The sequence below is a fragment of the Rahnella sp. AN3-3W3 genome (assembly GCF_003263545.1).
Classification (GTDB): Bacteria; Pseudomonadota; Gammaproteobacteria; order Enterobacterales; family Enterobacteriaceae; genus Rahnella; species Rahnella variigena.
On the sequence record NZ_JYDG01000010.1, the window covers coordinates 113432 to 171102 of the forward strand.

The 57671-nt window shown below is 51.0% G+C and carries 49 protein-coding genes (1 of these 49 cut by a window edge); 26 read left to right on the forward strand and 23 right to left on the reverse strand.

Going from position 1 to position 57671, the window contains the following annotated elements; translation table 11 throughout:
* The first annotated feature begins 252 nt into the window (after positions 1-252).
* The 5 genes from UC15_RS04685 to UC15_RS04705 all read left to right on the forward strand — a co-directional run bounded on the left by UC15_RS04685 (position 253) and on the right by UC15_RS04705 (position 4199).
* Positions 253-465, forward strand: coding sequence for a cold-shock protein (locus UC15_RS04685; RefSeq protein ID WP_112287352.1), 213 nt, complete (start codon positions 253-255; stop codon positions 463-465).
* Between the two features lie 96 nt (positions 466-561).
* Entirely contained in the window at positions 562-1785 is a 1224-nt protein-coding gene (locus UC15_RS04690) for a winged helix-turn-helix domain-containing protein (RefSeq protein WP_112287353.1), read from the forward strand.
* Between the two features lie 395 nt (positions 1786-2180).
* Positions 2181-2363, forward strand: a complete 183-nt coding sequence (locus UC15_RS04695; RefSeq protein WP_056771818.1) for a Trm112 family protein — start codon at positions 2181-2183, stop codon at positions 2361-2363.
* Entirely contained in the window at positions 2360-3112 is a 753-nt protein-coding gene (gene kdsB / locus UC15_RS04700; RefSeq protein ID WP_112287354.1) for a 3-deoxy-manno-octulosonate cytidylyltransferase, read from the forward strand. Before UC15_RS04695 ends, kdsB begins: the two co-directional genes overlap by 4 nt.
* 193 nt (positions 3113-3305) lie before the next feature.
* Entirely contained in the window at positions 3306-4199 is an 894-nt protein-coding gene (locus tag UC15_RS04705; protein WP_112287355.1) for a YcbJ family phosphotransferase, read from the forward strand.
* 10 nt (positions 4200-4209) lie between these two features.
* On the opposite strand, the gene elyC is transcribed toward UC15_RS04705, so the two are convergent.
* Entirely contained in the window at positions 4210-4989 is a 780-nt protein-coding gene (gene elyC, locus UC15_RS04710) for an envelope biogenesis factor ElyC (protein ID WP_112287356.1), read from the reverse strand.
* Between the two features lie 147 nt (positions 4990-5136).
* On the opposite strand from elyC, the gene cmoM reads away from it, so the two are divergent.
* The 7 genes from cmoM to UC15_RS04745 all read left to right on the forward strand — a co-directional run bounded on the left by cmoM (position 5137) and on the right by UC15_RS04745 (position 16031).
* The gene (gene cmoM, locus UC15_RS04715) at positions 5137-5922 is read left to right on the forward strand and encodes a tRNA uridine 5-oxyacetic acid(34) methyltransferase CmoM (RefSeq protein WP_112287357.1); all 786 of its coding nucleotides are present in this window, start codon (positions 5137-5139) and stop codon (positions 5920-5922) included.
* A complete protein-coding gene (mukF, locus tag UC15_RS04720) occupies positions 5919-7241 on the forward strand; it encodes a chromosome partition protein MukF (protein ID WP_112287358.1) in 1323 nt (440 codons plus the stop codon). The genes cmoM and mukF overlap by 4 nt, the downstream gene beginning before the upstream one ends.
* Complete coding sequence (gene mukE, locus UC15_RS04725; RefSeq protein WP_112287359.1) at positions 7222-7953, forward strand: chromosome partition protein MukE; 732 nt, start codon at positions 7222-7224, stop codon at positions 7951-7953. The genes mukF and mukE overlap by 20 nt, the downstream gene beginning before the upstream one ends.
* On the forward strand, positions 7950-12398 hold the full coding sequence (gene mukB / locus UC15_RS04730; protein ID WP_112287360.1) for a chromosome partition protein MukB: 4449 nt from the start codon (positions 7950-7952) through the stop codon (positions 12396-12398). Before mukE ends, mukB begins: the two co-directional genes overlap by 4 nt.
* Positions 12399-12752: 354 nt before the next feature.
* The gene (gene ldtD, locus UC15_RS04735; protein ID WP_112287361.1) at positions 12753-14603 is read left to right on the forward strand and encodes a L,D-transpeptidase; all 1851 of its coding nucleotides are present in this window, start codon (positions 12753-12755) and stop codon (positions 14601-14603) included.
* A gap of 179 nt (positions 14604-14782) precedes the next feature.
* Positions 14783-15334 (forward strand): YcbK family protein, encoded by a 552-nt coding sequence (locus UC15_RS04740; RefSeq protein ID WP_112287402.1) that lies wholly within the window; start codon positions 14783-14785, stop codon positions 15332-15334.
* Between the two features lie 49 nt (positions 15335-15383).
* Positions 15384-16031, forward strand: a complete 648-nt coding sequence (locus UC15_RS04745; protein WP_112287362.1) for an MBL fold metallo-hydrolase — start codon at positions 15384-15386, stop codon at positions 16029-16031.
* A 75-nt stretch (positions 16032-16106) separates the two neighbouring features.
* Here UC15_RS04745 and UC15_RS04750 read toward each other — a convergent pair whose 3' ends face one another.
* The 5 genes from UC15_RS04750 to UC15_RS04770 form a co-directional block, all read right to left on the reverse strand.
* Positions 16107-17297, reverse strand: coding sequence for an amino acid aminotransferase (locus UC15_RS04750; protein WP_112287363.1), 1191 nt, complete (start codon positions 17295-17297; stop codon positions 16107-16109).
* A 241-nt stretch (positions 17298-17538) separates the two neighbouring features.
* Complete coding sequence (ompC, locus tag UC15_RS04755; protein ID WP_112287364.1) at positions 17539-18651, reverse strand: porin OmpC; 1113 nt, start codon at positions 18649-18651, stop codon at positions 17539-17541.
* 299 nt (positions 18652-18950) lie between these two features.
* Entirely contained in the window at positions 18951-20351 is a 1401-nt protein-coding gene (gene asnS / locus UC15_RS04760) for an asparagine--tRNA ligase (RefSeq protein WP_112287365.1), read from the reverse strand.
* Positions 20352-20622: 271 nt separating this feature from the next.
* Positions 20623-21828, reverse strand: a complete 1206-nt coding sequence (gene pncB / locus UC15_RS04765; RefSeq protein ID WP_112287366.1) for a nicotinate phosphoribosyltransferase — start codon at positions 21826-21828, stop codon at positions 20623-20625.
* A gap of 336 nt (positions 21829-22164) precedes the next feature.
* A complete protein-coding gene (locus UC15_RS04770) occupies positions 22165-23553 on the reverse strand; it encodes an MFS transporter (RefSeq protein ID WP_112287403.1) in 1389 nt (462 codons plus the stop codon).
* A 434-nt stretch (positions 23554-23987) separates the two neighbouring features.
* Between UC15_RS04770 and pepN the strand changes: the two genes are divergently transcribed.
* On the forward strand, positions 23988-26603 hold the full coding sequence (gene pepN / locus UC15_RS04775; protein ID WP_112287367.1) for an aminopeptidase N: 2616 nt from the start codon (positions 23988-23990) through the stop codon (positions 26601-26603).
* Positions 26604-26687: 84 nt separating this feature from the next.
* Here the strand turns inward: pepN and ssuB are convergent, their stop codons facing one another.
* The 5 genes from ssuB to ssuE are packed head-to-tail and all read right to left on the reverse strand — an operon-like array spanning position 26688 to position 31058.
* Positions 26688-27470: an aliphatic sulfonates ABC transporter ATP-binding protein gene (gene ssuB / locus UC15_RS04780; RefSeq protein ID WP_112287368.1), complete on the reverse strand. Its 783-nt coding sequence runs from the start codon at positions 27468-27470 to the stop codon at positions 26688-26690.
* Positions 27467-28258 (reverse strand): aliphatic sulfonate ABC transporter permease SsuC, encoded by a 792-nt coding sequence (gene ssuC, locus UC15_RS04785; protein WP_112287369.1) that lies wholly within the window; start codon positions 28256-28258, stop codon positions 27467-27469. Before ssuC ends, ssuB begins: the two co-directional genes overlap by 4 nt.
* 11 nt (positions 28259-28269) lie before the next feature.
* Positions 28270-29424, reverse strand: coding sequence for an FMNH2-dependent alkanesulfonate monooxygenase (gene ssuD / locus UC15_RS04790; protein WP_112287370.1), 1155 nt, complete (start codon positions 29422-29424; stop codon positions 28270-28272).
* A 59-nt stretch (positions 29425-29483) separates the two neighbouring features.
* Positions 29484-30458, reverse strand: coding sequence for a sulfonate ABC transporter substrate-binding protein (locus UC15_RS04795; protein WP_112287371.1), 975 nt, complete (start codon positions 30456-30458; stop codon positions 29484-29486).
* A gap of 18 nt (positions 30459-30476) precedes the next feature.
* Positions 30477-31058 (reverse strand): NADPH-dependent FMN reductase, encoded by a 582-nt coding sequence (gene ssuE / locus UC15_RS04800; RefSeq protein ID WP_112287372.1) that lies wholly within the window; start codon positions 31056-31058, stop codon positions 30477-30479.
* 314 nt (positions 31059-31372) lie between these two features.
* On the opposite strand from ssuE, the gene pyrD reads away from it, so the two are divergent.
* Both pyrD and UC15_RS04810 read left to right on the forward strand, forming a co-directional pair.
* On the forward strand, positions 31373-32383 hold the full coding sequence (gene pyrD / locus UC15_RS04805) for a quinone-dependent dihydroorotate dehydrogenase (RefSeq protein WP_112287373.1): 1011 nt from the start codon (positions 31373-31375) through the stop codon (positions 32381-32383).
* 184 nt (positions 32384-32567) lie between these two features.
* The gene (locus UC15_RS04810) at positions 32568-33113 is read left to right on the forward strand and encodes a cell division protein ZapC (RefSeq protein ID WP_112287374.1); all 546 of its coding nucleotides are present in this window, start codon (positions 32568-32570) and stop codon (positions 33111-33113) included.
* 154 nt (positions 33114-33267) lie between these two features.
* Here UC15_RS04810 and UC15_RS04815 read toward each other — a convergent pair whose 3' ends face one another.
* Positions 33268-34371: a YcbX family protein gene (locus tag UC15_RS04815; protein ID WP_112287375.1), complete on the reverse strand. Its 1104-nt coding sequence runs from the start codon at positions 34369-34371 to the stop codon at positions 33268-33270.
* 110 nt (positions 34372-34481) lie between these two features.
* On the opposite strand from UC15_RS04815, the gene rlmKL reads away from it, so the two are divergent.
* The 6 genes from rlmKL (at position 34482) to rmf (ending at position 42512) form a co-directional block, all read left to right on the forward strand.
* Positions 34482-36602 (forward strand): bifunctional 23S rRNA (guanine(2069)-N(7))-methyltransferase RlmK/23S rRNA (guanine(2445)-N(2))-methyltransferase RlmL, encoded by a 2121-nt coding sequence (rlmKL, locus tag UC15_RS04820; protein ID WP_112287376.1) that lies wholly within the window; start codon positions 34482-34484, stop codon positions 36600-36602.
* Between the two features lie 5 nt (positions 36603-36607).
* Complete coding sequence (locus tag UC15_RS04825; RefSeq protein ID WP_112287377.1) at positions 36608-38512, forward strand: ABC transporter ATP-binding protein; 1905 nt, start codon at positions 36608-36610, stop codon at positions 38510-38512.
* Positions 38513-38559: 47 nt separating this feature from the next.
* Positions 38560-39861, forward strand: coding sequence for a membrane integrity-associated transporter subunit PqiA (gene pqiA, locus UC15_RS04830; RefSeq protein ID WP_181955481.1), 1302 nt, complete (start codon positions 38560-38562; stop codon positions 39859-39861).
* On the forward strand, positions 39848-41500 hold the full coding sequence (pqiB, locus tag UC15_RS04835) for an intermembrane transport protein PqiB (RefSeq protein ID WP_112287379.1): 1653 nt from the start codon (positions 39848-39850) through the stop codon (positions 41498-41500). The genes pqiA and pqiB overlap by 14 nt, the downstream gene beginning before the upstream one ends.
* The gene (pqiC, locus tag UC15_RS04840) at positions 41500-42069 is read left to right on the forward strand and encodes a membrane integrity-associated transporter subunit PqiC (protein ID WP_112287380.1); all 570 of its coding nucleotides are present in this window, start codon (positions 41500-41502) and stop codon (positions 42067-42069) included. The genes pqiB and pqiC overlap by 1 nt, the downstream gene beginning before the upstream one ends.
* Positions 42070-42344: 275 nt before the next feature.
* A complete protein-coding gene (gene rmf, locus UC15_RS04850) occupies positions 42345-42512 on the forward strand; it encodes a ribosome modulation factor (protein WP_013574871.1) in 168 nt (55 codons plus the stop codon).
* A gap of 155 nt (positions 42513-42667) precedes the next feature.
* On the opposite strand, the gene fabA is transcribed toward rmf, so the two are convergent.
* On the reverse strand, positions 42668-43186 hold the full coding sequence (gene fabA, locus UC15_RS04855) for a bifunctional 3-hydroxydecanoyl-ACP dehydratase/trans-2-decenoyl-ACP isomerase (protein ID WP_013574872.1): 519 nt from the start codon (positions 43184-43186) through the stop codon (positions 42668-42670).
* Positions 43187-43254: 68 nt separating this feature from the next.
* Positions 43255-45021, reverse strand: coding sequence for a Lon protease family protein (locus UC15_RS04860; RefSeq protein WP_112287381.1), 1767 nt, complete (start codon positions 45019-45021; stop codon positions 43255-43257).
* Between the two features lie 210 nt (positions 45022-45231).
* On the opposite strand from UC15_RS04860, the gene matP reads away from it, so the two are divergent.
* Positions 45232-45690, forward strand: coding sequence for a macrodomain Ter protein MatP (gene matP, locus UC15_RS04865; protein WP_112287382.1), 459 nt, complete (start codon positions 45232-45234; stop codon positions 45688-45690).
* 162 nt (positions 45691-45852) lie between these two features.
* On the opposite strand, the gene ompA is transcribed toward matP, so the two are convergent.
* On the reverse strand, positions 45853-46926 hold the full coding sequence (gene ompA, locus UC15_RS04870) for a porin OmpA (RefSeq protein ID WP_112287383.1): 1074 nt from the start codon (positions 46924-46926) through the stop codon (positions 45853-45855).
* Positions 46927-47283: 357 nt separating this feature from the next.
* On the reverse strand, positions 47284-47790 hold the full coding sequence (sulA, locus tag UC15_RS04875; protein ID WP_112287384.1) for an SOS-induced cell division inhibitor SulA: 507 nt from the start codon (positions 47788-47790) through the stop codon (positions 47284-47286).
* Positions 47791-48006: 216 nt separating this feature from the next.
* On the opposite strand from sulA, the gene UC15_RS04880 reads away from it, so the two are divergent.
* Positions 48007-48636 (forward strand): TfoX/Sxy family DNA transformation protein, encoded by a 630-nt coding sequence (locus UC15_RS04880; RefSeq protein ID WP_112287385.1) that lies wholly within the window; start codon positions 48007-48009, stop codon positions 48634-48636.
* A 27-nt stretch (positions 48637-48663) separates the two neighbouring features.
* On the opposite strand, the gene yccS is transcribed toward UC15_RS04880, so the two are convergent.
* Positions 48664-50808 (reverse strand): YccS family putative transporter, encoded by a 2145-nt coding sequence (gene yccS / locus UC15_RS04885; protein ID WP_112287386.1) that lies wholly within the window; start codon positions 50806-50808, stop codon positions 48664-48666.
* A 37-nt stretch (positions 50809-50845) separates the two neighbouring features.
* Complete coding sequence (locus UC15_RS04890) at positions 50846-51307, reverse strand: YccF domain-containing protein (RefSeq protein WP_112287387.1); 462 nt, start codon at positions 51305-51307, stop codon at positions 50846-50848.
* A gap of 194 nt (positions 51308-51501) precedes the next feature.
* Here UC15_RS04890 and helD point away from each other — a divergent pair, with 194 nt between their 5' ends.
* On the forward strand, positions 51502-53556 hold the full coding sequence (gene helD / locus UC15_RS04895; RefSeq protein ID WP_112287388.1) for a DNA helicase IV: 2055 nt from the start codon (positions 51502-51504) through the stop codon (positions 53554-53556).
* Positions 53557-53633: 77 nt separating this feature from the next.
* On the opposite strand, the gene mgsA is transcribed toward helD, so the two are convergent.
* Complete coding sequence (gene mgsA, locus UC15_RS04900; protein WP_112287389.1) at positions 53634-54095, reverse strand: methylglyoxal synthase; 462 nt, start codon at positions 54093-54095, stop codon at positions 53634-53636.
* 118 nt (positions 54096-54213) lie between these two features.
* Complete coding sequence (locus UC15_RS04905) at positions 54214-54864, reverse strand: DUF2057 family protein (protein WP_112287390.1); 651 nt, start codon at positions 54862-54864, stop codon at positions 54214-54216.
* A 188-nt stretch (positions 54865-55052) separates the two neighbouring features.
* Here UC15_RS04905 and UC15_RS04910 point away from each other — a divergent pair, with 188 nt between their 5' ends.
* Complete coding sequence (locus tag UC15_RS04910; protein WP_112287391.1) at positions 55053-55466, forward strand: CoA-binding protein; 414 nt, start codon at positions 55053-55055, stop codon at positions 55464-55466.
* 92 nt (positions 55467-55558) lie between these two features.
* On the opposite strand, the gene hspQ is transcribed toward UC15_RS04910, so the two are convergent.
* Both hspQ and rlmI read right to left on the reverse strand, forming a co-directional pair.
* Positions 55559-55876, reverse strand: coding sequence for a heat shock protein HspQ (hspQ, locus tag UC15_RS04915; protein ID WP_112287392.1), 318 nt, complete (start codon positions 55874-55876; stop codon positions 55559-55561).
* Positions 55877-56013: 137 nt separating this feature from the next.
* On the reverse strand, positions 56014-57207 hold the full coding sequence (gene rlmI / locus UC15_RS04920; RefSeq protein WP_112287393.1) for a 23S rRNA (cytosine(1962)-C(5))-methyltransferase RlmI: 1194 nt from the start codon (positions 57205-57207) through the stop codon (positions 56014-56016).
* 98 nt (positions 57208-57305) lie between these two features.
* On the opposite strand from rlmI, the gene yccX reads away from it, so the two are divergent.
* Positions 57306-57584 carry an acylphosphatase gene (gene yccX, locus UC15_RS04925; protein ID WP_112287394.1) on the forward strand — a complete coding sequence of 93 codons (279 nt, stop codon included), beginning with the start codon at positions 57306-57308 and terminating at the stop codon, positions 57582-57584.
* A gap of 6 nt (positions 57585-57590) precedes the next feature.
* Here the strand turns inward: yccX and tusE are convergent, their stop codons facing one another.
* On the reverse strand, positions 57591-57671 hold the end of the coding sequence (gene tusE / locus UC15_RS04930; protein ID WP_112287395.1) for a sulfurtransferase TusE. 249 nt of this gene lie beyond the right edge of the window; 81 of the gene's 330 nt are visible here — the last part of the coding sequence; its start codon lies beyond the right edge, outside the window; its stop codon occupies positions 57591-57593.

Below are 57671 nucleotides of genomic sequence, written 5' to 3' on the forward strand. Positions count from 1 at the left end.
GGCGTGGTGATATAAAACAACGTGAATCGTGATTTATATCAGCAGAATAAAGCCCGCCCCGTGGCGGGTTTTTAGTGCGAAGAAGTCAGTTAGGTTTCAATACCTAACAAAAAAATATAACAGTAAAAATAATCGTTAAATAATTCGCTCATTAGAGGTTTTTTATAAAAAAATAACTTAGAAATGGGCAAACGCATCCGAACAATAATAAAAAAGTGTGTTCATGGATGCCCAAAATAAAGGATAGAAATTATGATGTTACAAATGGGTTTAGTTAAATGGTACAACCAGGCTAAAGGCTACGGTTTTATTTGTCCGCTTGATGGTTCTTCTGAAATTTATGTTCAGCGTACTTCCATCGCGAATACCGGAAATAAATCCCTCAGCGCTGGCCAGAAGGTCGAGTTCACCACTTATCGCAGCGTAGCACATGGCCCTTCCGCGGCAGATGTTATTGCGTTCTGAGTCTGGTTTTTGTTGTTCCCCGTTGAGCTGAATTTTACGCTCCGGTAAAAATATGCTATCGGTATCCACAGTCTACTTGCTGCCCTGGATACCGATATGTCTCACCCGGTTATATCTCTCGCTTCAGCCCGCACCCTGCATTTATCTGCGCAAAATCTCTTAAAACCCTTTACCCGAAAACCGTCTGCTGCTGATGTTGTGCAGGCCATCCGTGATATGGGATTGCTGCAAATCGACACTATCAGCGTGGTGGCACGTAGCCCTTATTTGGTTCTCTTCAGTCGCTTAGGTCACTATTCTCCGCAATGGCTGGAAGAAGCGCTTTCCGGCGGAAAAATCTTTGAATATTGGGCGCATGAAGCCTGTTTTATTCCCAGCGAAGATTACGGATTATTACGTCACCGTATGCTGAATCCGCAGGGAATGGGCTGGAAGTTTTCTCAGGCCTGGTTTGATGAACATCAGTCAGATATACAGGCTTTGCTGGGACATATTGCTGAAAACGGTCCCGTACGCTCGGCAGATTTCACCGCAGATAAAAAATCAGCCAGTGGCTGGTGGGACTGGAAGCCTCACAAAAAGCATCTGGAAACGTTGTTCACCTCGGGAAAACTGATGGTATCTGAACGGCGTAACTTCCACCGGGTTTACGACCTGGCCGAACGCGTAATGCCTGACTGGGATGATGCCAGCCAGACCCTTGATCACGGCGTAGCGGAATATCAGATGCTGCGTCGCTCGGCGCAATATCTCGGCATCTTCAAACCGGAATGGCTGGCGGACTACTACCGTCTTAAGCGTGTGAATACCAAAGCTGTTATTGCACAACTGCTGGCTGATAAGGAAATCACACCCGTCGAAGTGACAGGACTTGAGGGTATTTTTTACGTTCATCAGCAACAGTTTTCTTTGTTACAGCAAGCGAAAGAATCACGAATTTGCTCAACCGTCACTACACTGCTTTCACCATTTGATCCGGTGGTGTGGGATCGCAAACGTGCATCGGTGCTGTTTAATTTTGAATACCGGATTGAGTGCTATACGCCGGAGGCAAAACGTCAGTATGGCTATTTCACGCTACCAATATTACAGCGAGGTGAACTGATTGGGCGTGTGGATGCCAAGATGCATCGTAAAGAAAAAATTCTGGAAGTGAAAAGTCTGCATCTTGAACCGCAGATCACAATGACAGCCCGGCGTGCGCAGGATGTTCACGGTGCAATTACGCGGTTTGCGCAGTGGCAGGGAGCGGAAAGCGTGTTGACTGGAAATGTGCCGGAGACACTGATGGCGCTTTGGGGTACTGACTGGCAGGTTTAACTCGCATAAAAGTCATCCCGCAAAATGAAACGGCTGCGTCAGGCAGCCGTTATTTCACGATGATTGCAGGTGTTACTACAGTCTTATTGACTGAAGTTAGCGAACATTGCGATGATTTTGTTAATGGTTTTCATTTACGAGCTCTTATTGTGGGGTTGATAGTGTGACTTGCATCACAAAAAAATTGTACTCCCACTAGATCTGCAACGCAATCGCTCCATGATGAAATTTTTCATTCACATTGAATTAACTTTTAAGAAATTCCTGCGGGCGAACTGAGGATTAACGGGTAGCAGGGGTTATGCTATCCTCTGGGACCGCTGTCTTATGTATTCCAATGTTTTTTGCGTTACACCTGGCTGAAAATGCAGTGTATTCGCCTCCGGGAGGAACTTATGGATCATCGTTTACTTGAAATCGTTGCGTGCCCTGTCTGCAACGGCAAGCTCTACTTTAATAAAGAATCACAGGAACTGGTATGTAAGGCAGACAGTCTGGCTTATCCGGTCCGTGACGGTATCCCTGTATTATTAGAAAATGAAGCCCGTCCGCTTTCTGTTGATGAGACGCATCCATGAGTTTTATTGCCATTATTCCGGCCCGTTTTGGGTCAAGCCGTTTGCCAGGTAAGCCGCTGGCGGATATCAATGGTAAACCGATGGTTGTGCATGTGATGGAGCGCGCCCTCGAGTCCGGGGCGAAAAGAGTGATTGTTGCGACCGATCACCCCGATGTAGCGAAAGCCGTCGAAGCGGCAGGTGGCGAAGTCTGCCTGACCCGTCCTGACCATGAGTCCGGTACTGAACGTCTGGCTGAAGTGATTGAGTTATGCCAGTTTGCTGATGATGAAATCATCGTCAACGTGCAGGGTGACGAGCCCCTGATCCCGCCGGTGATCATTCGTCAGGTGGCCGATAATCTGGCGAAAAGTGAAGCCGGTATGGCGACGCTGGCCGTGCCTATCGAAACCGCGGAAGAGGCGTTCAACCCGAATGCTGTGAAAGTCGTTCGCGATGCACGCGGTTATGCGCTGTATTTCTCACGTGCAACCATTCCGTGGGAACGTGAGCGTTTTGCCGTTTCTAAGGAAACTGTCGGGGATACTTTCCTTCGCCACATTGGCATTTATGCTTACCGCGCAGGGTTTATCCGCCAGTATGTAAAATGGGAACCGAGCCAGCTTGAGCATATCGAACTGCTCGAACAGCTGCGGGTACTGTGGTACGGTGAAAAAATCCACGTTGATGTGGCGAAAGCCATTCCGTCGGTGGGTGTGGACACGGCAGAAGATTTAGAACGCGTGCGCGCAATCCTGGGTCATAAATAAAACCCACGCGCCAACAATAATAAGACGGAATGTCCCGGCATTCCGTTTCTACATTTCCACCTTTCCCTGCGTTTTGCGCGACATCTTCCTTTTTCTGCCCTCATTATCCGGTTTTTGTTTGATCTGAAACGGGGTAATCCGTCACTGAAGCTTTCATCATAAACATTAACTTTTTCGTCACTGCGAACATGTTATGGAACAGCTAAAAGCCGAATTGAGCATCGTGTTGGGGGAGCGTTTGTCCCGACTGGAATGTGTGAGTGAGCAGCCTTATGCCCATCTTTTCTCCCTTTATGATGAGCAGGGTTACGCCATGCCTTTGCTGGCGAAAAGTTTTATTTGTCAGGGGATCGCCGGACAGGAAGCCTATAAATTGTCGATGCTGGCGAGAGAAGGTGTTGTACGGGTTCCAACGGTCTACGGCATGGTCACTACGCACCAGAAACCTTATCAGGAAATCCTGCTCATTGAGCGCCTGCGCGGCGTTTCCGCAGAAGCCCCGACGCGTACGCCGGAACGCTGGACAATATTGCAGGAGCAAATTGTCGAAGCGATGCTGGCCTGGCACCGTATCGACAGTCACGGCTGCGTGGGTTCTGTCGACAGTACACAGGAAAATCGGTGGGAAAACTGGTATCCGCAAAGAATAGAAGTGCTGTGGGCAACATTAACGAATTTACAGGCACCTGATCTGACGCCGGAAGACCGCACGCTGCTGTTTCGTTCCCGTGCCTGTATCCCCGCGCTGTTTGAAGATTTTGACGACACACCGGTGCTGGTTCACGGCAATCTGTCGTTACGCAGTATGCTAAAAGACCCGCGCAGCGATCAGTTGCTGGCGATGATCAATCCCGGACCAGTGCTGTGGGCACCACGTGAGTTTGATTTGTTCCGCTTGTGGGAAAAAGGGATGAGCGAGCAGTTGCTGTTCGGCTATCTGCAAAAAGCGCCGGTTTCTGAAAGCTTCCTTGCCCGCCGCTGGATGTATCTGGTGTGGGAGTCTGTTGCGCACATGATCCACACCGGCAAACTTGATCGCCGCCAGTTCGATTTTGCACGGCAACAACTGCTGCCGTGGCTTAACTGAGCTGACTTAACTATTTCGTTACGGGCGCGGGTGATGTCATCCATTGCCATAAGCGCCCCAACGTTTCATACCACGCCCGCTCGCTGTGCGATAAGAACAAGGCCTGTGGCAGCGCACGCTCCCACGGATTAAGCGGGGAATCGATCGCCAGCTGATTCGCCGGTGCGGGGATCGGATGCAATCCCTGCTGCCGGAAAAACACCATCGCCCGAGGCAAATGATTTGCTGACGTCACCAGCACGAAAGGCTGGTCAGCTATCAGTGCTTTCACTTCCTGTGCTTCCTGATGCGTATCTCTGGGTTTATCGAGCAGGATAATATCGCTATCAGGCACTCCTAAACTTTGCGCTACTTTTCCGGCTACGGCGGCACTGCTGACCAGATTTGTCATCGCCTGCGCACCGGTAAAAATCATTTTTGATCCCGGATTTGCGCGGTAAATACGGATACCTTCCGTCACACGTGGCAGACTGTTGCTGATGAGATTAGAACTCGGTGCCCAGTCCGGGTTATAGGTATAACCGCCACCCAGAACCACCACAAATTTAACCGGCGTATGCCCCGTGACCTGATAAGTCGGATACCCAGTTTCAATCGGGCGCAGAAGACTGTCCGCGACCGGCTGTATACTCAGCAGCAGTAAAAGCAGCCAACTCAGTAAAAAAAACACTTTCCCGGTTTTTTGCCAGCGGGTCACCCACAACAAAACCAGTGCAACCGCCATGATGACCAGAATAAAGGGCAGCGGTAATAACAGGCCACCGAAGGTTTTTTTTAGGATAAATAACATCAGAAACCGGTCCTTTTGGGTGAAAAAACGACATCCGGGCATGAATCCGCGTCAGGATGATTTATTCTATGCCAGCCTGTGCCAAAATAGCAGGCCGCGCTGATAAACCCTTTAACAGAATGCACCATCAGGAACAGGTATCTCTTCATGCAGGATCGTAACTTCGACGATATGGCGGAAAAGTTTTCGCGCAATATCTACGGCACAACTAAGGGACGTATCCGTCAGGCTGTGCTGGGTCAGGATCTGCAAGAATTGCTACAAACGCTGCCTCAGCGACCATTGCGTATTCTTGATGCGGGTGGCGGTGAAGGGCAAATGGCCTGTGAACTTGCTGCTTTAGGACATCAGGTCTTGTTGTGCGATCTCTCCGGTGAGATGATCCGACGCGCCGAGGCCGCGGCGGTGGAAAAAGGTGTGAGCGGGAACATGCAATTTGTACAATGTCCGGCTCAGCACATCGCTGAACATTTGGAACAGCCGGTTGATCTGATATTGTTCCATGCGGTCATTGAATGGCTGGCAGAACCGCGTCAGGCACTGGCCGCGCTGCTCGATTGTCTGGCACCGGGTGGCGCATTATCGCTGATGTTTTACAATATTCACGGTCTGGTCATGCGGCATATGATCCTCGGCAACTTTGGTCACGTCGAAGCCGGTGTGCCAAAAATCAAAAAAAGCTCCCTGTTACCCGATCATCCGCTGGAACCTGCGCAGGTTTATCAGTGGCTGGAAGAACTGGGAGTGCAGATAAGCGGTAAGACCGGTGTTAGAGTGTTCCACGATTATTTGCGAAACAGACAACAACATAAGCAGGATTTTGACGAGCTTTTGGCGCTGGAGCAGCGTTATTGCCGTCAGGAACCTTTTGTTAGTTTGGGACGCTACATCCATGTGATGGCGCACAAACCCATTCTGAAGGACGAATTATGAGTGAATTTTCCCAGACTGTACCCGAACTGGTCGCCTGGGCACGGAAAAATGATTTCTCAATTTCGCTGCCAACGGAGCGGCTGGCTTTTCTTCTGGCGATTGCCACGTTAAACAGCGAGCGCCTTGACGGGGAAATGAGTGAGGGTGAACTGGTCGATGCGTTTCGTCATGTCAGTAAAGGATTTGAGCAGACAAACGAAACCATTACCGTACGTGCCAATAACGCCATCAATGACATGGTGCGTCAGCGCTTGCTCAACCGTTTTGTCAGTGAAATGGCGGATGGCAATGCCATTTATCGCCTGACACCGCTGGCGATCGGCATTTCAGATTATTACATCCGCCAGCGTGAATTTTCCACGTTGCGGTTGTCTATGCAGTTATCGATTGTTGCGCAGGAACTCAAACGCGCTGCTGATGCGGCCGAAGAGGGCGGCGATGATTTCCACTGGCATCGCAATGTCTACGCGCCGCTGAAATATTCCGTTGCTGAGATTTTTGACAGCATCGACATGACCCAGCGCATCATGGACGAACAGCAGCAGGGCGTAAAAGACGATATTGCTGCACTGCTGAATAAAGACTGGCGCGCGGCCATTTCCAGCTGTGAAATCCTTCTGTCAGAAACCTCAGGCACGCTGCGTGAACTACAGGATACGCTTGAAGCTGCCGGTAACCTGTTGCAGGCGCATCTGATGCGCATTCAGGACGCCACCATGGTCGAACTCGATTTGAGTTTCGTCGATAAACTGGTGTTCGACTTACAGAACAAACTCGATCGTATTACCAGCTGGGGTCAGCAGGCCATTGACCTGTGGATTGGTTATGACCGCCATGTGCATAAATTTATCCGTACTGCGATCGACATGGATAAGAACCGGGTATTTGCTCAACGTCTGCGTCAGTCGGTGCAAAACTACTTTGACCAGCCGTGGACGCTCACCTTTGCCAATGCCGATCGTCTGCTGGATATGCGTGACGAAGAGCTGGCACTGCGCAGCGAAGAAGTGACCGGTGAACTTCCGCCAGATCTCGAGTTTGAAGAATTTAACGAAATCCGCGAACAACTTGCGGCATTGATTGAACAGGCATTACAGGTTTATCAGCAACAAAAAACGCCGCTCAATCTGGGCATGGTAATGCGCGAATACCTCAAGCAGTATCCGCGTGCCCGACACTTTGATGTCGCGCGAATTGTGGTCGACCAGGCGGTACGCCTTGGTGTGGCTGAAGCAGATTTTTCAGGGTTGCATGCCGAATGGCAGGCAATCAATGATTACGGAGCCAAGGTGCAGGCCCATGTCATCGACAAATATTGAACACATAATGCCAGCTAAGCTGGCGCAGGCACTGGCAAATTCAGTGTTTCCTGCTCTCGACAGCCAGCTGCGTTCTGGCCGTCATATTGGCATTGACGAACTGGATAACCACGCTTTCCTGATGGACTATCAGGAAGAAATGGAACTGTTTTACAGCCGCTACAGCGTGGAATTAATACGGGCCCCGGAAGGTTTCTTCTATCTTCGTCCGCGCTCCACCACGCTTATCCCGCGTTCCGTGCTCTCTGAGCTGGACATGATGGTCGGAAAAATTCTCTGCTATTTGTATCTCAGCCCGGAACGTCTGGCGCATGAGGGGATTTTTACCCAGCAGGAACTTTATGATGAATTACTGAGTCTGGCCGACGAAAGCAAATTGCTGAAATACGTCAACCAGCGCTCTACCGGCTCTGACCTGGATCGCCAGAAGTTGCAGGATAAAGTCCGCACTTCACTGAACCGCCTGCGCCGTCTGGGCATGGTGTATTTCATGGGCGTCGACAGCACTAAATTCCGTATTACAGAAGCAGTATTTCGCTTTGGTGCGGATGTCCGCAGCGGCGATGACGCGCGCGAAGCTCAGTTGCGGATGATCCGCGACGGCGAAGCGATGCCAGTCGACAGCGCGTTGTCCTTGAACGACGAAAATGAAGACGGCGAACCGCTGGCAGGGCAGCAAGGGCATGAAAGCGCAGAGGATGAACAGGAATGATTGAACGCGGTAAATTTCGCTCACTGACGCTGGTTAACTGGAACGGTTTTTTCGCCCGGACATTTGACCTCGATTCACTGGTCACCACGCTTTCCGGTGGTAACGGTGCGGGTAAATCCACCACCATGGCCGCTTTTGTCACGGCGCTGATCCCCGATCTGACGTTGCTGCATTTTCGTAATACCACCGAAGCGGGGGCAACTTCCGGCTCACGTGATAAAGGTCTGCACGGTAAATTACGCGCCGGTGTCTGTTACTCCGTTCTGGATGTGGTGAACTCCCGTCATCAGCGCATTGTCGTGGGTGTTCGTCTGCAGCAGGTTGCGGGGCGTGACCGTAAAGTCGATATCAAACCTTTCACCATTCAGGGCTTGCCGGTTGCGGTGAACCCGACAGAAATGCTGACGGAAACCGTTGGCGAACGTCAGGCGCGCGTGTTGCCTTTGCATGAACTGAAAGAGCGCGTTGAAGCAATGGAAGGCGTGCAGTTCAAGCAGTTCAACTCGATTACCGATTACCATGCGCTGATGTTCGATCTGGGTGTGATCCCGCGTCGTCTGCGTTCAGCGTCTGATCGCAGTAAATTCTATCGCCTGATCGAAGCATCACTTTACGGCGGTATCTCCAGCGCCATCACCCGCTCCCTGCGCGACTACCTGTTGCCGGAAAACAGCGGTGTGCGTAAAGCCTTCCAGGATATGGAAGCCGCGCTGCGTGAAAACCGCATGACGCTGGAAGCGATCCGCGTTACGCAATCTGACCGCGACCTGTTTAAGCATCTGATTTCGGAAGCAACGTCGTACGTGGCCGCCGACTATATGCGTCATGCCAATGAACGCCGCATTCATCTCGATGGTGCGCTGGTGCTGCGTAATGATTTGCTGACCAGCCGCAAACAGCTTTCCAGTGAGCAATATCGTCATGTTGAAATGGCGCGTGAGCTGGCTGAGCAGAGCGGTTCGCAGAGCGATCTGGAAACCGATTATCAGGCTGCGAGCGATCATCTGAGTCTGGTTCAGACCGCAATGCGTCAGCAGGAAAAAATCGAGCGTTACGAAAGTGACCTCGAAGAGCTGACGTACCGTCTCGAAGAGCAGAACGAAGTCGTCGCAGAAGCCAGCGAACTGCACGCAGAGCACGAAGCACGTGCGGAAGCGGCTGAGCTGGAAGTGGACGAACTGAAAAGTCAGCTGGCCGATTACCAGCAGGCGCTGGACGTTCAGCAAACCCGTGCGATCCAATATCAGCAAGCCCTACAGGCTATTGAGCGTGCGCGCGACCTTTGTCAGATCCCTGATCTGAGTATTCAGAACAGTGAAGAATGGCTGGAAACATTCCAGACTAAAGAGCAGGAAGCTACTGAAATCCTGCTGATGCTGGAACAGAAAATGAGTGTGGCGTCTGCCGCCCATAATCAGTTCGAAAATGCCTATCAGCTGGTGGTGAAAATCGCCGGTGAAGTGAGCCGCAGCGAAGCCTGGCAGACCGCGCGTGAATTGCTGCGCGACTGGTCTTCACAGCAGCATCAGGCGGAACGCGTAGAACCGCTGCGGATGCGTTTGTCCGAGCTGGAAGGCCGTCTGCGTGAACAGCAGGATGCTGAGCGTCAGTTGCAGGAATTCTGTAAACGCACCGGTCAGGATGTGCATCCGGAAGATCTGGACGAAATGCAGCGTGAGCTGGAAGTACAGATCGAAGAATTGCAGGGCGTTGTCTCGCAGGCCGGTGAACGTCGTATGCAAATGCGTCAGGAACTCGAGCAGGTTCAGTCGCGTATTCGCGAGCTGACCGCCCGTGCCCCGGTCTGGCTGGCCGCACAGGAAGCCCTCAGCCAGCTGAGTGAACAAAGTAAAGAACCGCTGGAAAGCAGCCAGCAGGTGACCGAATACATGCAGCAGTTGCTGGAAACGGAACGCGAAACCACGGTTGAGCGTGACGAAGTCGCTGCCCGCAAACGTCGCATTGAAGGCCAGATAACGCGCCTCAGTCAGCCAAGCGGTGCAGAAGATTCCCGCATGATCGCGCTGGCAGAACGCTTTGGTGGCGTACTGTTATCTGAAATTTATGATGACGTTACCATCGATGATGCGCCTTACTTCTCCGCGTTGTATGGTCCGTCACGCCACGCGATTGTCGTGCCTGATTTGTCTCTGATCCGCGATCAGCTGGACGGTCTGGACGATTGTCCTGAAGATCTCTACCTGATTGAAGGGGATCCGCAGTCATTTGATGACAACGTGTTTGAAGTGGAAGAAATGCAGGGCGCGGTGCTGGTGAAAACCGGTGACCGCCAGTGGCGTTATTCTCATTTCCCGCAGGTACCGTTGTTTGGTCGTGCGGCGCGTGAAAACCGTCTCGAAACTCTGCATAAAGAACGCGAAAATCTTTCTGAGCGTTATGCGACCTTGTCGTTTGACGTGCAGAAAATCCAGCGTGCGCATCAGGCATTCAGCCGTTTCATCGGCAGCCATCTGGCCGTTGCGTTTGATGCCGATCCGGAAGCAGAAATCCGCACCCTGAGCGGACGTCGTGGCGAACTGGAACGTGCCATCAATGCACATGAAGGCCAGAATCAGCAACAGCGTCAGCAATACGAGCAGGCGAAAGACGCTATCGGTATGCTAAATAAATTGCAGCCGCGCGTTGGCTTACTGTGCGATGAAACGCTGATCGACCGTGTGGAAGAAATCCGCGAAGAAATGGAAGAGGCGCAGGATGCTGCCCGTTTCATTCAGCAACACGGTGTTTCGCTGGCTAAGCTGGAACCGCTGGTGTCAGTGCTGCAAAGTGACCCGGAACAGCATGAGCAACTGAAAGAAGATTACGCACAGGCGCAGCATTCACAGCGTCTGGCGAAGCAGCAGGCCTTTGCGCTGACCGAAGTCGTTCAGCGTCGTGCGCACTTCAGCTATACCGATTCTGCCGGCATGCTGAACGAAAACAGCGACCTGAACGACAAACTACGTCAGCGTCTGGAACATGCGGAAGCGGAACGTACGCGTGCCCGCGAGCAGATGCGTCAGCATCAGACTCAGCTGACTCAGTACAGTCAGGTTCTGGCCTCGCTGAAAAGTTCGTTCGATGCCAAACGCGATATGCTCAAAGAGCTGAGCCAGGAATTGCAGGATATCGGCGTTCAGGCGGATCCGAATGCCGAAGCGCGAGCCAAAACCCGTCGTGATGAGCTGCATACTGCATTGAGCACTAACCGTGCCCGTTGCAACCAGCTGGAAAAACAGATCACCTTCTGCGAAGCAGAAATGGACAATCTGCAGAAAAAACTGCGCAAACTGGAGCGCGATTATCACCAGAGCCGTGAGCAGGTCGTGTCCTCGAAAGCGGGCTGGTGTGCGGTCATGCGTCTGGTAAAAGATAACGGCGTTGAGCGTCGTCTTCACCGTCGTGAGCTGGCTTACATGGATGGCGACGAACTGCGTTCGATGTCGGATAAAGCATTGGGTGCGCTACGTCTGGCGGTGTCTGATAACGAACATCTGCGCGATGTGCTGCGTCTTTCAGAAGATCCGAAACGTCCGGAACGCAAAATCCAGTTCTACATTGCCGTGTATCAGCATCTGCGTGAACGTATTCGTCAGGATATTATCCGCACCGACGATCCGGTCGAAGCCATCGAACAGATGGAAATCGAGCTGGGACGTCTGACTGAAGAACTGACCGCCCGCGAACAGCAACTGGCCATCAGTTCTAAAAGTGTGGCGAACATCATCCGCAAAACCATTCAGCGCGAGCAGAACCGTATCCGTCAGCTCAACCAGGGGCTGCAGGCCGTGGCGTTTGGTCAGGTAAAAAGTGTGCGTCTGAACGTGAACGTGCGTGAAGCACATGCGGGACTGCTGGATGTTCTTTCTGAACAGCAGGAACAGCATCAGGATCTGTTCAGCAGTAATCGTCTGACCTTCTCGGAAGCGCTGGCCAAACTGTATCAGCGTCTGAATCCGCAGATTGATATGGGTCAGCGTACGCCACAAACCATCGGCGAAGAACTTCTGGATTACCGCAACTACCTGGAAATGGAAGTGGAAGTTAACCGTGGTTCAGACGGCTGGCTGCGTGCGGAAAGTGGCGCGCTGTCGACCGGTGAAGCGATCGGTACCGGTATGTCGATTCTGGTGATGGTGGTTCAGAGCTGGGAAGATGAGTCGAGCCGTATGCGTGGCAAAGATATTTCGCCATGTCGTCTGCTGTTCCTTGATGAAGCCGCGCGTCTGGATGCGAAATCCATCGCCACGCTGTTCGAGCTTTGCGACCGTCTCGAAATGCAGTTGATTATCGCTGCGCCAGAAAACATCAGCCCGGAAAAAGGGACGACGTATAAACTGGTGCGAAAAGTATTTGGCAATAATGAACATGTACATGTGGTGGGTTTACGCGGTTTTGCCGCAGAACTTCCTGCACTGGCCAACACGGAAGCTGACGTTTCCTGATTATTTTCAGAATAGGATCATGCCCCGGCTTATGTCGGGGCTTTTTTTTTTGCCATAGCGCTAATTGTTTAATTTATATGAAATTTCTATGAAAATTTCTTCCCTGATTAATCAGAGGATAAAGATATTCTCAATCACTGGATGAAATCTGAGCTGATAGATTGTCGTTGCATGGAAAGTACCCAATGAAACCTTTATTTCGTCTGACGGCTGGCTTAGAGTCTTCAGGTACACGCGGACTGCATTTCATTGAGCTACCGCGCAAAAAAAGAATTCTGTTTATATACTTAAACCAGACATTGCTGGCTTAATTTTGGGGAATGAATTGGGCACTTTACCGGGAGGCAAGGGAAGATGTTAATGAATCAAAGGTCTCTCAAGTTTTTAGTCGCCAGCTGTTTGCTGGCGAGCGGTCTGTCTCCGTGGTTTGCTGCCTGGGCGGCAGTTCCCACTATGCCGGTCGGAAAAACCACGTTATCCAGCGTGCAAAGCATGAGCCAGCTGCAGGCAGAATTGATGCCAAGAGGCATCCGGCCTCTCTATCTGTCATCTCTCTCGTCGCTTTACGCCGCTAACCATATGCAGCCGATGTGGAAAGATCGTGAAACGATACAAATATTCCAGCAGCAGTTAGCTGAGCTGGCTATTTCCGGTATTCAGCCGCAGTTTACCCAATGGGTGAAATGGCTGACTGACCCGGAGGTGACCGGTATGGCACGCGACGTAGTGCTCTCTGATGCGATGCTGGGCTATCTCCAATTTACCAGCAGCGTGGAAGCCAACGGGGATAAGTGGCTTTACAGCACGACGCCGTACAAGATGACCACACCTTCGCTGACAGTGATTAATCAGTGGCAACTGGCGGTGCGCCAGGGTGATACCGCGCACTATATGTCGACTCTGACGCCACAGCACCCTTATTACGCCAAAATGCATGACGCGTTGAAAACGATGCTGGCGGACAACCGTCCGTGGCCTGCGATGCGCGGTTCAGCAAGCTTGCGACCTGATCAAATCAGTGATGATGTTCCGGCGCTGCGTGAGATCCTCACCAGAACGGGCATGATGGTTGCCTCGCCGCAGGAAACCAGTGCGCCTAAACCGACGGATGAAACCATAGCCCCGAATACGCCGGGGAGCGCGGCGAATGATGATTTGTCTGTGGATGAAACCGCAGACAAAGCGCAGCCAGCCACCCCAGCGGTGAGTCCTTCTGCGACGTCGGTCCAGGATGTTCTGCCTTCGGTTCAGTCCACTGAAACGCCGGCACCGGCTGCCTCTGTAGCTGTTGCGAATAATCAGTACACGCCAGATTTAGTGGAAGCAGTAAAACGTTTTCAGAAATGGCAGGGACTTGAGGCGGATGGGATTATCGGCGGGCGTACGCGCCAGTGGCTGAATGCTTCACCACAGCTGAGAGCCACTTTACTGGCGCTGAATATTCAGCGATTGCGAATTCTGCCAGGGAATGTGAATACCGGAATTATGGTCAACATTCCAAACTATCAGCTTACCTATTACCTTAACGGCAGTGAGGTGCTGTCGTCGCGGGTGATTGTCGGGCGGCCAAGCCGGAAAACGCCTCTGATGAGCAGTGCGCTCAATAATGTGGTGGTGAATCCACCGTGGAATGTGCCGACAACATTAGTACGTGAAGATATTGTGCCGAAAGCCATGAATAATCCGGGCTACTTCCAGCAGCATGGTTATCAGGTATTGTCAGGCTGGAGCAATGACGCGGAAGTCATCGATCCTTCCATGATCGACTGGGCAATGGTGTCCCCTAATCACTTCCCTTACCGTATCCGTCAGGCTCCTGGAGTCAGCAACTCGCTTGGCCGGTATAAATTTAATATGCCGAGCTCTGATGCAATTTATCTGCATGACACGCCAAACCATAACTTGTTCAGCAAAGACATTCGTGCGCTAAGTTCAGGGTGCGTGAGGGTCAATAAAGCGTCTGAACTGGCGAATATGTTGTTACAGGATGCCGGCTGGAATGACACCCGTATCTCTTCTGCTTTGCAGGGCGGTAACACCACTTACGTGGCAATACGACACCATATACCGGTAAAACTGTTTTATCTGACGGCGTGGGTTGCAGATGATGGTAAACCGCAGTTCCGCACAGATATTTACAATTATGATTCCACAGTGAGATCCGGAGCACAAATTTTGCCTCAGGCAGAAATTTTGCTTCAATAAATGCAGTAAAACTAATCTGATAAGGGTCAGAGTATTTGGCCATACAACGAGCGTGAGCCACTGGCACGCTCGTTTTGCGTTTCAGGGTCGCTTGACTCGCTGATATTTGGCGGTTAAGGTTCGAAACGGTGCAAAAATCGCACTTCTTTTTGACTCTCTTATCGGATAGTAAACTGTTCATGAATGAAATCGACAAACATCGCCGTAAATGGCTGGCACTGGGCAGTGCCGCTATGGGGATTGCATTCCTTCCGGGTCGTGCATTCGCCACTCTTTCCACTCCTCGTCCGCGTATTTTAGTCGTTAATAACTTAAATACCGGCGAAACCCTCAAAACAGAGTTTTTTGATGGAAAGCGTTACAACAAGGATGAGTTGGCTCGGTTGAATCATCTGTTCAGAGACTATCGGGCGGAAAAGGTTAAAGCCATCGATCCCGCCTTATTCGATCATCTTTATCGTCTGCAAGTTATGCTCGGCGGCACCAATAAACCTGTTCAGTTAATTTCTGGTTACCGCTCTCTGGCGACCAACAACAGCATGCGTGAACCAGGCAGTGGCGTAGCAAAACACAGTTACCACACGCTCGGACAGGCGATGGATTTCCATATTCAGGGAATCGAATTGAGCAATATCCGCAAAGCAGCGTTAAAAATGCGGATGGGTGGTGTAGGATATTATCCACGAAGTAACTTTGTGCACATCGATACCGGCCCCGCACGGACCTGGTGATGTGTGTAATTAATGGCCTGCCGATGTGCAGGCCATTTTGTGGAGCCCTATGAAAATCCATCTTATTACCGTCACGGCCTTCAGCCAGAACTGCTCTCTGATTTGGTGTACGAAGACCAATCAGGCCGCCATTGTCGATCCCGGCGGTGAAGCCCCGCGTATCATTCAGGAAGTGTCTGCCAAAGGCGTTCTGGTTACTCAAATTTTGCTCACGCACGGTCATCTTGATCACGTAGGTGCCGCCGCTGAACTGGCTGCTCATTATCAGGTGCCCGTTATTGGCCCGCAGAAGGAAGATCAGTTCCTGCTTGATGCTTTGCCAACTCAGAGCCAGATGTTTGGCCTTGACCATTGTGACCCGCTGACGCCTGATACCTGGCTCGAGGAAGGTGACACCGTGAGTGTGGGCGAAGAAACCTTATCTGTATTACATTGCCCGGGTCATACGCCGGGGCATATTGTTTTCATCAATGATGAAACGCGTATTGCCATTTCCGGTGACGTGATTTTCAAAGGCGGCGTAGGGCGAAGTGATTTCCCGCGCGGTGATCATCAGGCGCTGATCCACTCGATTAAAACCAAGCTGTTGCCTCTGGGTGATGACATGGTCTTTATTCCAGGTCATGGCCCGATGTCTGACTTTGGTTACGAGCGTAAAAACAATCCTTTCCTGCAGGATGAAATGCCGGTCTGGTAATTATTGATTGCCTGAATACAAAAAGCCCGTCAGTGTCCTGACGGGCTTTTTTAATCGAGAAGCAGTGCTTAACGATTACAGTACGGCGACGATGGCTTCACACAGTGGTGCCATATTGTCGAGTGTGATACCCGCAACGTTGATACGTCCTGAATTCACCGCGTATACACCGAATTCATCCCGTAACCGCAATACCTGATCTTTGGTCAGGCCGCTGAAAGAGAACATCCCGTTCTGATTGATAATAAAGCTGAAATCCTGCTGCGCCCCTTTTTCCTGCAAGGTGCTGACAAACAACTGACGCATACGGTGGATACGCTGACGCATATCGCTCAGTTCCTGCTCCCACAGCGTGCGCAAGGCTTCGTTACCCAGAATGGTAGCTACAACTGCTGCGCCGTGTGCTGGCGGGTTAGAGTAGTTTGCACGGATAACCGATTTCATCTGACTGAACGCGCGATCGGCGGTTTCAGCGTCAGCGGCGACTAAAGTACAGGCGCCGACACGTTCATTATACAGGCCGAAGTTTTTCGAGTAAGAACTGGCGACCAGTAACTCTTTATGGCTGGCAACAAACAGGCGCAGACCCGCGGCATCTTCTTCCAGACCCTTAGCAAAACCCTGATAAGCGAAATCGAACAGCGGTAACCAGCCGTTTGCCACAGACAATTCAGCCAGCTTCGCCCATTGTTCTTCAGTCGGGTCGATACCCGTCGGGTTGTGGCAGCAACCGTGGAACAACACTACGTCACCGGCTTTCGCTTCGCTCAGGCTTTTCAGCATGCCGTCGAAATCAAGACTGTGATTGGCTGCGTCGTAATAGTTGTACTCTGCAACTTCCAGGCCTGAAGCGGAAAATACGCCTTTATGGTTCGGCCAGCTTGGATTGCTGACCCACACGCGTTTGGCGCTGGTTTGTGTCGCAATAAAATCTGCTGCAATGCGCAGGGCACCGGTACCGCCAGGCGTTTGTGCCGTGCGCGCACGCTTATCCGCAATCACTGCGCTGTCTTTACCGAACAGCAGTTCCTGCGTGCAATGTGCAAAATCAGGTAATCCGTCGATGCTCAGATAGGTTTTCGTTGTTTCATTTTCCAACAGAAACTGTTCGGCTTTCTTCACGCTGGCCAAAACCGGCGTTTTACCCGTTTCATCTTTATAAACACCAATCCCAAGATTGATTTTATTCGAGCGGTCATCAGCGCGGAAAAGATCGGTAAGACCCAGAATAGGGTCAGCAGGTGCTGCAGTGATTTTTTCAAACATGTCGGAAAATTCCATAGCCTGATATGACGAAAGAGGGCATCAGGGTACCGCCAGCGCTGTCGTTTGCCAACCGTTTGCGGCAAAAAGAAAGCAGAGTTGTGAGAAGGCGTGTGAGATTAAAATTTTTTATGGAAGAGGGTAGCAAAGTTCGTTTTTTGAATTGATTAAATGCAAAAGGCAGAGCCGAAGCTCTGCCTTGATATCCACTTTGATGCGCCCGAAAGCGCATCGTCAAGCGATATTAGAACTGGTATTGCAGACCAACACCAACGATGTCGTCTGTGCTACGGCCAGATGCTTTGGTGTAGCTGTTGTCGTCCAGCAGGTTGATTTTGTAGTCAACATAGGTAGACATGTTTTTGTTGAAGTAGTAGTAAGTACCTACTTCTACGTATTTAACCAGGTCAGCATCGCCGCCGCCGTAGGTAGAACCATTTTTGGTGAAGCCGTTCAGGTCCTTACCTTTAGACTGCAGGTAGGCGATAGATGGGCGCAGACCGAAATCGAACTGGTACTGAGCAACAACTTCGAAGTTCTGAGTTTTGTTAGCAATAGAGCCCGGGTTGCCGTAATCAGTGGTGTTACGTGATTCACCGTAGAAGGTCGCCAGGTACAGGTTGTTAGCGTCGTATTTCGCGCCGAATGCGTATGCGTCAGCTTTATCACCAGCACCGTCACGCTTCTGCAGAGAGGTACGGTTAGAAGAGAAGTAAGCACCTGTCAGGCTAACACCGGAGTCGCCGATAGCATAAGCGGCAGAAGTACCCCAGCCGTCGCCATTGGAATCAACTGCGCCACGATCGTCACGACCTTCGTCGTTTTTACCCTGGTACTGTACAGCGAAGCTCAGGCCATCAACCAGACCGAAGAAGTTGCTGTTACGGTAAGTTGCCATGCCATTACCACGACCAACCATGAAGTTGTCGTTGTTCTGGTACATGGTGTCATCGCCAAAGATTGGCAATTGGTCGGTGTAGGACATTACGTCGTAGATTACGCCGTAGTTACGACCGTAGTCGAAAGAACCTGCATCGCCAAATTTCAGACCAGCGAAGCCCAGACGAGTTTTGTTGCCTTCGTCGCCAGCGCTTTCTGCGTGGTTAGCCTGAACGTTGTATTCCCACTGGCCGTAACCGGTCAGTTGGTCAGTAATTTGAGTTTCGCCTTTGAAGCCGAAACGGACATAGGTCTGGTCGCCATCGTCGCCAGCGTTGTCAGAGAAGGTGTGACGCGCGTCAACTTTACCGTACAGATCCAGTTTGTTGCCGTCTTTGTTATAGATCTCAGCTGCGTTAGCTGCACCAGCAACTAACAGAGCAGGGATTACCACTGCAAGAATATTGCGCTTCATCATTATTATTACCCTCATTGGTTTTATTTGGACACCTGCCACTGCCTAAATAATTCTTTACGGAACTATTCACGAAAGTTTGGTGTCTCCTGTGTCTGAACGCACTATTCCATCCGTAGTAAGCTTAATCCATAGCGAAAATGCTACTAAATTACTAAATATGTTTCAGTCAGAAAAAATGTATTGCAAAATGTGTATTTTACGGAACTTTGTGACAGGGATCTATCTTTCAAAATGACTAAGGCCAGCATTGCTGGCCTTAGTTTTGTAACTATTTTGTTAATTAGAAATAGTTTAATTAATTAGAAGGTTGCACTACGTGGTGTACGTGGGAACGGGATCACGTCACGAACGTTTTGAACACCGGTCACATAAGCAACTAAACGTTCAAAACCTAACCCGAAGCCAGAATGCGGGACAGTGCCGTAACGGCGAAGATCGCGATACCACCAATAATCTTCTTTATTCAGACCCATTTCAGCCATTCGCGCGTCCAATACATCCAGACGTTCTTCACGCTGAGAACCCCCGATAATCTCACCAATACCTGGCGCAAGAACGTCCATTGCGGCAACAGTTTTGCCATCATCGTTCATACGCATGTAGAAGGCTTTGATATCTTTAGGGTAGTTTTTGACCACAACAGGCGCTTTGAAATGCTGCTCAGCCAGGTAACGTTCGTGTTCAGAAGAAAGATCAACACCCCAGGAAACCGGGTTTTCAAATTTCTGGCCACAATTCATTAGGATTTCTACAGCATCGGTGTAATCCACTTGCGCGAAATCGGATGTTACAAATCGCTCAAGGCGCGCAACAGCATCTTTGTCTACGCGATCGGCAAAAAAGGCCATATCGTCTGCACGTTCGTCTAAAACGGCTTTGAAAACATATTTAAGCATGTTTTCAGCCAGTGACGCGATGTCATCCAGCGTAGCAAAAGCCACTTCCGGTTCAACCATCCAGAACTCAGCAAGGTGACGGCTGGTATTTGAGTTTTCTGCGCGGAAGGTCGGGCCGAAGGTATAAACCTTGGACAGCGCACATGCATAGGTTTCACCGTTAAGCTGACCGGAAACGGTAAGGAACGCTTCTTTACCGAAAAAGTCTTCGCTGAAGTCGATTTCGCCTTTGTCGGTACGCGGCAGGTTTTGCAGATCCAACGTAGAAACGCGGAACATTTCACCCGCACCTTCGGTATCGGAAGCAGTGATCAGCGGAGTGGACACCCAGAAGTAGCCGTTTTCATGATAGAAACGGTGAATCGCCTGAGACAGGGTGTTGCGCACACGTGCAACGGCGCCAATCAGGTTGGTGCGCGGGCGAAGGTGAGCCACCTCACGCAGGTATTCGATACTGTGGCGTTTTGCCGCCATCGGGTAGGTATCAGGGTCATCCACCCAGCCAACAACTTTAACAGCGGTTGCCTGCAGTTCGAAACTCTGGCCTTCGCCAGGAGATGCGACAACAGTACCGGTCACTTCTACTGAACAACCCGTCGTCAGACGCAGGACGTCTTCCTGATAATTGGGCAGAGAATTATTGATGACGGCCTGTAAAGGATTAAAGCAGGAGCCGTCATAAACGGCGACGAATGAGATACCAGCTTTAGAATCTCTCCGGGTACGTACCCAACCGCGTACGGTGACTTCACTGTCAACCGCAGCACGGCCTTGCAGTACGTCGACTACAGGCACAACGCTCATAGATTTCTCTCTTTCTTTATATATGTTGGCTAAGAAATATTGGACACCCTGTAAAAAGGGATTTTGCTATGTTACTTAGCCTTTCTCAGGACACAAGCAGAAATCACCGTTGGTGAAGAAGAATTAAGGGACAATTGACAGGAATAACACGAAATATTGATACAACGAATAAAAGCCGAGCGGAATGAAATTGCAGCTATATAAAGGAAAGAAAGTTGGGAAAGAAAATTCCGATAAAGCGCCGGAGTGACTTCCGGCGCTTTACTGACACTCAGGATGCTTTTTTAACCAGCGGTAAATCAAAGGCTTTCCGAAGCGCTTTCACGAAGGCTTTGTCCTGACAAATGGTTTTGCCCGGACTGTCAGACAACTTGGCGACCGGTTTACCGTTGCACTGAACCAATTTAATTACAATATTCAGAGGCTTAACGCCGGGAATATTACAAGTCAGACGGGTACCAATCCCAAACACCAGATTGACGCGCTGATGGAAATGGCGATAAAGATGCAGCGCTTTATCCAGATCCAGGTTATCGGAAAATACCAGCGTTTTGGTCATCGGATCGATCCCCAGTGCCTGATAATGCGCAATGGCTTTTTCACCCCATTCAAATGGATCGCCGGAATCATGACGTAGCCCCTGATAGGCATTGGCGAAATTGCTGCCGAAATCACGTAGGAAAGCATCCATCGTAATGCAGTCGGTCAGTGCAATGCCGAGCTGGTCCGGATATTCATCCAGCCAGGCCTGTAACGCAGCACGCTGGCTGTTTGCCAGAACCGGACTGATTTGCTGATGCGCCTGGAACCATTCATGAGCCTGAGTCCCGACCGGTGTCAGCTGCAATTTATGTGCTACATCGTAATTGCTGGTGCCGACCAGATAAGGGAATTCATTTTTTAGCGTACTGACAATGGCTTCCTGAACTTCGCCCGAGAAACGACGGCGTGTGCCGAAATCCATCAGACGGAAGGCAGAGAGGTCGATATCTGCGGCCTGTTCTTTAAAACTGGCAAGATTTTTACGCAACTGATCTACGGCCATTTGCGCGGTGACTTGCGGCGAACGGTGACGATGCACCACTTCGCTGATCACCGCCAGCAGCGGCACTTCCCACATGATCACTTCACGCCACGGCCCTTCAATACGCACGTGCAAATGCCCGTTGCGATCGGAAACGGTGACGTGTTCTGGATTGTAGCGGAACGCCTTCAGCCAGTTCAGATAGTCGTGTTTAAAGAAGGGCAGGCCGGAGAGATAAGTGAACTCATCATTTGTGAGGGCCAGCTGGCTCATCATCTGGATTTGCTCACGAATCTCGCTGGCATATTCACCCAGCAGTTCATCGCCGCGGCAACGGAACTCGGCTACCACGCTAATATTGCGATAGCGATGGTAAACCGCTTGCTGCATATGAAGCTTGTAGGCATCGGTATCTAACAGCGAAGTCAAAATCGGGGAGGCGTATGGAGTCATAGCGCGCTTACAGCATCCTCGTCAGAAACTGAGTGTTTGAACACAAACAACCGTTCCGTAAAAAAAACGTTCTGGATAAAACAGCAAAGTCTGTGAAGTATACCGTATTATCCTGTCAAAGAACCCTCATCACATCATAATTGTCTGCGGGTGGTCGAGGCTTAATTGTGCTTAAACATAGAGAATATGGGCAAACAGGCGATTTTACGGTTTAAAAAAAGCACAAATTGATTACATAAATTTAATCTACCTGACATTCAAAAAAGAAAAATCGGGGCGTTTTTACCCCGATTTTTGTGTGTGTATTCCGCTTCGCTTGTTCACGATAGTAAACGATCAGATGTTTTCTAAATTAATGCCCCGCGTTTTAGGTCCGAAAATGCCGATTACCAGCATCACAATGATCATGCTGACGACGATGAACGCAATTACGCCCTGCGTTCCGGCATATTGCAGGATCAGGCCGATCAAGATGCTGCTGAAGACGGTCGACAGGCGGCTGAATGAATAACAAAAGCCAACGGCGCGAGCCCGGATATGCGTCGGGAATACTTCTGTCTGATAAGCGTGATAGCTAAAGGTCAGCCAGGCATTGGAATAAGTGATCAGGAAGCCGCAAATCACCAGCATCACCGGATGGGTCTGCAGAGCGAATAAGGTGCCGAAAACCACTGTCATTAATGACGAGAGAACAATTTGCCATTTGTTTTCAATTTTATCCGCATATCGGCTGCAAATAAGTGAGCCGAGAGGATACGCCAGCGTGATAAAGAAGGCGTACAGCAAACTGTGGGTGACGGTCGTGCCTTTGCCGGAAAGCAGGGCGGGCAGCCAGTTGCCAAAGCCGAAGAAACCAATGGCCTGGAAAAAGTTCATGACGGTCAGCATGAGCGTCCGTTTGCGGTATTCAGGTGACCAGATTTCCCTGAACGTGCCTTTTCGCGGCAATACAGCGTGGCTTTCTTCAGCGATGTACGCCGGACTATTGCTTACGCCGCAGCGTTTTTCCATCGCGCTCACGACATTATGTGCGTCTTCGTGACGTCCCTGTTGCGCCAGCCAGCGGGCGGACTCCGGCAGGTTTTTACGCACAATCCACACAACCAGCGAACACAACGCACCCGCGATCACCACGTAACGCCAGCCTGTCAGCCCGAAAAAGGTTTGCGGTACCAGCCACCATGACATTAGTGCGACAGCCGGTACAGAAAGAAACTGAATAAAGAAGGCGAAAGCAAAAGCGCGGCTGCGCATATGACTCGGCACCCATTCGGTGAGATACGTATCGATAGTCACCAGCTCAAGGCCCAGGCCAACACCGACCAGAAAACGACAAAGAATGATGCCTTCAGCGCTGTTCTGGAACGACATCAGCAGCGAAAAACAGCCGTACCACGCCAGCGCAAACATGAATGTCATGCGTCGGCCGAAGCGGTCAGCATTGGGTGCCAGAAGACTCGCGCCAAAAAAAAGACCTAAAAATGTGGAAGAAGCGAAGGCTGCCTGATCGGATATGCCAAATACTCCCGCCGTGCCGATATGAAATATGTTCTCTGCCAGTAAACCTGAACTAATGTATCCGGTTTCGAAAAGGTCGTAGAGTTCGAAGAATCCACCCAGTGACAGCAATATGATGAAGCGCCAGAGTCCTGCGGAGGCAGGGAGTGCGTCAATGCGGGCTGATAATGTCTTGTTATTTAATGTTTTTTGTTTATGTATCCCCATGCCGGGGGCGCAGGTGTCACTCATTTTATTATTAGCCTTAGTGATTCATCGTATTAATGATCATGCTAATGACTCCCGGTCGGATTTAAATATTGAATTTTTGTAACGAATAAGAAAATAGAGCATAAAAAACTGCGCAAAAACACATTGTGAAAAGTACAGTTTTATCGGTTCAGAATGTGATGCAGATCGGACTTCCACTTTTGACCGCCAAAAGGCGCTTTAAGACAAATTTCTGTGTTTTGGTTGAAAGGTGCGCATACGCACTCACAAACTGGCAACAATCTGGGATTTTCTGATGCCTGTGTTAGAGTTTAGAGAGAAAAGTATGAAGGCCGGCAGGGCTCTGCGCAGCGATTTGCTGATGAAAAGCACCCGCTTTGATGCCATGAATCGTCATCACCATAAACAATGAAAACGCCAAAAGGTTTTTTATGACTCAACTGCCACAAGCCAAGTTCCGCCATGACTATCGTGCGCCGGACTATACCATCACGGATATCGACCTTAATTTTGAGCTTGATGCACAGAAAACCATCGTGACTGCTGTCAGTCAGATTAAACGACAGGGTGCCGAAGGCGCGCCGCTGGTGCTCAATGGTGAAGATCTGACGCTGATCAGCCTGAAAATTAACGGTCAGGACTGGCCGAAATATCAGTTAAAAGAAGGTGTGCTGGAAGTTACCGGCCTGCCGGAAGCGTTTGAACTGGCGATTGTTAACGAAATTCACCCTGCAAAAAATACCGCACTGGAAGGGTTGTATCTTTCCGGTGAAGCGCTGTGTACCCAGTGCGAAGCTGAAGGTTTCCGCCACATTACCTATTATCTGGATCGCCCGGACGTTCTGGCGCGTTTCACCACCCGCATCGTGGCGGACAAAGCCCGTTATCCTTATTTGCTGTCCAACGGTAACCGTATTGATCAGGGTGAACTGGAAGGCGGTAAGCACTGGATCAAATGGGAAGACCCGTTCCCGAAACCTTGCTACCTGTTTGCGCTGGTCGCCGGTGATTTCGATGTCCTGCGTGATTCCTTCAAAACCCGCTCAGGTCGTGATGTGGCGCTGGAACTGTTCGTCGATCGCGGCAATCTGGATCGCGCCGGCTGGGCGATGGAATCCCTCAAGCAATCCATGAAATGGGACGAAACCCGTTTCAATCTGGAATACGACCTCGACATCTTTATGATCGTTGCCGTTGATTTCTTCAACATGGGCGCGATGGAAAACAAAGGCCTTAACGTCTTTAACTCCAAATACGTGCTGGCGAAAGCCGAAACTGCCACGGACAAAGATTATCTTGGTATCGAAGCGGTGATCGGCCACGAATACTTCCATAACTGGACCGGTAACCGCGTGACCTGCCGCGACTGGTTCCAGCTGAGCCTGAAAGAAGGCCTGACCGTTTTCCGTGATCAGGAATTTAGTTCTGATCTGGGATCGCGTTCAGTTAACCGTATCGATAACGTCCGCGTGATGCGTGGCGCACAATTCTCTGAAGATGCCAGCCCGATGGCGCACCCGATCCGTCCGGAAAAAGTCATTGAGATGAACAACTTCTACACCCTGACGGTGTATGAGAAAGGTTCAGAAGTCATCCGTATGCTGCACACTTTGCTCGGTGAAGAGAAATTCCAGGCCGGGATGCAGCTGTACTTTGAGCGTCATGACGGCAGCGCCGCGACCTGTGACGACTTTGTGCAGGCGATGGAAGACGCGTCAAACGTGGATCTGTCACTGTTCCGCCGCTGGTACAGCCAGTCCGGTACGCCGGTGCTGACCGTGCGCGACGACTATGATGTGGAAAAACAGCAATACACTCTGACTGTCAGCCAGAAAACACCGGCGACGCCTGATCAGACTGAAAAGCTGCCACTTCACATTCCGCTGGATATCGAACTGTATGACCCGCAGGGCAACGTGATTGCGCTGAAACAAAACGGTCAGACAGTCAGCAACGTGCTGAACGTGACCGAAGCTGAGCAAACGTTCGTGTTTGACGACGTGGAATATCAGCCGGTGCCTTCTTTATTACGTGAATTCTCCGCACCGGTGAAACTCGATTACACATGGGGCGATCATCAGCTGACTTTCCTGATGAAATACGCGCGTAACGATTTCGCCCGCTGGGATGCGGCGCAAAGTTTGTTGGCAATTTACATCAAGCTGAACGTGGCGCGTCATCAGCAGAAACAACCGTTGTCTCTGCCGCTGCATGTGGCGGATGCGTTCCGGGCGGTATTGCTGGATGAGAATATCGATCCGGCACTGGCGGCGCAGATCCTGGCTCTGCCATCTGAGAACGAAATCGCTGAACTGTTCGAAACTATCGATCCGGAAGCGATCAGTGCCGTTCACGATGCGATTACCCGTTGTCTGGCGACCGAAATGGCCGATGAATTCCTGGCGGTTTACAACGCTAACCGTCTGCCAGCGTACCGTGTCGTGCATGAAGATATCGGTAAACGTTCGCTGCGTAACACCTGCCTGCATTATCTGGCTTTTGCCGATGTGACGCTGGCCGATCAGCTTGTTAAGGCGCAATTTGAACAGGCAGATAACATGACGGATTCTCTGGCAGCGATGTCTGCGGCGGTTTCCGCGCAGCTGCCTTGCCGTGAATCGCTGATGGCGGCCTATGACGAACGCTGGCATCACGACGGTCTGGTCATGGATAAATGGTTTATCCAGCAGGCGACCAGCCCGGCAGCCGATGTGTTGCAGAAAGTCCGTTCACTGCTGAACCACCGTTCATTCAGCATGGGCAACCCGAACCGCGTCCGTTCATTAGTCGGCGCATTTGCCTCTGCCAATCCTTCTGCATTCCACGCGGCAGACGGCAGCGGTTATCAGTTCCTGACTGAAATGCTGACAGATCTCAACACCCGTAACCCGCAGGTTGCAGCGCGCATGATTGAGCCGCTGATCCGCCTGAAACGCTATGACCAGAACCGTCAGACGCTGATGCGTCAGGCTCTGGAACAGCTGAAAGGGCTGGAAAATCTGTCCGGTGATTTGTTCGAGAAAATTACCAAAGCGTTAGATGCGTAATCGCTTGTAACAGCAACTAGCGGCAATAAAAAAGGGCGATGGAGACATCGCCATTTTTACGTTTTAAATCACTAAAAGTGGAAATCAGTTTTGTGCGCGCTTCGCTTCCTGAGCCACATTTTGCAACGGCTGCGGCGTCAGTACACGTTCCAGCACTTCAGCTTCCAGCTCCGCCAGTCGCGCAGAACCTTTACGGCGCGGACGCGGCAGGTCAACCGTCAAATCCATACCAATCTGTCCCTGATCTATCAGGATCACCCGGTCAGCCACGGTCACGGCTTCGCTGACATCATGCGTCACCAGCAGAACCGTGAAATCGTGCTGCTGCCACAAACGTTCGATCAGACTTTGCATCTCGATGCGCGTCAGGGCATCCAGCGCGCCCAGCGGTTCATCAAGCAATAACAGACGCGGGCGATGAATTAATGCACGTGCCAGTGCCACGCGTTGTTTCTGTCCGCCGGATAATGCAGAAGGCCAGTCATTGGCACGATCCGCCAGGCCGACTTCTTCCAGCGCAGCCAGTGCGGCTTCACGCCATTTGCCTTTCAGACCCAGACCGACGTTATCAATCACCTTTTTCCACGGCAGCAGGCGGTCATCCTGAAACATAAGTCGCGTGTCGTCGCGTACCTGACTCAGCGGCGCGCTGGCGCTGAGCAGCTCGCCTTGTGTGGTTTTCTCCAGTCCGGCCAGTAAACGCAGCAGGGTGCTTTTGCCACAACCGCTGCGACCGACGACTGCCACAAACTGGCCGGGCGGAATGCGCAGATTAATATCGTTCAGCACGGCGCGGTTGCCGTATTTTTTCGTGATGCCGGAGAGAGTCACCGGCGTGCCTTGCGGAATGCGTGCGGGTGCGCTCATGCGGCATCTCCTTGTTTTTTCTGATAAGCAGGGTGCCAGCGCAGCCAGACACTTTCCAGCAGGCGGGCAAGAACATCGGCCAGTTTGCCAAGAATGGCGTACAGCACGATGGCAACGACCACGACGTCAGTTTGTAAAAACTCGCGGGCGTTCATTGCCAGATAACCAATCCCGGAGTTTGCGGATATGGTTTCCGCCACAATCAGCGTCAGCCACATGAAACCCAGCGCGAAGCGCACGCCGACCATAATCGACGGCAACGCACCCGGTAACACCACCTGAATAAACAGCGGGAAACCGGAAAGTCCGTAGCTACGCGACATCTCCAGCAGGCCGCGGTCAATGTTGCGAATACCGTGATAAGTATTGAGATAAATCGGGAACAACGTTCCCAGTGCCACCAGGAAAATCTTGGCAGATTCGTCAATGCCAAACCACAGAATCACCAGCGGGATCAGCGCCAGATGCGGAATGTTACGCAGCATTTGCAGCGAACTGTCCAGCAGACGCTCGCCCCAGCGGGAAAGCCCGGTGACAAAACCGAGCAGCAACCCAAGACTGCCGCCGATGGCGAAGCCAATCAACGCGCGGAAGGTACTGATTTTCAGGTTTTGCCACAGGTCACCGCTTTTCGCCAGTGTCCAGAAGGCTTCCACCACGGCGCTCGGTGCCGGCAGAATTCGGTTGGATAGCCAGCCGGCTTCCACCGCCAGCTGCCAGCCGCCAATGAGTACCACCGGCACAATCCACGGAGCCACGCGGTTCAGCCAGCGTTGTGTCGTTGTCATCTGCGTTCTCCTTAATGCTGGCTGGCGGTGCGTTTGTTCGCAAAGTCATGAGCGACCAGTTCACCGCGCGGCAAAATGGCTTTCTTCACAGTGTTGTCATCTTCCTGTTTGGCCAGATCCAGATGCGGGAACAGTAATTCGCTGACGCGGTACGCTTCTTCCAGATGCGGATAACCGGAGAAAATAAAGGTGTCGATGCCAAGATCCGCATATTCCTGCATACGCGCAGCGACAGTCGGGCCATCGCCGACCAGCGCCGTTCCTGCGCCGGTACGCACCAGACCGATACCGGCCCAGAGATTCGGGTAGATTTCCAGCTTGTTACGGTCGCCGCCGTGTAACGCTGCCATGCGGTGCTGACCGACGGAATCGGTTTTGGCGAAAGCGGCTTGTGCGCGCTGAATAGTTTCGTCATCCACGTTGGCGATCAGTTTGTCGGCGGCGCGCCAGGCTTCTTCGTTGGTTTCACGCACAATCACGTGCAGACGAATACCGAAACGCACTGTGCGGCCTTTCGCGGCAGCTTTGGCACGCACTTGCTCAATTTTCTCTTTCACTAACGCCGGAGGTTCACCCCAGGTCAGATACAATTCCACCTGCTCGGCAGCCAGATCCTGCGCTTCGTCGGAAGATCCGCCGAAATACAGCGGCGGGCGAGGGTACTGAACCGGCGGATGCATCAGGCTTGCGCCTTTTACCTGAATATGTTTTCCTTCGTAATCAACCGTTTCGCCTTCAAGTACGCGGCGCCAGATACGGGTAAATTCTGCTGAAGCTTCATACCGTTCTTTATGGTTGAGATGTAAACCTTCCGCTGCCAGTTCAGACGGATCACCGCCGGTCACCAGATTAAACAGCGCACGACCGCCGGAAAGCCGGTCGAGTGTCGCCGCCTGACGGGCGGCCAGTGTCGGGGAGATAATCCCCGGGCGCAGCGCCACCAGGAATTTCAGGCGTTGCGTGACAGAAATCAGAGAAGCCGCGACGAGCCATGAGTCTTCGCATGAACGGCCGGTCGGCAGCAGTACACCGCCGAAACCTAAGCGGTCCGCGGCCTGAGCAATCTGCTGGAGATAACCGTGGTCTACCACACGGGCACCTTCTTCAGTTCCTAAATAACGACCATCGCCATGGGTGGGTAAAAACCAGAATACGTTCAGACTCATAGTATGTTCCTCTCAAAGTTTTTTGATTCATGACCGCTCAGCGGCGGCTAAATTAGGGTTCAGTTGGCCTGTACAACCGGTTTCCAGATGCGGTCTTTGATTTCAACCGGCTTTGGCAAAATGTGGTTCTGATAAAACAGATCGGCGGTTTGCTGCTGGCGCTTTTCCGTCTCGGCATTGACCGGAGTGATTGGCATATCCGGCAAATGATCCAGATAAGAGGCGACCACTTTTTCCGGTAATCCCATCGACTGAGAAAGCAGTTTGATACTTTGTTCGCGGTCAGTTTTGGTCAGCGCATTCGCCTGCGTTAACACATCCAGTACCTGACTGATGAACTGAGGATTGGCTTCGGTATATTTTTTCGGCGCAAGATAGAAGGAACCGGTCTGATGCAGCGTCGAGCCGTCGGTCAGCACGCGAACATCGCCCTGAACTTCTGCGGCGGAGTAGTACGGATCCCAGATAGCCCAGGCATCGACGTCATGCTGCTGAAACGCGGCGCGCGCGTCGGCAGGTGTCAGATAGACCGGCTGGATATCACTGAATTTAAGACCTGCCTGTTGCAGGGCACGAAGCAATAAGTTGTGTGAACTGGAGCCTTTCTGGAATGCGACTTTATGGCCTTTGAGATCTGCCACGGTTTTGATCGGGCTGTTACTGTCGACCAGAATCACTTCCGCTTTTGGTTTCGGTGGTTCTGAACCGATATAAAGAAGATCCGCCCCGGCCGCTTGTGCAAACAGTGGCGGTAAATCGCCGGTACCGCCCAAATCAATACTGCCGACGTTCAGGGCTTCAAGGATCTGCGGACCAGCGGGAAATTCCACCCAGCTGATTTTGGTGTCCGGGAAACGTTTTTCCAGCAGCTGATGAGATTTGGCCAGCACCAGTCCGACGGAACCTTTCTGATAAGCGATGCGTAATTGCGCAGGATCTTTTTCCTGTGCTGAGGCTGTTGCGGCGAATATCAGGCTGGTGACCAGTCCGGCGATGACGGGCAACCGACGTAATAAAGAGAAAGACGAAGGCATGATTAATTCCTTTTAATTTCAGACGCGCAGGGCTTGCGCGGAAAGGGAAGTGACAGACGGAATTTGCGGACGGCGGCGGCTCAGTGCCAGATAGAAGTTTTCCAGCGATTCGGTCAGACGTTCTTCCAGCGCCGGATCCAGCCTGGCCGGGAACGTCTGATAATCAGTGATCAGACTGTCATCGGCGAAAACACCCTGTAAAACTTCCTGCGCTTTCAGCGAGGCCAGCACAGGTTTCAGCGCATAATCGACGGCCAGCATGTGGCCGATCGATCCGGCTGTCGCCAGTGGCAAAACGACTTTGTGGTCGAGAGCGCGCTCGGGCAGTAAATCCAGCAGAGTTTTCAGCGCACCTGAAAAAGACGCCTTGTACACCGGCGTGGCGACAATCAGGCCATCTGCGCTTGCCAGTTCAGCGTTCAGTTGCTTCAACTGAGGGCTGGCAAAATTGGCAAATAACAAATCATCAGCCGAAAAATCCTGAATATTGTAGGTAAAGACTTCGACGCCCCGGCTCGCCAGCCACTGATGGCTGAGCGCCAGCAGGGAAGAGGAGCGGGAAGGTTGTCGGGGGCTGCCGGCCAGTGTGATTACGCGCATTCACTTATTCCTTATAACAATCTGTTATAGAACTATCATTTTTATTAACGAAGTGAAGTAAACCTAGCAGGGGAAGGCGGCAGAGCGGAAATCTCAATTTTGGCTATGGAAAGTTTCAAATCACATAAAGCGCTTTAGATGGCGTGTTGACGCGGAGACAGGTTAAGAAGGAAAAGTGAATTAAAGGTAACTAAAAAGTAATCGTTTGCGCAGCGAAGCAATTATTTGCCCAATATGCCGGTTATCATTTCCAATTGTCCCGCGCTTAGTCAATAATACCGCCCCGTCTAGCCACCGGGAATCCAGGAGTTTCCATGTATTATCCTCTTGTCAGGAAAGCACTGTTTCAGCTCGATCCAGAGCGCGCCCACGAGTTAACCTTTCGTCAGTTGAGCCGCATTTCCGGCACCCCTTTTGAATTCCTGATCCGCCAGTCAGTGCCAACCAAACCGGTAAACTGCATGGGATTATCCTTTAAGAACCCTTTGGGACTGGCCGCAGGCCTGGATAAAGACGGCGAATGTATTGATGCACTCGGCGCAATGGGCTTTGGATTTATTGAAGTCGGCACGGTGACACCGCGTGCGCAGGCGGGTAATGATAAGCCGCGTTTATTCCGCATCGTTGAAGCTGAAGGCCTGATTAACCGCATGGGCTTTAATAACCATGGCGTGGATAATCTGGTGAATAATGTCAAAAAATCACATTTTGGCGGCATTCTGGGGATTAATATTGGCAAGAATAAAGACACGCCTGTTGAGCACGGCGCTGACGATTATCTGACCTGTATGGATAAGGTATATCCGTATGCCGGTTATATCGCGGTGAATATTTCATCGCCAAATACCCCTGGCTTACGTTCACTGCAATACGGTGAGGCGCTGGATGATTTACTGGCGGCGATCAAGAATAAGCAGCTTGAACTTCAGCAGCGTCACCAGAAATATGTGCCGGTTGCCGTGAAGATCGCGCCGGATCTTTCTGAAGAAGAATTGATCCAAATAGCGGACAGTCTGGTACGTCATAATATGGACGGCGTTATCGCCACCAATACCACGCTCGATCGTAAACTGGTTCAGGGGCTGAATTATTGTGAGCAGATTGGTGGCCTGAGCGGGCGTCCGGTGCAACTGCGCAGTACAGAAATTATTCGTATGTTGTCGAACGAATTGCAGGGACGTCTGCCAATTATTGGCGTCGGCGGGATTGATTCATTAACTGCCGCGCGTGAAAAAATGGCGGCCGGTGCGTCATTAATTCAAATCTATTCCGGCTTTATCTTCAAAGGCCCGGGTTTAATCAAAGATATTGTTAACCACATCTAATATTTTTCATCCTTTAGGCGAGTCAGGGGTTTATTTATCAACCCGGCTCGTCTATATTTTGTCCACTGACCGTAATTCAGGCTCAGGATTTGTCTGATATCACTTCATCGCAAAAAAATCTATTCTCACAGATTAGCCGGAAATGAAGTCAGGCAGAGGGCATGAGGGCAAACAGGATGACGAAATGAAAATCAAACCAGATGATAATTGGCGTTGGTACTTCGATGCAGAGCATGATCGGCTTATGTTGGATCTCGCCAATGGCATGATTTTCCGTTCCCGTTTCCCGGCTAAAATGTTAACTCCTGATGCATTTGGAAATATGTCATTCTGTGTCGATGATGCGGCTTTGTATTTCGATTATGAAGAACAGTGCAAACATATTCGTCTGGCTGCTGAACAACGTGCGGAATTAGTTTTAAATGCCTTAGTCGCTTTCCGTTTTTTAAAACCGCTGATGCCAAAGAGCTGGCATTTTAGTCAGCAGATGCGTCCTTTCCAGCCAGAGAATGGTCAGCTTGCTCAGGTGCAGGTGATGGACAGTGGCGAACAGGCGACATTGCTGGTGGTAGAATCCGGTGATAACGCCAGCCTGTGCCTGCTGGCGCAGGAGCGGCTGACAGTGGCAGGGCGCGGTATGGTGCTCGGTGATGCCATTAAAGTGATGCATGACCGGTTAATGCCAGCGGCGTTCAGAGTCGACAGCGATGTCTACGATCAGGCAGTGTAAATTACCCTTCATATTTCAAGTTGCAGATGCGCTGGATGCGCTCAGTCGCCCGAATCACTTAACTGTGTAAGCTCATCGGGATCCCTTCTCTTGCCGACTTTTTGCAACCCGAACTATTTTGGGTAATTGCGGATTTGGGTAATTGCGGGATATTTTAGCCGAGCACGATATCCGTTGCCGGTATGCAACTGCACGACAGAATCGTTCCGTCTTTCCCCACAGCACTTTCTTTCAGTGGCGCAACATTTCCTTCTTTTAATGTCATTCTGCACGCACCGCAAATTCCCGCACGGCAGGAATAGGGGATACGTAATCCCTGCAACTCCAGTTGTTCGAGCAAAATCTGCTGATTGTTGCCGGTAAACTCCGTGCCCTGGTAATTAATGCGGACTTCCTGAGCGGTACTTTTTGGCGCTTCGACATTTTCGACGACGTCGCCTGCGCTGTAAGGGCGGGGTGGTTTGGTCGCCAGCACCTGAACGCTGTCACCCGCGCGGATCACACCGTTGTTACGGGCAATCATGTTCTGACCGAAATCGACGTCGCCATCGCTGGCAGTACGGTAACCTTGCAATGTTTTCAGAGGTTCGCCACGCGGGTGCTTACGGCCTTTTTCGATGCTGACCGTAGTAAAAATGCAGCGGCTGCACGGCTTCACCAGATCGAAAATGACTTCTCCGATGCGGATGGTCTGCCAGCTGTCTTCTGCGTAAGCCTCAGCACCACTGACCACAATATTGGGGCGGAACTGTTCAACCCTGACACCGCCCGGACAGCGGCGCTGCAAATCCTGCATTGACGCTTCGTTAATCAGCAGGTACGGGAACCCGTCGGCGAACGACAGCGGCACTTCGGGATGCTTTTTCACCCGGCGGGTGGGTTCGTCACCGACCCAGCGCAGCTGCACATCACGTTTTAAATAACCACTTAACCAGCGATTTACCGGTTCCGGCGCGATGAGTGAGGTAAACTGATTGCCCCAGACTTCCGTCGGCGAATCAACGCCTGCGAAATCACGAAATCTGACGCTGATACTTTCGCCTTCCGGCGCACTCAGCATCAGACCATCAGGTAACAAAACCGGGGTGAACAGGACGAGGTTCGGATATTGGCGGGCAGTAATAAACATGCCTTGCGGGTCGGTTATCATGAACTGACGGTCGAAAGCCAGCCCTGTTGGCGTGACCAGCGAGTGCGAAACTTGCAGGCCGCGCATCGATTTAACCGGATGAACAAATAAACGTGAAAGAATGGGCACTGAACACTGCCTCTCAGAGTATAAAGTCTTAAGAATAACCAGAGACTTTATGACAAGCGGCAGGGATTAGCTATAATGCGCAACAATTTTATTTTTGGTGATATGTCGATATGAACTCTTTGTTTGCCAGCACGGCGCGTGGACTGGAAGAACTGTTAAAAAGCGAACTGGAAACGCTGGGTGCGCAAGCCTGCAAAGTTGTGCAGGGAGGGGTGCATTTTGAAGGTGACGATCGCCTGCTGTACCGTAGCTTATTGTGGAGCCGTCTGGCTTCGCGCATCTTGTTGCCGCTGAACGAATTCAAAGTTCACAGCGATCTGGATCTTTATCTCGGCGTGATGGCGATTGACTGGCCGTCCGTTTTTGGCGTGGAAAAAACGTTTGCCGTGCATTTCAGCGGCCTGAATGACGAAATCCGTAACAGCCAGTACGGCGCGCTGAAAGTGAAAGACGCCATTGTCGACAGCTTTACCCGCAAAATGGATGAGCGTCCGAATGTGGCGAAACAGCAGCCCGATATTCGTGTAAACGTCTTCCTGCAACGTGATACCGCCAGCGTCGCGCTGGATCTTAGCGGCGAAGGGCTGCATCAGCGTGGCTACCGTGATCTGACCGGTCAGGCACCGCTGAAAGAAAACCTGGCTGCAGCTATCGTGATGCGTTCAGGCTGGGAAGCGGGCACGCCGATGGTCGATCCAATGTGTGGTTCCGGTACCTTGCTGATTGAAGCGGCAATGATCGCCGCCGATCGCGCGCCGGGCTTACATCGCCAGCACTGGGGCTTTACCGGCTGGAACAAATTTGACGCCGAACTGTGGCGCGAACTGACCGCCGAGGCACAGGTTCGTACCCGCCGTGCGGTGCAGGAAACCACGTCCCGTTTCTTCGGTTCTGATATTGACCGCCGCGTCATTGAGATGGCGCGTGCCAACGCCCGTCGCGCCGGTGTGGCGGAGCTGATTAGCTTTGAAGCCGCTGAAGTCGGTAAACTGGTGAATCCGTTGCCGGAAGGTCCGGTGGGTACGGTCATCAGCAACCCGCCATACGGTGAACGTCTGGAAAGCGAACCGGCGCTGATTGCGCTGCACAACATGCTTGGTCGCATCATGAAGACTAAGTTTGGTGGCTGGAAGTTGTCGCTGTTCAGTGCGTCACCGGAATTGCTGAGCTGCCTGCAATTGCGCGCTGAGCGCCAGTTCAAAGCTAAAAACGGTCCGCTGGAATGTGTGCAGAAAAACTACCAGCTGGCTGAAAACCCGACCGGTGCTGCCGGGACGCAAATGGCGGAAGATTATGCAAACCGCCTGCGTAAGAACGTCAAAAAACTGGAAAAATGGGCTAAACAGCAGGGCATTGAATGCTACCGCTTGTATGACGCCGATTTGCCGGATTACAACGTGGCGGTTGACCGCTACGGCAGCAAAGTGGTCGTGCAGGAATATGCGCCGCCAAAAACTGTGGATGCACAAAAAGCACGTCAGCGCTTGTTTGACGTGATCAATGCCACCCTGTCGGTGCTGGATATTTCATCCAGCCAGTTGATCCTGAAAACCCGTGAGCGCCAGAAGGGCACCAGTCAGTACGAGAAGCTGGCGCAAAAAGGCGAGTTCCTGCTGGTTGAAGAATTCAACGCGAAGCTGTGGGTCAATCTGACGGATTATCTTGATACCGGTTTGTTCCTTGACCACCGTATCGCCCGTAAAATGCTCGGTGAAATGAGTAAGGGTAAAGACTTCCTCAACCTGTTTGCTTACACCGGCACCGCCAGTGTTCATGCAGGTCTGGGCGGCGCGCGCAGCACTACCACGGTAGATATGTCTCGCACCTATCTGGAATGGGCGGAAAAGAACCTGCGCGCTAACGGTCTGACCGGCCGTCAGCATCGCCTGATCCAGGCAGATTGTCTGTCTTATCTCGGGATGTGCGACGAACAGTTCGATGTGATCTTTATCGATCCGCCGACGTTCTCCAACTCTAAACGTATGGCCGAAAGTTTTGACGTACAGCGTGATCATCTGGCTCTGATGAAAGATCTGAAACGCATTTTACGTCGCAACGGCACCATTATGTTCTCCAACAACAAGCGCGGCTTCCAGATGGATCTCGAAGGATTGAGCAAGCTGGGGCTGAGCGCGAAAGAAATCACCAGCCAAACCCTGTCACAGGATTTCGCCCGTAATCGTCAGATTCATAACTGCTGGCTGCTGTCCCATGCCGGCGAGGAAAAATAAAGTTTATGTCGTTAATTAGTATGTCAGGTGCCTGGCTGTCATTCAGTGACTCGCCGCTGTTGGATAACACCGAATTACACATCGAGCCGAATGAGCGCGTCTGTCTTGTTGGTCGTAACGGCGCCGGTAAATCGACGCTGATGAAAATCCTGAACCGCGAAGTGCCGCTTGATGACGGCCGTATCGTGTATGAGCAGGATTTGATTGTCGCGCGTCTGCAACAGGATCCGCCACGCAACGTCGAAGGTACGGTGTTTGATTTCGTCTCCGAAGGCGTATTCGAGCAGGCTGAACACCTGAAAGCGTATCACGCGATTTCGCATCTGGTTGAAACTGACCCAAGCGAAAAGAACATGAACAAACTGGCTCAGGTGATGGAAATCCTCGATCATCAGGGCCTGTGGCAGCTCGACAGCCGTATCAACGAAGTATTGCTGAAACTGGGTTTGGATGCCGATACAGAGCTTAAATCCCTGTCCGGTGGCTGGCTGCGAAAAGCGGCGCTGGGACGTGCGCTGGTCAGCGCGCCGCACATTCTGCTGCTCGACGAACCGACCAACCACCTGGATATCGAAAGTATCGCCTGGCTGGAAGATTTCCTGAAAGAATTCCAGGGCAGCATTATCTTCATTTCGCATGACCGTTCTTTCATCCGCAATATGGCGACCCGCATTGTCGATCTTGATCGCGGCAAACTGGTGTCCTATCCGGGTAATTACGAAGCGTATCTGCTGGCGAAAGAAGAAGCGTTGCGCGTTGAAGAGCTGCAAAATGCTGAGTTCGATAAAAAACTGGCGCAGGAAGAAGTGTGGATCCGTCAGGGTATCAAAGCCCGCCGTACCCGTAACGAAGGCCGCGTACGCGCCCTGAAAGCCCTGCGTAAAGAACGTTCCGATCGCCGCGAAGTGATGGGCACCGCCAAAATGCAGGTGGTTGAAGCTGCAAGCTCCGGCAAGATTGTCTTTGAAATGGAAGACGTTAACTACAGCATCGCCGGTAAACAACTGGTCAGCAATTTCTCTTCGCAGGTTATGCGTGGCGACAAAATTGCACTGATAGGCCCGAACGGCTGCGGTAAAACGACGTTACTGAAACTGATGTTGAGTCAGATTAAGGCAGACAGCGGCCGCGTTCACTGCGGTACCAAACTGGAAGTCGCGTATTTCGACCAGCACCGTGCTGAGCTGGATCCTGAACGTACCGTGATGGATAACCTCGCTGAAGGTAAGCAGGAAGTGATGGTTAACGGTCGTGCCCGTCACGTGCTGGGCTACCTGCAGGACTTCCTGTTCCATCCAAAACGTGCAATGACGCCGGTAAAAGCGTTGTCAGGCGGCGAACGTAACCGTCTGCTGCTGGCAAAACTGTTCCTGCGTCCCAGCAACCTGCTGATCCTCGATGAACCGACCAACGACCTGGATGTGGAAACACTCGAGCTGCTGGAAGAGATGATCGACAGCTATCAGGGCACGGTAATGCTGGTGAGCCATGACCGTGAATTTGTTGATAACTCAGCAACCGAATGCTGGATTTATGAAGGCAACGGCGTGATCAACAGTTATGTTGGCGGTTACCATGACGCACAGCATCAGCGCCGTAACCAGAAGCCAATCCGTCAGGCGGTCGTCACCGAAAATAAACCGGCTGCTCAACCTAAAGCAGAACCGGCAAAACGCACGGCGAATAAGCTCAGCTATAATCAACAACGCGAGCTTGAACAATTGCCTGCGCAAATCAGCACGCTGGAAGAAAAAATTGAAGCGCTGCAACAGCAAATGAGTGATGCGAATTTCTTCACACTTCCTCATGAAGAAACTCAGCAGGTTATCACCGCTTTAGCCGCCGCAGAGCAGGAGTTAGAGCAGGCGTTTGAACGTTGGGAAGCGCTGGAAGCGCAGAAAAACGGCTAACACTGCCCCGTCATGTGCCGCGGAATGAAGGATTGTTCCTGCGGCACATGCTATTGCACGTTCCGCAATTGAGGAGTTGGCTTGTGTGTTCTCATGTCCACGATCCGCACATTTTATGCCCCCAATGCGATTTGCTGGTGGCAATCCCTGAGATTGCTGTCGGGCAAAAAGCAAAATGCCCGCGTTGCCATACGACGCTGACGTCGCGCTGGAAAGAGCCGCGTCGCCGCCCTATTGCCTATGCTGTCAGCGCATTATTCATGCTGCTGTTATCTAACCTTTTCCCTTTCGTGAACATGAAAGTTGCCGGCCTGGGAAGCGAAGTCACGCTGATTCAAATTCCCCAGGTTTTAGTTTCTGACGACTACGCCAGCATGGCGTCGCTGTTTATGATTCTGGTTCAACTGATGCCTGCGTTAGGCATGATTTTCATCATCATACTTTGCCAGGGGACATCGATACCCAGCCACTGGCAGATCAGCATTGCCCGTAACTATTTTCGCCTGAAGGCCTGGTGCATGGTCGAGATTTTCCTCGCAGGTGTTCTGGTCAGTTTCGTGAAGCTGATGGCTTATGGTGATGTTGGTGTCGGCACCAGTTTCTATCCCTTCGTGCTGTTCTGTATTTTACAGCTCAGGGCTTTTCAGTGTACTGACCGTTACTGGATCTGGCAGCAGGTCGCACCTGCACCGAAGCTGGAAATGCCGCTCCGTGTCGGTGAGAGTGGACTATCACAGGGATTACGTTCATGCCATTGTTGTATGGCTATTTTGCCGGTTGATCAAAAACAGTGCGGGCGTTGTGATACATCCGGCCATGCGCGCCGCAAAAACAGTTTGCAATGGACGATGGCACTTCTCATTACGTCTATTTTTTTGTATATCCCCGCCAATCTGCTGCCGATCATGATAACCCAGGTGCTCGGCACACCGATGCCATCCACCATTATGGCTGGCGTGGTGTTGCTGTGGAGTGAAGGTTCTTATCCTGTGGCTATGGTGATTTTGATTGCCAGTATCATGGTGCCGACGCTGAAAATGATTGCGATTGGCTGGTTATGCTGGGATGCAAACAGTAATAAGGAAATCGACAGGGAAAGATTGCACGTGATTTATGAAGTCGTGGAATTTGTTGGCCGCTGGTCAATGATTGACGTGTTCGTTATTGCGGTGCTTTCGGCTCTGGTAAGGATGGGACAACTGATGAGTATTTATCCGGACATTGGCGCACTGCTTTTTGCCAGTGTTGTCATTCTCACTATGTTCGCTGCAATGACGTTTGACCCAAGGCTCATTTGGGATCGCGCTGTAATGAAGTCTGCAAAGGAGCCACAAGATGGCGGGAAATAATATGGCAGAGCACGATGGAACTGCCAAAGTAGAAAAGATTAAACGCTGGTCGCCGGTGTGGATTGTGCCGATTGTTACGGCATTGATCGGCGCCTGGATACTGTTCTACCACTACAGCCATCAGGGCCCGGAAGTGACATTGATCACCACCACGGCGGAAGGCATTGAGGGCGGAAAGACCACCATCAAAAGCCGTAACGTTGATGTCGGTAAAGTGGAAAGCGTGACCCTAAGTGAAGATCTGCAACAGGTCATTATTAAAGCGCGCCTGAATACCGGCATGGAAAAAATGCTCCGTGACGACTCTGTATTCTGGGTGGTAAAACCGCAAATCGGACGTGAAGGTATTTCCGGTTTGGGCACATTATTGTCGGGTGCGTATATTCAGTTGCAGCCGGGCAATAAAGGCGGTGAAAAATCAGAATATAAACTGGATGATTCACCTCCGCTGGCTTCCCCTGATGCCAAAGGTATCCGCGTGAGTCTGGAAAGTGAACGTTCAGGCCAGCTGAATCCGGGTGATCCGGTGCTGTTCAGAGGTTTCCAGGTAGGTACAGTGGAAACCAGTCACTTTGATCCGAAAGCGCGCAACATCAAATATCAGCTGTTTATCCGGGCACCTTACGACACGTTGGTGACTGACAACGTTCGTTTCTGGAAAGACAGCGGCGTGAACTTCGATATGTCTGCCGCCGGTATGCGTGTCGAAATGGGTTCACTGACCACGTTATTTAGCGGTGGTGTCAGCTTTGACATTCCGAATGGCTGGACGCAGGGCAACGAAGCCAAAGATGGTGACAGTTATAAGCTCTTCGACGATCAGAAAAGCATTCAGGAATCGCTTTATACCCGTCACATGGATTACGTCATGTTCTTCTCGGATTCTATTCGCGGCCTGCAACCTGGCGCGCCTGTTGAATTCCGTGGCATCCGTCTGGGGACTGTGGCTGAAGTGCCATATCCGATGAATGTGGTGAAACAGCAGATGTCGGATGATTATCGTATTCCGGTGCTGATCCGCATTGAACCAGACCGCTTCGCTCAGTTGCTGGGAAGTAACTTTAATATCGAAGAGCATATCCGTGACGGTATCGCTCATGGTCTGCGTGCTTCGATGAAATCAGCCAACCTGCTAACGGGGGCGATGTTTATTGATCTGGATTTCTATCCGAATGAGAAACCGTGGAAAGGGCCGCTGGAAATAGACGGGCAAAAACTGTTGCCGACGGTGAGCGGCGGGTTTGCGCAGATCCAACAGAAACTGATGACCACGCTCGATAAGATCAACAATCTGCCGGTCGAACCGATGATGCGTGAAGCCACCAGCACACTGGCGGAAAGTCAGAGGACGATGAAAGCGACGCAGCGGACCATAGAGTCTCTGAATGCCATTGTCAGCAGCAAGGAAATGAAAAATCTGCCACAGGATATGCAGCAGACGTTGATTCAGCTTAACCGCAGCCTGAAAGGCTTCCAGCCTGGTTCTCCGGCGTACGGACATATGGTGAATGACATGCAAAGTCTGGATAAGACCCTGCGTGAACTGCAACCGGTATTGAAAACGCTGAACCAGAAAAGTAATGCACTGATTTTCGCCGCCCCAGGGCAAGATGATCCTCAGCCGAAGAAGGCCAAATAATGATGAAATGGATACCTGTCGTCTTAGCATTATTCCTGACTGCCTGTAGCAGCAGTGATCAGAAAACTTACTACCAGTTGCCGGTGCTTAACAGCGCCCCGGCAACGGGCAACGCAATGTCATCAGGCATGACTACCCAACGTCACCTGTGGGTGGAAAGGGTCAGTGTGGCGGATTACTTGTCAGGTAACGGACTGGTTTATCAGACCAATGATGTGCAGTACACGCTGACCCAGAATAACCTCTGGGCCAGTCCGCTGGATCAGCAACTTCAGCAATCACTTGTGACATACCTGCGCCGGGACTTGCCGGGGTATCTGGTTTCCACCCAGGCTGTCAGTTCGGATGATCAGGATGTGCTGAACGTGAATGTGACCGCATTCCATGGTCGTTATGATGGCAGGGTAGTTATCAGCGGAAGCTGGACGCTGAGCCGCAGCGGGCAGATGATCCAGCGAGACTTTACGCTGAACTTGAAACAGAACGAAGATGGCTATGATGCGCTGGTGAAAACGCTGGCTGCCGGATGGCAGCAAGAAGCAGGCCAGATTGCCTCACAAATAAGATGACTATTTTTTAAGCTTAATATTTTTTAAGTAAAACGTAAAAAATCCCGGTTTCTGACTTTTCAGAAGCCGGGATTTTTTTATGGTGATCAGCCAGATGAGGGGTTTATCAGCACGATTATCTCGCGCGCAATCTAATAATATAACTCACAAATATGACATTGGCGTGAATTTTGCGCATTGACCTCTCTGCCGATAGCAGCTATTTGTTAGGTGTGGACGCAGAAGCGGGCCACTGTTTTCTTTCCACCTGACCTGAATAATGAGGGATATAAGGCATGAAGAGACAAAAACGCGATCGCCTGGAACGGGCACAATCACGTGGATATCAAGCAGGTATTGGCGGACGCTCAAAAGAGATTTGTCCGTACCAATCATTAGATGCCCGATCACACTGGCTCGGGGGTTGGCGACAAGCCATGGAGGACAGGGCCGTTACCGCTTAAGCGGCTCCCCTGTCAGAATAAGGAACAACCTCCGCTGCGCGCGGAGGTTTTTGTTTGTAATAAACATCATTAATGTCATCTGCGCTGAAAAATGCGCATAAAAAACGGCGAGCCATCAGGCTCACCGTTTTATCCGACTCAGCAATGCGGCTTTCTTAGAAAGCAGCGGCGTCTTTGAACAGACCAACTTTCAGGTCAGTTGCGGTGTAAATCACCACACCATCAACCAGAACTTCACCATCAGCGACGCCCATGATCAGTTTACGGTTGATAACACGTTTGAAATTCAGGCGGTAGGTAACCAGTTTTGCAGTTGGCAACACCTGACCGGTGAATTTAACTTCACCTACACCCAGTGCGCGGCCTTTGCCTTCGCCACCGAGCCAGCCCAGATAGAAACCGACTAACTGCCACATTGCGTCCAGACCCAGACAGCCTGGCATAACCGGATCACCAATAAAGTGACAGCCGAAGAACCACAGGTCAGGATTGATATCTAACTCAGCTTCAACATAACCTTTGCCATGGGTGCCGCCATCTTCTTGCATCTTAACGATGCGATCCATCATCAGCATATTGCCTGATGGTAATGGAGGACCGCCAGCGCCAAACAGTTCACTGCGGCCAGAAGCTACGAGGTCTTCTTTCGTATAGGAATCGCGTTTATCTACCATGTTCTATGTAAGCCTTATTTTAATGAAGGGCGAAGCTTAGCTTACAGCTGTAAGCCGAACAACTCCGATCAGCTGCGGCTGAACCAGTTCAACCAGCGAAGAGGCCACGGGTAGCGAGGGCCACCTTGCGATGTGACCAGCGCAATACGCTGCTGAATTAATCCCAGCAGGCTCGGACGCTCTTCTTCAGCTTCTTCTTCGTTTGTGTAAATCAGTCCGGTCAGGATAGGCAGCGCTTCGGCTGCGTTATCAACTGCCCATAAGTGAAACTGGCCTTCGCGAACGGCGTCTACAACCTGCGGATGCAGGCAAAGATTACGCACGTTGCTGGTTGGCAGAATGACCCCTTGCTTACCGGTCAAACCGCGACGCTGACAAACCTCGAAGAAACCTTCGATTTTCTCATTCACGCCACCAATGGGTTGCACATTCCCAAACTGATCGACAGAGCCGGTGACCGCAATTTGCTGGTTAATCGGCTGCATCGACAACGCACTGATGAGTGCGCAGAGTTCAGCGAGAGATGCGCTGTCGCCGTCCACTTCTCCGTAAGACTGCTCAAACACAATCGAAGCGGAGAAGGGCAGAGGCTGGTCGAGTTCTAACTCGGAAATCAAAAAGGCCTGCATAATCATCATGCCTTTGGCATGCAGATTACCGCCTAATTCAGCTTTGCGTTCAACGTCGGTAAATTCGCCGTCGCCGGTGTGTACGACACAACTAATACGTGAAGGTTCACCTAAAGCGCGCGGATGCCCCGGATATTCCAGAACGGAAAGACCGTTAATCTGCCCGACGACTTCACCTTCGGTTTCAATACGGATTTGCCCAAGCTCAATTTCGTCCTGCATACGTTCCTGCAGGTAGCTTTCTCGCCATGCACGTGCATTCGCCGCCGCTTCAAGAGATTTGGCACCGAGCAACTCATCTTCATTATAAAGCGCGGCTTCGCTTAGCTGGGCATTTATCCAGACAGGATCGAGCGTCAGGCTTCCCTGATCGGTGCTGTGGCGGATGGCAATTTTCAGAAACTCAGGCCAGGCATCGGCAGCCAGACGCGGGATCTCAAGCTCATCGGCCAGCGTGTTAACGTAACCACACCAGGTTTCCATGTCACTTTCTTCGGTCAGTGGCAGGTCTGCTTCAAATTCGCCATAGATGGCAGAATCCATCAGCTCCGGTTCCATATCGCTGAGGTCGCCCAGCGACAAGCGATCGCCCACCAGAATAAGACGCAGATCCAGCGGCATCGGAGGCACCGTCACTGGCAACGGTTTTGTCTCATCCGGAGATACCCAGTGATAGTGGCCTTCAGTGATCATTTGCTTAAGTCGCAACCACATCAGTGGCTGAGCGATGAGTGTGCGGATAGACAGCACTAAAACACCGCCATTGACCTGATGAACCAGACCCGGTTCGAGTTGAATCTGATCCTTAAACAGGCGAACACAGCCAAACAATTGTTCCGGCTCAATCCATTCGCGGTACTGGCAGGTAAAGCTTGCAGCAAAGGTATCTTCTGAAGATTTAGCCGCCAGCAGCGCCACCTTATTACCGTCAATATGATAGCGGTTGCCAATAACTTCAGTTTGTTCCGGCAGCAGATTGCTGACTACATCAGCGATGCGTGACAAGTACTCGCGATTTTCCTGCGCTTTGAGCGTCATAAAACGCGCACGCGAACGGGGATGACAAAACAGCGTTAAACCATTTTCCAGCCGGGGCTGTGTGCCTGCGAAATCGACAGGGGCTAACTGGGAAGCCGTTGCAAAAATTGCCTCGTAAGGCGCGGTATCGGGCAGTAAAAGCTGCCAGTCAAGTCGGTTATTGGTCAATGTGTTAGCTGTTTTCTATAAAAAGGGAAAGAGCGATTATACAAGAATAAATCCGGCTGCATACAATGAGAGTCGCAGCACAAATGCTCTTAGCGCACATTGCTGAACGGGTGCTTAAAAAACAGGCAAAATAAGCGGGTTTATTTGGGGTGAAAATTGAATTAAAGCTGTTATGCTTAGTAAAGTTACGTGGTCACCGAAGAGTTCACGATGAAATATCAGCAACTGGAAAATCTCGAAAGCGGTTGGAAATGGAAGTATCTGGTGAAAAAACACCGGGAAGGTGAGCGGATTACTCGTCATTTGGAAAACAGCGCTGCTGAAGAATCCGTGAATCAACTTCTCAGGCTGGAAAACGAGCCTGTTAAGGTGACGGATTGGATCGTTAATAATATGAATCCGTCGCTGGAAAATCGGCTAAAACAAACCATCCGTGCCCGCCGTAAGCGTCATTTTAATGCTGAACATCAGCATACGCGTAAGAAGTCCATTGACCTGGAATTTCTTGTCTGGCAGCGACTGGCTGGACTGGCGCAAAGGCGCGGAGCAACATTGTCTGATACGATCATTCAGTTGCTTGAAGATGCGGAACGTAAAGAGAAGTACGCAAATCAGATGTCTTCACTTAAAGAAGATCTGGAACAAATCCTCGGTAAAAAAGAGAGCTGAGTCTCTCTTTTTCCTTCCCCGAATTCTTTACAGACTTTCTCATCAGAAGGCATTTCACTGACTTTTCATAAAAAGAAACATTTCACTTCACTGACTGAAGACATAAAAAAACCCCGCCGAGGCGGGGTTTTTGATATCTGTAGCAAAAGCTAAAGAGTGTTATTAAGCCTGTGGCTGAGTAACAGTATCTTTGTAGCCTTTAACTTCGATTTCTACACGACGGTCTGGTGCCAGGCAGTCGATCAGAGCAGCACGGCCTTTAACGGAGTCACAGGTAGAACCGGTAACTGGGTTAGATTTACCCTGGCCTTGTGCAGAGATCTTGTTAGCAGGGATACCTTTAGATACCAGGTAATCTACTACGCTCTGAGCACGTTGCTCAGACAGTTTCTGGTTGTATTGTTCTGAACCGATACGGTCGGTGTAACCCAGAACGATAACAGAACCGTCTTTAGGATCGATTGAGCTCAACTGGCTGTACAGCTGATCCAGAGCCTGTTGGCCTTCTGGTTTCAGAGTTGCTTTGTTGAAGTTGAAGAGAACGTCAGATTTCAGAGTGAATTTCTTAGTCTCAACAACTGGAGCTGGTGCTGGTGCCGGAGCAACAACTGGAGCAGCTTCTTCTTGACCGAAACGGTAAGAAACACCCACAGCCAGCATGCCGTTATCAGGACGTGCGCCAACAGTAGCAGCGTCACCGATGTTGTTAACCCACTGGTAATCCAGACGGGTAGCCCAGTTTTTGGTCACAGCGTATTCAAGACCAACGGCTGCCAGTGGAGAAACACCGGTGTCGTGATCGCTTACGCGGCCAGCTGCGCCATTGTCGAAGTTACCTTTAGCGTCTGCACGCCAAACCATACCACCCAGACGGGTATAGATGTCCAGATCGTCAGTCAGTGGGTAGCTCAGTTTAGCAGCCAGCTGAACGCCTTGTGCTTTGAACGCGCCATTGTTTACGCTGCCTTTGTAAGGCATACGGCCAAGCCAGTCATATCCCATTTCAAAGCCCAGGTATTGGTTCGCTTGGTAACCCAAGAACGCACCTGCACCCAGTTGGCTCTCGTGGGTAGGGCCGTTGCCGATACCTTCGTAAGCATTTGCGAAACCAGTGTCATGGTATTGGGACCAGCCCAATTTACCACCGGTATACCAGGTGTTATCTTTAGGGGCGGCTTGCGCTACGGTAGCGAAACCTGCCAGTGCCACTGCTAATGCGATAGCTGTCTTTTTCATTTTGCGCCTCGTTATCATCCAAATAGGCAATTGAGCTTTAAGCTTTTTAAGCCCTTGGTTAAAATCCTTACGCCAAGATTATTGCTTCATTTCAGAACTTGCCACTTTACGTTGGCATTATTGAGCAACCTTGGCGTTGTAAAGTCTACAACGTGGCGCGAAACTTACAAGCTTGATGTGTTAACACCGTGGAAAAAAAGGGAAAAACGTACACATTTCTTAACGGCTTTGACCAATTACTGACAATTTTTGAAGACAATCTACATTCAGGAAGCCCGTTTTTACTGGGTTCCGGAGCTTTCTCAGCACAAATCACTAAGTTCCCCATTATTTTCGTAGGAACATTCCTATTTTGAACTAATGGTATACAGAAGAGTGAATTTTTACTGTTGAGTGATGTCCACAAGCTGGATTCTGTTCATTTGTTGGCTTCATAATGAAGCCATAAGCTCCCCCCTGACGGGCAGCAATTTGTAATCTTTCCCTCTCTGCATCATTCAAATCTGGCAACCATCCAAGCACGACACTGTAGTTACCCGTTTGCAATGCTTTTTCCATGGCATCGACAGTAGACATCGCAGTGATCTGATTCACCTGAACCATTTTATCCACCGGTAGCCCGGACTCTGATAACCAGTGACGGCTCAATTTTTGTTGTGGTGTCAGCCACAACAACCACCGTGATTGCATACCGAGATGTTGCAGCAGGGGCAGCAGTAACTGGGCAAAAGCAGGTTGGCTGGCACTATAGACGAACTCAGTGATCAGACCATTATTCAAGGATGCAGACGTATTTACCTGTGCACGGGAAACGGGCAAAGCAAGCTGACTAAAATGATGATTTGTATGGTGTTGAGTTCGCATAGAGATGTACCCCAGTGAGTTACTGTATGGATGTACAGTACTCTGGCGATAGGCAAAGATCAACCCAATTTTTCCAAGACATCTCGCAAATTTTGAAGGCAACACACTGCAACTGCATTTTATGTTTGTTGCCACTCACGACATTGCGTATTTTGCATTTAGCGGTTCTGGTAATTCAAATTGGAAGTCAGGAATGAATGTGAAAAGGATAACGCAATGATAAATAAATCAAAAAAAAGAGTACTTGAATGTCTGGAACTGTTTGCCCCACTGGGCAATATACGCTCGCGAACGCAGTTTGGCGGATTCAGTTTATCGGCCGATCGAGCCATGTTTGGTCTGGTGTCTGACGGAGAATTATACCTGAGGGCGAATGATGATACAGAAGGTCACTTTTGCCGGAAAAAAATGGAACGTCTGATCTACCGCAAGCGCGGGATGGATGTGCATTTACGCTATTTCAAAGTCAGTCATGAGCAATGGAGTGATCCCCATATTTTGCTGAGACTGGCGAGAGTTTCTATCAAAGGGATGCGTCGTGAAATTGAAGCAAAGAAAAACAGTGAAGCATCACGTTTGAAAGACTTACCCAATCTCTCGCTGGCTCTTGAGCGGATGCTGTGGCAAGTCGGTATCGAAAATTCGGGGGACCTTCGGATGCAAGGTGCGTGCGGGGCATACCTGAAATTGTGTGCAATAAAAAAAAAGAATTTGGGCATTAATTTGCTGATGGCACTGGAAGGCGCAATTTTGGGGTTTCATGAAGCAGCCTTGCCAACGGCGTCCAGAGAGTTTTTAACTCATTGGTTCAACCATCAGCAAGAAAAGTATCCGATGACGCACTAACCCGCAGCACATGATGGCTGCGGGTCGTCAGACCGGGTTATGAGCAGGCAGGATTTTACTGTTAAGACTGGTGAGTTCAGGTAAATGAGCCACCAGTAATCCAATTTGTTGCAATACAAGCTGTTCTTTACTGTCCGAATCCGTGGTTCTCATCTGAATGCGGGCACTGAGATTTTCAAGAGCCTGCTGAATACGCTCGGATTCAGCAGGCAGATGGTGCAGAGCCCCGTCCACGCAGCACACTGCATCATCCAGCAAGCTAAGGGTTTCAGCATCTTCGAGCTTTTCACGATGTGCGCCGAGCGCAGAAATATAGCTCAGCATCGTATGGTTGAGGCACAGCAAGCGGAATGCGGCATCCAGGGTCGTTGTGTCGTTATTCTTCTCCGAACTCATATTCGAAACAACTGACGCCAGTTCCGCATCACAGTTATGCGCATCACGGCGTGCCAGACGATAATCGAGACTGTTGTCTTTTCCCTGATGGTATTGCACCAAAATTGCGTCAAGGTAGCGGCAGTTGGCATCGAAAGTTTTGCTGACAACGCGGTCGATTTGCCTGAATTTCCAGTCCGGCCAGATAAATGTCACTGCAGCCCAGGCAATACCACACCCAATCAGCGTATCGATGACGCGGGGTATGGCGATTTCAAAACCTTCTCCCAGCAAGTTGAAACACAACAGCACCAGCAGGGTAATAAACATCGTTGCCTGCGCATATTGCACCGTGCGAAAGGCGAAGAATAATAAACCGCTGATGACGATCAGGATCATTTGCCCGTCAATCGAAGGCACGAAGTACAGTATCGGAATACCCAGCGCGATACCGGCAAGAGTGCCGATAATCCTTAACGCCAGCCTGCGGCGTGTGGCGCTGTAGTTCGGCTGACAGACAAACAAACTGGTGAGCAATATCCAGTAGCCATGATGTAAACCACTGACCTGAAGAAACACGTAACCGACAAACAGAACGACTGACATACGCACCGCATGGCGGAATAATACTGACTGCGGCGTGAAGTGCCGCGATATACGTAGCCAGATATCATCAAGCCCTGTCAGGCGATCTTCGGCAAACGTATTTTTCCCAGTCTCATTATTCTCAGGCAGGGACTGCTCGGATTCAATATTGGCCAGTTGTGCATCAATGGCGTGCAGATTGCGTAAAAGATGGCGCAACGCCTGCAACATTTCCCGATGCTCGCCCTGAGATTCCAGACGTTTCAATGCTTCTTCCAGCCGCGCAAACGCCCGCTCAAATTGGCTGTTATGCTGATATTTCTGACGATATAAAATGCATTGTGACAGCTGCAAACAGGCCCGTGCTTGCATACTCATCAGCCGCTGGAAACGGAACAGAATGTCACTGTGATGGAATTGTTCACTCAGCTTTAGATACTTCACATGTGATGAACTGGCGCGTTCGTGAATATCCTGCACCACGAAATAATAATGCAAAGTTCTGCGTGTCCCTTTCTGACCACGGTCACCCTTCAGACGGGTTTGCAGCGTATTTTTAGTCTGATTAAGCGTGGAAACCAGCTGTCCGTTAGCCATCGCCAGCTCAACCAGTTGCTGATTATTGTCTTCCTGATCGGGGTCGAACAAGGTCGCTTTGGCTTCCAGATACGCCGCGAGTTGTGTGAAGCAGCGTGAAATCTGATCCTGTAGTGGCCGGATAGGAAAGATAATATGCCCGGCCAGCGTCAGCAGGTTATACCAGATGGCACCGGCCAGCAGGAGTAGTGGTTGCTGATACCAGATGTGATACATGCTCGTACCAAGCATGGTATAGATGGCGATCAGCAGCGCGCCAAAAGCAATAGTGGCATAACGCTGGCCGAGTGCGCCGAGCAGAATAAACCCGCAGGTGGAAAGCATCAGTCCCGGCGCAAATAGCCAGGGATAGGGGAAAAGTAATTCGATTGACGCTGAAGCGATGAAAAAGCATACCAGCGTAATCAGCAAATTGCGCAGCCTGCCGGCAAGACGATCGTCAAGATCAGCCAGCGCGGCGGCGACGACACCGAGCGTCAGGGGAATGGTCAGCGTAATCTCACCCAGCCACCATGGAACGGCGGCCGCGCCTGCCAGAGCAATGAAAATCCTGATGTGATAAAGAACATTGCTGTTATAGGCGTAACGCCTTAAGCCCGGTGCAATCGAAAGCACTAAAAAACCCCACCTTAAAAATCAAAAATGATGAAAATCAGCGAATGCGTCCATCTTTCATCAGACGGCTGGCATTCGCTTCACGAACTTGTCTGGCGAGCTCGACGGAAACCACCCGGCGTCCGACCGGCCACAGTGCGATAACGGCGATTTTAAAATTCGCGATGCCCACCGGAATGCCGATAATACTGATACATTGAGCGATACCCGCCATGATGTGGGACAAGCATAACCACCAGCCGAAGAAAATAAACCAGAATATATTCAACAGAGTACCACCGCCGGACATCAGCGCATTGCGTTTTTCAGGATACAATTCATCAACATGTACGGCTTCATTGCCAAATGGCATCAAAGACAGACGGGTGATCTCCCAGCAAGAGCGGGTGAGGGGTAGGGTGAAGATCAGTACGATGCTCACCAGCGTGGCAAATAGCCAGGCGAGAGTGGTAAAGAAACCACCTAAAACAAAGTTGAGAATATTGAGAACTGTGCGCATGTCTGCTCTTCCCGAAGATATGAAAAGTTAAAGGAATTCATGTTTCCCAAAAGGAAACATACCTCTTATTCTACCCTGTTTTGGAACGTGGATCGCCTGCGCTTATCAAAGGTAAACTCTTAAATACACTTGCATGTAAAATTATAAACATTACCTTTCCGTCAGGAATTTTAGAGAAAATACGGTGTGATGATATGGAATTGAAATCGACCTCATTCGGGAAACATCTGGCGCAGCATCCGTACAACCGGGTGCGTCTGCTTAATGCGGGCGTTGAAGTCAGTGGCGATAAACATCACTACCTGATCCCTTTTAATCAGCTTATCCAGATCCGATGTAAGCGCGGCATTGTCTGGGGTGAGCTGGAATTTGAATTGCCGGAACAGAAAGTCGTCCGTCTTCATGGTACCGAATGGCAGGAAACTCAGCGGTTTTATCAGTACCTCCTTAATATCTGGCAGACCTGGAGTCAGGAAATGAGCGGGGTTAGCGCGGGGGTATTGCACGGACAAATCGAAAAAATCACGCAGATTGAGCAGCAGGATAAATGGTTCAAACGAGCTGATTTAGCCGATGTACAAAAAGATATTCAGGAAGCCTTTTCTGCGGTTCCGGTGCCCGTCGAACGCCTTAATGATTTTGACAATTGCCGTGATGATTACCAGACCTGCCTGCGCTGGCTGGAGCAGGGGAAGCGCAGTGTCACACAACGTAATCTGGCCTGGACCGAACGGGTCATTGCGGATAATCGCGATTTTTTCGATACCGTTGAGGTTTCGCCGCTTAACGAAAGTCAGTGTCGCGCCGTGGTCAATGGTGAGGACTCCGTTCTGGTGCTGGCCGGTGCCGGTAGCGGTAAAACATCCGTGCTGGTGGCGCGTGCTGGTTGGTTGTTGCGTCGTCAGGAAGCACTTCCTGAGCAAATACTTCTGCTGGCTTTCGGGCGTCAGGCTGCGAATGAAATGAATACCCGTATTAAAGAACGGCTGCACACTGACGGGATTAAAGCCAAAACCTTCCATGCGCTGGCGTTACAAATTATTCAGGAAGGGAGCAAAAAAGCGCCGAAGATAAGCAAACTCGAAACGGATGCTAAAGCGCGTCGCTCGCTGCTGATCAAAACCTGGCAGCAACAGTGTGCGGAGAAAAAAGTCCAGGCCAGCGGCTGGCGGCAGTGGATGACCGATGAGCTGGAATGGACGGTTCCTGACGGCGATTACTGGAAAAATAAATCGCTGGCAGAACGTCTCGGGAGCCGCCTCGAACGCTGGCTCAGCCTGATGCGGATGCACGGCGGCAGTCAGGCAGAAATGATTGACAGCGCGCCGGAAGAAGTCAGAGACCTGTTCACGAAACGCATTCGCCTGATGGCGCCGCTGTTGAAAGCCTGGAAAACTGCGCTCAAAGATGAGGGCGCGGTAGATTTCTCTGGGCTCATCCATCAGGCGGTGAATATTCTGGAAAAAGGCCGCTTTGTCAGCCCGTGGAAGCATATTCTGGTGGATGAATTTCAAGATATTTCGCCACAGCGCGCATTGCTGCTTTCGGCATTACGCAAGCTCAACAAACACACCAGTTTATTCGCGGTCGGGGACGACTGGCAGGCGATTTACCGTTTCAGTGGCGCCGAGCTTTCGCTTACCACTGCTTTTGCGACAAACTTTGGCGAAGGGGCGCAATGTGCGCTGGATACCACATACCGTTTCAACGATCGTATCGGTGAGATTGCTAATAAGTTCGTCCAGCAAAACCCTCATCAGCTGAAAAAACCGCTGAACAGTCTGACCAAAGGTAATAAGAAGAATGTCGTGATCCTGCCTGAGGACCAGATGGAAAAACTGCTGGATAAACTCAGCGGATATGTCACAGCCGACGAGAGGATTCTGGTACTGGCGCGCTATCACCATCTGCGTCCGCAAATTCTCGAGAAGGCGGCAACGCGCTGGCCAAAACTCAATCTGGAATTTATGACCATTCACGCCAGCAAAGGGCAACAGGCGGAATATGTGATTATCGTCGGGCTGCATGAAGGTAGCGACGGTTTCCCGGCGGCGGCGCGCGAATCCCTTCTGGAAGAAGTCCTGCTTCCGAAACCTGAAGACTTTATGGATGCTGAAGAGCGGCGTTTACTGTATGTGGCCATGACGCGGGCGAAGCATCAGGTCTGGCTGATGCAGGATAAACAGCGTCCTTCAGTATTTGTGGAACAACTGGAAGATATTGGCGTCCCGGTGCAGCGTAAACCCTGAAACGAGAAAACCCGGCAATCGCCGGGTTTTCTTTTTTGCTTTGATGCTTACTGCATTTATCAGCGCGAGAATTTAAATCACTCTTTCAGGCGCGACCATAAATAGCGTTGATAGTCGGGAATCACAATATCGACTTCAGACTGGAATAACGGGGAATTGATCAGGAAATCCGCGGTCGCCACATTGGTCGCTACCGGAATATTCCACACCGTTGCCAGACGCAGCAGGGCTTTCACATCGGGGTCATGCGGAACCGCATTCAGCGGATCCCACAGAAAAATCAGCAAATCGATTTTGCCTTCGGCAATCATCGCGCCAACCTGCTGATCGCCACCCATCGGGCCGCTCAGCATACTTTTTACATTGATGCCGGTATTACGCTGTACCAGATTACCGGTGGTGCCGGTAGCGTAGAGAACATGTTTGGAAAGTTCGGCGACGTTTTTGTCGACCCATTTCATCAGGGTGTTTTTACAATGGTCATGCGCGACCAGAGCAATGTGTTTTTGTTTTGCGATCGTACGGGTCGTGTATTCCATCAAATTCCCTTCAACGCGAAAGTAAGAGTGGATCACAGAATACTGAAAGTCCGTTTTACTGCAAAGGGTGGGGGCGATAATTCAGTGTTTACAGAGAGATTGCGTGATGCAGGTTAAGTTACGACGTCCGTTCCTGTTCACCAGGCAGTTTAAACCAGAGCAGAAATTGTTCGAAGCTGGCGTTAGCAGCCAGTCGTGTCCATAGCGGATGGAGATAAGTGATTGAAATTTTCGACGGTGTTTCCTGCGCCAGTGCCGTTTTTTTATCCGTGAAGCCTTTCGCGAACAAAGGTACGGCTGCACGCGCGCCGGACAAATTGTACGTGACCATCAATTTTTCAGCGTCCGAGGTGTGTCCGGGATTAAACATATTCAGCACATCACGCTGCGTCGGTATTTGGCGACCCTGATCATCAACCAGCTGATAGTTCATTTGCTTATTAAATTGCGCTGCTTCGGTTTCGTTGCTCAGTTTGGGCAAAACGAAAGAAACGGAACGACTGCTTTTAGCATTGAACGTCACAATAAGTGCAGGGGAGTGATACATCGGCATCAAGCCGGCGCGAAGATTTTTGCTGACCTGAAACAGGATCTGATGCTGACCGCCGTCGAGTTCCAGACTGTCCGCACCTTTCAGAATAGCGCCAGACATTTGTTTGCCGTCGATCACCAGAACGTCAACATCCGGAGACAATTTGAGTGAGGTCGCCGAAGCTGACGCCATCAGGCTGAGACTCGCTAATGCGACCAGCGCATGACAGACTTTCATTCTTCTCTCCCCAAATACCAAATTGCTCATCGTCTATTATTCAGCAATGGCGATAATGTGTCAAAGTTTTACAAAATGTTTTTAATTAACACGAGCAAGGTGAGGCAAGTCGCCTTTTTGATCCACGGGCTGTCGGAATAGCCAGCCTGCGTTACACTTAACGAATACAGGTAAAAGGAGATAATCCCGTGCAAGATAATGATATTCGCAAGATTCTTGAAGAAGTGAAAACTATCGCACTGGTCGGTGCGAGCGACAATCCGGGGCGTCCAAGCTATGGCGTGATGGCGTATCTGCTTTCTCAGGGCTATGAGGTGATCCCGGTCAGCCCGAAACTGGCAGGTAAGGAATTACTGGGGCAAAAAGCCTACGGCTCTCTGGCAGAAATTCCGCACCCGGTGGATATGGTGGATGTATTTCGTAATGTTGAAGCCGCGTATGGCGTGGCGCAGGAAGCGATTGCCATTAAGGCCAAAGTGCTGTGGCTTCAGTTAGACATAATCAATGAACAGGCTGCCGTGCTGGCAAAAGAGGCCGGATTAAAAGTCGTGATGGATCGTTGTCCGAAAATCGAAATTCCGCGTCTGGGGATGGAAAAGTAACCGCCATCTCTAATCAGCAAAGAAATTTACCAATAAAAAAACCGGCCATCGAAGCCGGTTTTTAATTTTAAGAGCGTGCCGCAGGAGCAGACTCAGTTACGCAGGCGTGGCGCCATCAGCTGTCTGCGAACTGATTCAGCCAGGTCATCCAGAGACGTTTGCTCCGGATGAGAACGCGCGGCTTCGTGATCAATCTGAATCTCCGCCAGATAGGTATGAACCGGCTGGCCTTCTTCATCTTCCATCACCACATGATACCAGGGAGCGGTGCGCATGGAGTCATCAGCGGCGACATCGTCGACACCGGGCTTTTCGAGCGAATACTCTGCATCGACATCAATCACCACACCTAAGTAACCTAACAGTCTGTGGCGAACCTGCTGGCCGATACCGAATTTACTGGCAATCATAGTCACCTCCCAAAATAATACATTGATCTCTATATGGAGATAAAACGCGCTATTTCAAGTTATGACCGCTCATTCTGCTAAAAATTCGACGGCGTGTCGTCAGTACGGCACGCGGTGCTTAGTCTGTCAGACTCTTTTCAGTTCATCACCAGGCAGGCGAAACCTTTCAGATACAAGCCTTCCGGATAGGCGCCGGTCACCGGATGATCGGCGGCCTGACGGAATTGCTCAACGAACTGAATTTCGCGTCCTGCATCGAGTGCGGCATCGGCCAGAATTTTCTGGAACAAATCTGTTGGCAGCAAGCCGGAACAGGAGAAGCTCAGCAGGATACCGCCCGGGCGAAGCAGTTGCAGCGCCAGCATATTGATATCTTTGTAGCCACGACAGGCGCTCGCCAGCTGGTTTTTGTTCTCAACGAATTTCGGCGGATCCATCACAATCATGTCGAACTGCTGACCTTCGGTGCGGTATTTACGCAGCAGCTGGAAAACGTCTTCACGCACGAATTCGGCTTTCGACAGATCCAGCTTGTTCAGTTCCACGTTCTGACGTGCCACGTCAAGCGCTGCCTGAGAGGTATCCACGTTAGTGACTTTCGTACAGCCGCCCATCAGCGCAGATACCGCAAACGCGCCGGTGTAAGAGAAACAGTTCAGAACGTTGCGGCCTGCAGCATAGTTACGTGCGGCAAGACGGCTGTCGCGCTGATCGAGGTAGAAGCCGGTTTTGTGGCCTTCCTTGATATCCACCAGCAGGCTCATGCCGTGTTCCTGAATTGGTAGCAGGGCAGGCGGCTCATCGCCGACCACATGTCCCTGAGTCAGTTCCAGGCCTTCTTTTTTACGCACGGCGACGTCTGAACGGTCCCAGATTGCGCATTCAGGATAGCAATGTTGTAGCGCAGCAATCAGCGGTGCACGCTGATATTCGGCACCCGCTGACAGCAGTTGCAGCACCAGGAAATTCTGGAAGCGATCGATGGTGATGCCCGGCAGACAGTCGGATTCACCAGCAATCAGGCGGTAACCGTCCAGTCCGTCGCGCTTAGCGATATAATTGCGCCAGTTTTGCGCTTGTTGCAGACGGCGGATAAAAAATTCAATGTCGATATCTTCGTCTTGCTTGAACGTCCAGACACGCGCACGGATCTGAGAAGACGGTGAATAGGCACCGCGTGCCAGCCATTTTCCCTGACTGTCTACAATATCTATAGTCTCGCCGGAATTGGCTTTGCCTTCGACACGGTGTACCGCGCCGGAAAATACCCACGGATGGCGGCGGAGAAGTGATTTTTCACGGCCTTTGGCCAGAATTAAACGTGCAGTCATAAAATTAGGTTCTGTCGGTTCGGAGACAAAAAAGAGCGACATTGTCCGGTCATGCAGGTGAAATTGCAACGAACCATACCGCTAACGGAGAGAAAATTATGGCAACAGTCAGTATAGCCGCCTATGTGTACGGCATGGTGCAGGGCGTGGGTTTTCGTTTTGCGACCCAACATCAGGCCACCGGTTTAGGTCTGACCGGTTACGCAAAAAATCTTGAGGATGGCAGCGTCGAAGTGGTGGCGTGCGGCGAACAGGAAAAGGTGGAACAGCTGCTGGCCTGGTTAAAGCAGGGCGGGCCGAAGCATGCACGGGTAGATCGTGTGCTCAGCGAGCCGACCGCACCCGGCCATTACAGCGATTTCAAAATCAAATACTGAAGTCTTTTACAGGCACTTCACCGGCTTGGGCAGACCGGCAATTTTGGTCGCCTGTTTAGCCGGGCCTTTAGGGAACAGCCGGAACAG

Coding starts and splice junctions, on each gene's coding strand:
- UC15_RS04685 (WP_112287352.1), top strand. CDS start 253: ATGATGTTACAAATGGGTTTAGTTAAATGGTACAACCAGGCTAAAGGC.
- UC15_RS04690 (WP_112287353.1), top strand. CDS start 562: ATGTCTCACCCGGTTATATCTCTCGCTTCAGCCCGCACCCTGCATTTA.
- UC15_RS04695 (WP_056771818.1), top strand. CDS start 2,181: ATGGATCATCGTTTACTTGAAATCGTTGCGTGCCCTGTCTGCAACGGC.
- kdsB (WP_112287354.1), top strand. CDS start 2,360: ATGAGTTTTATTGCCATTATTCCGGCCCGTTTTGGGTCAAGCCGTTTG.
- UC15_RS04705 (WP_112287355.1), top strand. CDS start 3,306: ATGGAACAGCTAAAAGCCGAATTGAGCATCGTGTTGGGGGAGCGTTTG.
- elyC (WP_112287356.1), bottom strand. CDS start 4,989: ATGTTATTTATCCTAAAAAAAACCTTCGGTGGCCTGTTATTACCGCTG.
- cmoM (WP_112287357.1), top strand. CDS start 5,137: ATGCAGGATCGTAACTTCGACGATATGGCGGAAAAGTTTTCGCGCAAT.
- mukF (WP_112287358.1), top strand. CDS start 5,919: ATGAGTGAATTTTCCCAGACTGTACCCGAACTGGTCGCCTGGGCACGG.
- mukE (WP_112287359.1), top strand. CDS start 7,222: ATGTCATCGACAAATATTGAACACATAATGCCAGCTAAGCTGGCGCAG.
- mukB (WP_112287360.1), top strand. CDS start 7,950: ATGATTGAACGCGGTAAATTTCGCTCACTGACGCTGGTTAACTGGAAC.
- ldtD (WP_112287361.1), top strand. CDS start 12,753: ATGTTAATGAATCAAAGGTCTCTCAAGTTTTTAGTCGCCAGCTGTTTG.
- UC15_RS04740 (WP_112287402.1), top strand. CDS start 14,783: ATGAATGAAATCGACAAACATCGCCGTAAATGGCTGGCACTGGGCAGT.
- UC15_RS04745 (WP_112287362.1), top strand. CDS start 15,384: ATGAAAATCCATCTTATTACCGTCACGGCCTTCAGCCAGAACTGCTCT.
- UC15_RS04750 (WP_112287363.1), bottom strand. CDS start 17,297: ATGTTTGAAAAAATCACTGCAGCACCTGCTGACCCTATTCTGGGTCTT.
- ompC (WP_112287364.1), bottom strand. CDS start 18,651: ATGATGAAGCGCAATATTCTTGCAGTGGTAATCCCTGCTCTGTTAGTT.
- asnS (WP_112287365.1), bottom strand. CDS start 20,351: ATGAGCGTTGTGCCTGTAGTCGACGTACTGCAAGGCCGTGCTGCGGTT.
- pncB (WP_112287366.1), bottom strand. CDS start 21,828: ATGACTCCATACGCCTCCCCGATTTTGACTTCGCTGTTAGATACCGAT.
- UC15_RS04770 (WP_112287403.1), bottom strand. CDS start 23,553: ATGGGGATACATAAACAAAAAACATTAAATAACAAGACATTATCAGCC.
- pepN (WP_112287367.1), top strand. CDS start 23,988: ATGACTCAACTGCCACAAGCCAAGTTCCGCCATGACTATCGTGCGCCG.
- ssuB (WP_112287368.1), bottom strand. CDS start 27,470: ATGAGCGCACCCGCACGCATTCCGCAAGGCACGCCGGTGACTCTCTCC.
- ssuC (WP_112287369.1), bottom strand. CDS start 28,258: ATGACAACGACACAACGCTGGCTGAACCGCGTGGCTCCGTGGATTGTG.
- ssuD (WP_112287370.1), bottom strand. CDS start 29,424: ATGAGTCTGAACGTATTCTGGTTTTTACCCACCCATGGCGATGGTCGT.
- UC15_RS04795 (WP_112287371.1), bottom strand. CDS start 30,458: ATGCCTTCGTCTTTCTCTTTATTACGTCGGTTGCCCGTCATCGCCGGA.
- ssuE (WP_112287372.1), bottom strand. CDS start 31,058: ATGCGCGTAATCACACTGGCCGGCAGCCCCCGACAACCTTCCCGCTCC.
- pyrD (WP_112287373.1), top strand. CDS start 31,373: ATGTATTATCCTCTTGTCAGGAAAGCACTGTTTCAGCTCGATCCAGAG.
- UC15_RS04810 (WP_112287374.1), top strand. CDS start 32,568: ATGAAAATCAAACCAGATGATAATTGGCGTTGGTACTTCGATGCAGAG.
- rlmKL (WP_112287376.1), top strand. CDS start 34,482: ATGAACTCTTTGTTTGCCAGCACGGCGCGTGGACTGGAAGAACTGTTA.
- UC15_RS04825 (WP_112287377.1), top strand. CDS start 36,608: ATGTCGTTAATTAGTATGTCAGGTGCCTGGCTGTCATTCAGTGACTCG.
- pqiA (WP_181955481.1), top strand. CDS start 38,560: ATGCTATTGCACGTTCCGCAATTGAGGAGTTGGCTTGTGTGTTCTCAT.
- pqiB (WP_112287379.1), top strand. CDS start 39,848: ATGGCGGGAAATAATATGGCAGAGCACGATGGAACTGCCAAAGTAGAA.
- pqiC (WP_112287380.1), top strand. CDS start 41,500: ATGATGAAATGGATACCTGTCGTCTTAGCATTATTCCTGACTGCCTGT.
- rmf (WP_013574871.1), top strand. CDS start 42,345: ATGAAGAGACAAAAACGCGATCGCCTGGAACGGGCACAATCACGTGGA.
- fabA (WP_013574872.1), bottom strand. CDS start 43,186: ATGGTAGATAAACGCGATTCCTATACGAAAGAAGACCTCGTAGCTTCT.
- matP (WP_112287382.1), top strand. CDS start 45,232: ATGAAATATCAGCAACTGGAAAATCTCGAAAGCGGTTGGAAATGGAAG.
- ompA (WP_112287383.1), bottom strand. CDS start 46,926: ATGAAAAAGACAGCTATCGCATTAGCAGTGGCACTGGCAGGTTTCGCT.
- sulA (WP_112287384.1), bottom strand. CDS start 47,790: ATGCGAACTCAACACCATACAAATCATCATTTTAGTCAGCTTGCTTTG.
- UC15_RS04880 (WP_112287385.1), top strand. CDS start 48,007: ATGATAAATAAATCAAAAAAAAGAGTACTTGAATGTCTGGAACTGTTT.
- UC15_RS04890 (WP_112287387.1), bottom strand. CDS start 51,307: ATGCGCACAGTTCTCAATATTCTCAACTTTGTTTTAGGTGGTTTCTTT.
- helD (WP_112287388.1), top strand. CDS start 51,502: ATGGAATTGAAATCGACCTCATTCGGGAAACATCTGGCGCAGCATCCG.
- mgsA (WP_112287389.1), bottom strand. CDS start 54,095: ATGGAATACACGACCCGTACGATCGCAAAACAAAAACACATTGCTCTG.
- UC15_RS04905 (WP_112287390.1), bottom strand. CDS start 54,864: ATGAAAGTCTGTCATGCGCTGGTCGCATTAGCGAGTCTCAGCCTGATG.
- hspQ (WP_112287392.1), bottom strand. CDS start 55,876: ATGATTGCCAGTAAATTCGGTATCGGCCAGCAGGTTCGCCACAGACTG.
- rlmI (WP_112287393.1), bottom strand. CDS start 57,207: ATGACTGCACGTTTAATTCTGGCCAAAGGCCGTGAAAAATCACTTCTC.
- yccX (WP_112287394.1), top strand. CDS start 57,306: ATGGCAACAGTCAGTATAGCCGCCTATGTGTACGGCATGGTGCAGGGC.